The organism is Rhodococcus sp. NS-SX18, assembly GCF_057367935.1.
The window spans coordinates 1,645,980-1,703,053 of record NZ_CM170633.1; the positions used below are offsets into that span (position 1 = coordinate 1,645,980).

General features: G+C 71.0%; 51 protein-coding genes (2 of these 51 cut by a window edge). 28 read left to right on the forward strand and 23 right to left on the reverse strand.

What is annotated here, in order from left to right:
• Window positions 1–716: the 5' portion of a magnesium transporter MgtE N-terminal domain-containing protein gene (locus tag AC2IPW_RS07755; protein WP_040781955.1), read on the reverse strand. The gene continues 559 nt to the left of window position 1, outside the view; only the first 716 of its 1,275 coding nucleotides appear in the window; the start codon lies at window positions 714–716; the stop codon falls past the left edge of the window.
• 58 nt (window positions 717–774) lie between these two features.
• On the opposite strand from AC2IPW_RS07755, the gene AC2IPW_RS07760 reads away from it, so the two are divergent.
• From AC2IPW_RS07760 to AC2IPW_RS07790, 7 genes are all read left to right on the forward strand, one after another.
• Entirely contained in the window at window positions 775–1,731 is a 957-nt protein-coding gene (locus AC2IPW_RS07760; RefSeq protein ID WP_003936098.1) for an HpcH/HpaI aldolase/citrate lyase family protein, read from the forward strand.
• A 123-nt stretch (window positions 1,732–1,854) separates the two neighbouring features.
• Window positions 1,855–2,343 (forward strand): YflT domain-containing protein, encoded by a 489-nt coding sequence (locus AC2IPW_RS07765; protein WP_003936099.1) that lies wholly within the window; start codon window positions 1,855–1,857, stop codon window positions 2,341–2,343.
• Window positions 2,344–2,479: 136 nt separating this feature from the next.
• Window positions 2,480–3,814, forward strand: coding sequence for an ABC transporter substrate-binding protein (locus AC2IPW_RS07770; RefSeq protein WP_328517616.1), 1,335 nt, complete (start codon window positions 2,480–2,482; stop codon window positions 3,812–3,814).
• Entirely contained in the window at window positions 3,811–4,776 is a 966-nt protein-coding gene (locus AC2IPW_RS07775; RefSeq protein WP_416063095.1) for a carbohydrate ABC transporter permease, read from the forward strand. The genes AC2IPW_RS07770 and AC2IPW_RS07775 overlap by 4 nt, the downstream gene beginning before the upstream one ends.
• The gene (locus AC2IPW_RS07780; RefSeq protein ID WP_003936102.1) at window positions 4,776–5,612 is read left to right on the forward strand and encodes a carbohydrate ABC transporter permease; all 837 of its coding nucleotides are present in this window, start codon (window positions 4,776–4,778) and stop codon (window positions 5,610–5,612) included. Before AC2IPW_RS07775 ends, AC2IPW_RS07780 begins: the two co-directional genes overlap by 1 nt.
• Window positions 5,613–5,617: 5 nt before the next feature.
• A complete protein-coding gene (locus AC2IPW_RS07785; protein WP_486376610.1) occupies window positions 5,618–6,787 on the forward strand; it encodes an ABC transporter ATP-binding protein in 1,170 nt (389 codons plus the stop codon).
• 22 nt (window positions 6,788–6,809) lie between these two features.
• A complete protein-coding gene (locus AC2IPW_RS07790) occupies window positions 6,810–7,631 on the forward strand; it encodes a hypothetical protein (RefSeq protein ID WP_450119829.1) in 822 nt (273 codons plus the stop codon).
• Between the two features lie 63 nt (window positions 7,632–7,694).
• Here AC2IPW_RS07790 and AC2IPW_RS07795 read toward each other — a convergent pair whose 3' ends face one another.
• On the reverse strand, window positions 7,695–9,203 hold the full coding sequence (locus tag AC2IPW_RS07795) for an MFS transporter (protein ID WP_486376611.1): 1,509 nt from the start codon (window positions 9,201–9,203) through the stop codon (window positions 7,695–7,697).
• A 123-nt stretch (window positions 9,204–9,326) separates the two neighbouring features.
• Here AC2IPW_RS07795 and AC2IPW_RS07800 point away from each other — a divergent pair, with 123 nt between their 5' ends.
• Both AC2IPW_RS07800 and AC2IPW_RS07805 read left to right on the forward strand, forming a co-directional pair.
• Window positions 9,327–10,433, forward strand: coding sequence for a winged helix DNA-binding domain-containing protein (locus AC2IPW_RS07800; protein ID WP_486376612.1), 1,107 nt, complete (start codon window positions 9,327–9,329; stop codon window positions 10,431–10,433).
• 84 nt (window positions 10,434–10,517) lie between these two features.
• Window positions 10,518–11,054, forward strand: a complete 537-nt coding sequence (locus tag AC2IPW_RS07805) for a DUF1360 domain-containing protein (protein WP_416063100.1) — start codon at window positions 10,518–10,520, stop codon at window positions 11,052–11,054.
• 118 nt (window positions 11,055–11,172) lie between these two features.
• Here the strand turns inward: AC2IPW_RS07805 and AC2IPW_RS07810 are convergent, their stop codons facing one another.
• Together AC2IPW_RS07810 and AC2IPW_RS07815 are read right to left on the reverse strand one after the other, a co-directional pair.
• Window positions 11,173–12,870, reverse strand: coding sequence for a RecQ family ATP-dependent DNA helicase (locus AC2IPW_RS07810; RefSeq protein WP_486376613.1), 1,698 nt, complete (start codon window positions 12,868–12,870; stop codon window positions 11,173–11,175).
• A 183-nt stretch (window positions 12,871–13,053) separates the two neighbouring features.
• The gene (locus AC2IPW_RS07815) at window positions 13,054–13,899 is read right to left on the reverse strand and encodes a ParB N-terminal domain-containing protein (RefSeq protein ID WP_003936109.1); all 846 of its coding nucleotides are present in this window, start codon (window positions 13,897–13,899) and stop codon (window positions 13,054–13,056) included.
• Between the two features lie 94 nt (window positions 13,900–13,993).
• Between AC2IPW_RS07815 and AC2IPW_RS07820 the strand changes: the two genes are divergently transcribed.
• On the forward strand, window positions 13,994–14,581 hold the full coding sequence (locus AC2IPW_RS07820) for a suppressor of fused domain protein (protein ID WP_289379954.1): 588 nt from the start codon (window positions 13,994–13,996) through the stop codon (window positions 14,579–14,581).
• Between the two features lie 9 nt (window positions 14,582–14,590).
• Here AC2IPW_RS07820 and AC2IPW_RS07825 read toward each other — a convergent pair whose 3' ends face one another.
• A complete protein-coding gene (locus AC2IPW_RS07825) occupies window positions 14,591–16,402 on the reverse strand; it encodes a hypothetical protein (RefSeq protein WP_486376614.1) in 1,812 nt (603 codons plus the stop codon).
• Window positions 16,393–17,460 (reverse strand): magnesium and cobalt transport protein CorA, encoded by a 1,068-nt coding sequence (locus tag AC2IPW_RS07830; RefSeq protein ID WP_486376615.1) that lies wholly within the window; start codon window positions 17,458–17,460, stop codon window positions 16,393–16,395. The genes AC2IPW_RS07825 and AC2IPW_RS07830 overlap by 10 nt, the downstream gene beginning before the upstream one ends.
• Window positions 17,461–17,572: 112 nt before the next feature.
• On the opposite strand from AC2IPW_RS07830, the gene AC2IPW_RS07835 reads away from it, so the two are divergent.
• From AC2IPW_RS07835 to AC2IPW_RS07850, 4 genes are all read left to right on the forward strand, one after another.
• The gene (locus tag AC2IPW_RS07835; protein ID WP_486376616.1) at window positions 17,573–18,427 is read left to right on the forward strand and encodes a PHP domain-containing protein; all 855 of its coding nucleotides are present in this window, start codon (window positions 17,573–17,575) and stop codon (window positions 18,425–18,427) included.
• The gene (locus AC2IPW_RS07840; RefSeq protein ID WP_486376617.1) at window positions 18,424–18,846 is read left to right on the forward strand and encodes a hypothetical protein; all 423 of its coding nucleotides are present in this window, start codon (window positions 18,424–18,426) and stop codon (window positions 18,844–18,846) included. Before AC2IPW_RS07835 ends, AC2IPW_RS07840 begins: the two co-directional genes overlap by 4 nt.
• A gap of 444 nt (window positions 18,847–19,290) precedes the next feature.
• Window positions 19,291–20,484 carry an NAD(P)-dependent malic enzyme gene (locus tag AC2IPW_RS07845; RefSeq protein WP_289379965.1) on the forward strand — a complete coding sequence of 398 codons (1,194 nt, stop codon included), beginning with the start codon at window positions 19,291–19,293 and terminating at the stop codon, window positions 20,482–20,484.
• A 79-nt stretch (window positions 20,485–20,563) separates the two neighbouring features.
• On the forward strand, window positions 20,564–21,523 hold the full coding sequence (locus tag AC2IPW_RS07850) for a glycine betaine ABC transporter substrate-binding protein (protein ID WP_371384276.1): 960 nt from the start codon (window positions 20,564–20,566) through the stop codon (window positions 21,521–21,523).
• Here the strand turns inward: AC2IPW_RS07850 and AC2IPW_RS07855 are convergent.
• From AC2IPW_RS07855 to AC2IPW_RS07865, 3 genes are read right to left on the reverse strand one after another with little or no spacing between them, the layout of a single operon-like run.
• Window positions 21,482–22,399 carry an alpha/beta hydrolase gene (locus tag AC2IPW_RS07855; protein ID WP_486376618.1) on the reverse strand — a complete coding sequence of 306 codons (918 nt, stop codon included), beginning with the start codon at window positions 22,397–22,399 and terminating at the stop codon, window positions 21,482–21,484. The genes AC2IPW_RS07850 and AC2IPW_RS07855 overlap by 42 nt on opposite strands.
• 10 nt (window positions 22,400–22,409) lie before the next feature.
• A complete protein-coding gene (locus AC2IPW_RS07860; protein ID WP_289379971.1) occupies window positions 22,410–23,237 on the reverse strand; it encodes an SDR family NAD(P)-dependent oxidoreductase in 828 nt (275 codons plus the stop codon).
• On the reverse strand, window positions 23,234–24,817 hold the full coding sequence (locus AC2IPW_RS07865) for a flavin-containing monooxygenase (RefSeq protein ID WP_416063105.1): 1,584 nt from the start codon (window positions 24,815–24,817) through the stop codon (window positions 23,234–23,236). Before AC2IPW_RS07865 ends, AC2IPW_RS07860 begins: the two co-directional genes overlap by 4 nt.
• A 70-nt stretch (window positions 24,818–24,887) precedes the next feature.
• Here AC2IPW_RS07865 and AC2IPW_RS07870 point away from each other — a divergent pair, with 70 nt between their 5' ends.
• On the forward strand, window positions 24,888–25,556 hold the full coding sequence (locus AC2IPW_RS07870; protein ID WP_486376619.1) for a TetR/AcrR family transcriptional regulator: 669 nt from the start codon (window positions 24,888–24,890) through the stop codon (window positions 25,554–25,556).
• Between the two features lie 81 nt (window positions 25,557–25,637).
• Here the strand turns inward: AC2IPW_RS07870 and AC2IPW_RS07875 are convergent, their stop codons facing one another.
• The 6 genes from AC2IPW_RS07875 to AC2IPW_RS07900 form a co-directional block, all read right to left on the reverse strand.
• Window positions 25,638–29,435 (reverse strand): multifunctional oxoglutarate decarboxylase/oxoglutarate dehydrogenase thiamine pyrophosphate-binding subunit/dihydrolipoyllysine-residue succinyltransferase subunit, encoded by a 3,798-nt coding sequence (locus AC2IPW_RS07875; protein ID WP_081005161.1) that lies wholly within the window; start codon window positions 29,433–29,435, stop codon window positions 25,638–25,640.
• Window positions 29,436–29,542: 107 nt separating this feature from the next.
• Complete coding sequence (locus AC2IPW_RS07880; RefSeq protein WP_416063106.1) at window positions 29,543–33,355, reverse strand: ABC transporter ATP-binding protein; 3,813 nt, start codon at window positions 33,353–33,355, stop codon at window positions 29,543–29,545.
• A gap of 154 nt (window positions 33,356–33,509) precedes the next feature.
• A complete protein-coding gene (locus tag AC2IPW_RS07885; protein WP_486376620.1) occupies window positions 33,510–34,295 on the reverse strand; it encodes an ABC transporter permease in 786 nt (261 codons plus the stop codon).
• Window positions 34,292–35,359 (reverse strand): ABC transporter ATP-binding protein, encoded by a 1,068-nt coding sequence (locus tag AC2IPW_RS07890; protein ID WP_416063108.1) that lies wholly within the window; start codon window positions 35,357–35,359, stop codon window positions 34,292–34,294. Before AC2IPW_RS07890 ends, AC2IPW_RS07885 begins: the two co-directional genes overlap by 4 nt.
• A gap of 40 nt (window positions 35,360–35,399) precedes the next feature.
• A complete protein-coding gene (locus tag AC2IPW_RS07895) occupies window positions 35,400–36,239 on the reverse strand; it encodes an alpha/beta fold hydrolase (protein WP_003936125.1) in 840 nt (279 codons plus the stop codon).
• Between the two features lies 1 nt (window position 36,240).
• Window positions 36,241–36,990 carry a hypothetical protein gene (locus tag AC2IPW_RS07900; RefSeq protein ID WP_054372257.1) on the reverse strand — a complete coding sequence of 250 codons (750 nt, stop codon included), beginning with the start codon at window positions 36,988–36,990 and terminating at the stop codon, window positions 36,241–36,243.
• A gap of 113 nt (window positions 36,991–37,103) precedes the next feature.
• On the opposite strand from AC2IPW_RS07900, the gene AC2IPW_RS07905 reads away from it, so the two are divergent.
• Together AC2IPW_RS07905 and AC2IPW_RS07910 are read left to right on the forward strand one after the other, a co-directional pair.
• Entirely contained in the window at window positions 37,104–37,961 is an 858-nt protein-coding gene (locus tag AC2IPW_RS07905) for an AraC family transcriptional regulator (protein WP_486376621.1), read from the forward strand.
• Window positions 37,958–38,359 (forward strand): VOC family protein, encoded by a 402-nt coding sequence (locus tag AC2IPW_RS07910; RefSeq protein ID WP_054372255.1) that lies wholly within the window; start codon window positions 37,958–37,960, stop codon window positions 38,357–38,359. Before AC2IPW_RS07905 ends, AC2IPW_RS07910 begins: the two co-directional genes overlap by 4 nt.
• 1 nt (window position 38,360) lies before the next feature.
• On the opposite strand, the gene AC2IPW_RS07915 is transcribed toward AC2IPW_RS07910, so the two are convergent.
• Window positions 38,361–39,383: a glutathione S-transferase family protein gene (locus tag AC2IPW_RS07915; protein ID WP_003936129.1), complete on the reverse strand. Its 1,023-nt coding sequence runs from the start codon at window positions 39,381–39,383 to the stop codon at window positions 38,361–38,363.
• Window positions 39,384–39,400: 17 nt separating this feature from the next.
• The gene (locus AC2IPW_RS07920; protein ID WP_003936130.1) at window positions 39,401–40,102 is read right to left on the reverse strand and encodes a GNAT family N-acetyltransferase; all 702 of its coding nucleotides are present in this window, start codon (window positions 40,100–40,102) and stop codon (window positions 39,401–39,403) included.
• Between the two features lie 95 nt (window positions 40,103–40,197).
• Between AC2IPW_RS07920 and AC2IPW_RS07925 the strand changes: the two genes are divergently transcribed.
• The 5 genes from AC2IPW_RS07925 to AC2IPW_RS07945 all read left to right on the forward strand — a co-directional run bounded on the left by AC2IPW_RS07925 (window position 40,198) and on the right by AC2IPW_RS07945 (window position 45,361).
• Window positions 40,198–41,619, forward strand: a complete 1,422-nt coding sequence (locus tag AC2IPW_RS07925) for a DHA2 family efflux MFS transporter permease subunit (protein WP_486376981.1) — start codon at window positions 40,198–40,200, stop codon at window positions 41,617–41,619.
• Window positions 41,620–41,629: 10 nt separating this feature from the next.
• Entirely contained in the window at window positions 41,630–42,427 is a 798-nt protein-coding gene (locus AC2IPW_RS07930) for an enoyl-CoA hydratase/isomerase family protein (protein ID WP_248957491.1), read from the forward strand.
• Window positions 42,428–42,493: 66 nt separating this feature from the next.
• Window positions 42,494–43,549: a class I adenylate-forming enzyme family protein gene (locus AC2IPW_RS07935; protein WP_486376982.1), complete on the forward strand. Its 1,056-nt coding sequence runs from the start codon at window positions 42,494–42,496 to the stop codon at window positions 43,547–43,549.
• Window positions 43,550–43,646: 97 nt separating this feature from the next.
• Window positions 43,647–44,408: a crotonase/enoyl-CoA hydratase family protein gene (locus tag AC2IPW_RS07940; RefSeq protein ID WP_486376622.1), complete on the forward strand. Its 762-nt coding sequence runs from the start codon at window positions 43,647–43,649 to the stop codon at window positions 44,406–44,408.
• A gap of 29 nt (window positions 44,409–44,437) precedes the next feature.
• Window positions 44,438–45,361, forward strand: a complete 924-nt coding sequence (locus tag AC2IPW_RS07945) for an adenosine deaminase (RefSeq protein ID WP_486376623.1) — start codon at window positions 44,438–44,440, stop codon at window positions 45,359–45,361.
• Window positions 45,362–45,382: 21 nt separating this feature from the next.
• On the opposite strand, the gene AC2IPW_RS07950 is transcribed toward AC2IPW_RS07945, so the two are convergent.
• Window positions 45,383–46,708 carry a D-arabinono-1,4-lactone oxidase gene (locus AC2IPW_RS07950; protein WP_486376624.1) on the reverse strand — a complete coding sequence of 442 codons (1,326 nt, stop codon included), beginning with the start codon at window positions 46,706–46,708 and terminating at the stop codon, window positions 45,383–45,385.
• Window positions 46,709–46,785: 77 nt separating this feature from the next.
• Between AC2IPW_RS07950 and AC2IPW_RS07955 the strand changes: the two genes are divergently transcribed.
• The gene (locus AC2IPW_RS07955) at window positions 46,786–47,430 is read left to right on the forward strand and encodes a TetR/AcrR family transcriptional regulator (protein ID WP_003936137.1); all 645 of its coding nucleotides are present in this window, start codon (window positions 46,786–46,788) and stop codon (window positions 47,428–47,430) included.
• Between the two features lie 70 nt (window positions 47,431–47,500).
• Window positions 47,501–48,676 carry an amino acid deaminase/aldolase gene (locus AC2IPW_RS07960; RefSeq protein ID WP_054374403.1) on the forward strand — a complete coding sequence of 392 codons (1,176 nt, stop codon included), beginning with the start codon at window positions 47,501–47,503 and terminating at the stop codon, window positions 48,674–48,676.
• Between the two features lies 1 nt (window position 48,677).
• Here the strand turns inward: AC2IPW_RS07960 and AC2IPW_RS07965 are convergent, their stop codons facing one another.
• Window positions 48,678–50,027: a DUF2252 domain-containing protein gene (locus AC2IPW_RS07965; RefSeq protein WP_486376625.1), complete on the reverse strand. Its 1,350-nt coding sequence runs from the start codon at window positions 50,025–50,027 to the stop codon at window positions 48,678–48,680.
• A gap of 32 nt (window positions 50,028–50,059) precedes the next feature.
• Between AC2IPW_RS07965 and AC2IPW_RS07970 the strand changes: the two genes are divergently transcribed.
• Window positions 50,060–50,704 (forward strand): alpha/beta hydrolase, encoded by a 645-nt coding sequence (locus AC2IPW_RS07970; protein WP_486376626.1) that lies wholly within the window; start codon window positions 50,060–50,062, stop codon window positions 50,702–50,704.
• 57 nt (window positions 50,705–50,761) lie between these two features.
• On the opposite strand, the gene AC2IPW_RS07975 is transcribed toward AC2IPW_RS07970, so the two are convergent.
• From AC2IPW_RS07975 to AC2IPW_RS07990, 4 genes are all read right to left on the reverse strand, one after another.
• Window positions 50,762–52,564: an AMP-dependent synthetase/ligase gene (locus AC2IPW_RS07975; protein WP_289380606.1), complete on the reverse strand. Its 1,803-nt coding sequence runs from the start codon at window positions 52,562–52,564 to the stop codon at window positions 50,762–50,764.
• A gap of 158 nt (window positions 52,565–52,722) precedes the next feature.
• Complete coding sequence (locus tag AC2IPW_RS07980; RefSeq protein ID WP_003936142.1) at window positions 52,723–53,352, reverse strand: phosphoribosyltransferase; 630 nt, start codon at window positions 53,350–53,352, stop codon at window positions 52,723–52,725.
• Between the two features lie 62 nt (window positions 53,353–53,414).
• Window positions 53,415–53,846 carry a hypothetical protein gene (locus AC2IPW_RS07985; RefSeq protein WP_040781965.1) on the reverse strand — a complete coding sequence of 144 codons (432 nt, stop codon included), beginning with the start codon at window positions 53,844–53,846 and terminating at the stop codon, window positions 53,415–53,417.
• Between the two features lie 126 nt (window positions 53,847–53,972).
• Window positions 53,973–55,247, reverse strand: a complete 1,275-nt coding sequence (locus tag AC2IPW_RS07990; protein WP_003936144.1) for a TrpB-like pyridoxal phosphate-dependent enzyme — start codon at window positions 55,245–55,247, stop codon at window positions 53,973–53,975.
• A gap of 121 nt (window positions 55,248–55,368) precedes the next feature.
• Here AC2IPW_RS07990 and AC2IPW_RS07995 point away from each other — a divergent pair, with 121 nt between their 5' ends.
• The 3 genes from AC2IPW_RS07995 to AC2IPW_RS08005 form a co-directional block, all read left to right on the forward strand.
• Window positions 55,369–55,941: a TetR/AcrR family transcriptional regulator gene (locus AC2IPW_RS07995; protein ID WP_486376627.1), complete on the forward strand. Its 573-nt coding sequence runs from the start codon at window positions 55,369–55,371 to the stop codon at window positions 55,939–55,941.
• Window positions 55,938–56,978 (forward strand): SDR family oxidoreductase, encoded by a 1,041-nt coding sequence (locus AC2IPW_RS08000; RefSeq protein ID WP_486376628.1) that lies wholly within the window; start codon window positions 55,938–55,940, stop codon window positions 56,976–56,978. Before AC2IPW_RS07995 ends, AC2IPW_RS08000 begins: the two co-directional genes overlap by 4 nt.
• 70 nt (window positions 56,979–57,048) lie before the next feature.
• Window positions 57,049–57,074: the 5' end (the start) of a DEAD/DEAH box helicase gene (locus AC2IPW_RS08005; RefSeq protein ID WP_289380609.1), read on the forward strand. It continues 1,888 nt past the right edge of the window; only the first 26 of its 1,914 coding nucleotides appear in the window; it begins with the start codon at window positions 57,049–57,051; its stop codon lies beyond the right edge, outside the window.

Genomic DNA, 57,074 nt, shown 5'->3' on the forward strand with positions numbered 1-57,074 from the left:
GCGGCGCGTTCCACCTCGAGGTGCATCAGCAGATCGGTCTGGTCGTCGGTCGGCAGCTCCTGCACGACGTCGGCGAGCCGCTCGTCGTCCAGGGCGACCGCCACCTCGTGCCGGCGCTTCTCCGGCAGTTCGCGCAGCGCGTTCGCGACGTCGGCGGCGCGCATGTCCTCGAACTGCAGCAGCAGCTGCGAGACACCCTGGCCGGGCATGCCGAGGTTGGTGTAGGTCAGCCCGTGCACGTGTTGCCAGTCCACGACATGGATCGCGGACCGCCGGCCCAACCGGCCGCGCTGGGCCCGCACGGCCACGCGCGAGACCACCCAATCCCGGGTGCGGGTCAGTTCGATGCCGAGGTCGACGACGACCACGTCCACGCCGGCGAGTTCACCCAGCTCGGGATCGTCGACGCGGACCTTCGAATCGAGCACCTGCGCAAGTGCCAGCACCTCGGTCGGCCGCTGCGTGAACCGGCGCAGGCTGACGTTGCCGGTGTTCAGGGTGACGGCCCCCGGCTCGATCGCCGTCACCCGCAGCATCGGCACGAATATTCGCTTGCGCGTCGGCAGTTCGACGACCAGACCGAGCACCCGGGGCTGCTGCCGCCCGATCCGGATGGTGAGCACGACGTCGCGCACCCGGCCGATCGACTCGCCGTCGGGTCCCAGGACCACCAGACCTGCGAGCCTCGCCGCGAATACCTTGCTCACTGCTGCCATGATGGTCAGGCTAGAACGTGCGGTCGTCGATTTCGGAACACGGAGGTCTGCCCAGCCCATGTCGTTCGACTTCAGGCCCCGGAGGTCCGTGCTCGCCGTTCCCGGCAGCAGCCGCAAGATGATCGACAAGGCCAAGGGCCTGCCCGCCGACGAGGTGTTCCTCGATCTCGAGGACGCCGTCTCCCCGCTGGCCAAGGAGCAGGCCCGCACGACGATCGTCGAGGCCCTGAACGAGGGCGGATGGGGCGAGCAGCTGAAGGTGGTGCGGGTCAACGACTGGACGACCGACGCCACCTACCTCGACGTCGCCACCGTGGTGGGCGGCGCCGGCGCGCACCTCGATGCGATCCTGCTGCCGAAGGTTCCCGACGCGAGCCATGTGCAGGCGCTCGACCTGCTGCTGACCCAGGTGGAGAAGGCCCACGGGCTCGAGGTCGGACGCATCGGTATCGAACCGCAGATCGAGGACGCGCTCGGGCTGACCAACATCGACGCGATCGCCACCGCCAGCCCGCGGGTGCAGACGCTGGTGTTCGGCCCGGCCGACTTCATGGCGAGCATCAACATGCGCACTCTCGTCGTGGGGGAGCAGCCCGACGGCTACGACCGCGGCGACGCCTACCACCACATCCTCATGACCATCCTCATGGCGGCCCGGGCCCACGGGTTGCAGGCGATCGACGGTCCGTACCTGCAGATCCGCGACGTCGAGGCGTTCCGGCGCTCCGCGCAGCGCACCGCGGCCCTCGGTTTCGACGGAAAATGGGTCCTGCACCCGAGCCAGATCGACGCCGCGAACGAGGTCTTCAGTCCGCGCCAGGAGGACTACGACAAGGCCGAGATGATCCTCGACGCCTACGAGTGGCACACCTCCGCGGCCGGCGGCGCGCGCGGTGCCGCGATGCTCGGGGACGAGATGATCGACGAGGCCAGCCGCAAGATGGCGCTGGTGATCTCGGCGAAGGGCCGGGCGGCCGGAATGACCCGCACCACGAGCTTCGAGCCGCCCCGCTAGGCGGCTGCGCCGCCGGTGTGTCCTTTGGGTCGTGGGAGCAGCCCAAAGGACACACCGGAGAAGGCGGGCAGAATAGACAGGGTGCGCCGGATCGGGGCGCGCAGTCACGAGAAGGAGCCGAAGATGACCAACCCCCTCGGACAGCCGGGACGCGCCACGCCGGGCCTGCCGACTCCGCCGAGCGGCTGGCCGGTCGGTTCGTACACGACCTACGCGGAGGCGCAGCGCGCTGTCGACCATCTCTCGGACCAGTCCTTCCCGGTCGAGGACGTCACCATCGTGGGTGTCGACCTCATGCAGGTCGAGCGGGTCACCGGCCGGTTGACGTGGGCGAAGGTGATCGGCGGTGGCATCGCCTCCGGCGCCTGGCTCGGTCTGTTCTTCGGTCTGCTGCTCGGGATCTTCTCGACCGATTTCCTCGGCCCCCTGCTCGTCGGCATGGTCGGCGGCATCGTCTTCGGTCTGATCTCCACGACGATCCCGTACGCCGCGACGCGCGGCCAGCGGGACTTCTCGTCGACGATGCAGCTGGTGGCCGGTCGCTACGACGTGCTGTGCGCGCCGCGCAACGCGGAACGGGCACGGGACCTGCTCGCCAAGCTCGCGTTGTAGACCGTTCGATCACAGTTCTGTTCCGGGCGGCAGTTGAGTCGCGCGGCGGCGTCCGGTGCGTTACGTTCGCACCAAGTGTGACGGAAGTCACCGTCACGCAGGGCGACGGTCGGAGGCTGCGGTGCGGAGACGGTCGGTGCGGGTCGGACTGGTGGGCGCCGCAGCGGTGCTCGCCCTGTCGTCGGTCGCGGCGTGCGGCAGCGAGTCCGGCGGGACGGTACTGAGCTTCTACACCGCCGCCGACGGCGCGGAGCAGTATGCGGCCGCGGCGGCGAACTGCACCGCCGCCGCCGGCGGCCGGTACACCATCGAGCAGCGCACCCTGCCCAAGGGTGCCGACGACCAGCGGCTGCAACTCGCGCGGCGGCTCACCGGTGGTGACGACACCCTCGACCTGATGACCCTCGACGTCGTGTGGACGGCCGAGTTCGCCGAGGCGGGCTGGGCGCTGCCGCTGCCCCCGGATGTCGCGGCGGCAGTGTCCGAGGGCACCCTCGCCGGACCGCTGGAATCCGCCACGTGGCAGGGCACCCTCTACGCGGCACCGCTGAACACCAACACCCAGTTGCTGTGGTACCGCAAGGACCTGATGCCCGGCGGTCGGCCACCGCAGACGTGGGACGAGATGATCGACATCGCGAGCGGGCTCGCGGCCGAGGGCCGTCCCAGCTGGATCGGGGTGCAGGCCCGCCAGTACGAGGGCCTGATGGTGTGGTTCAACACCCTGCTCGCCAGCGCCGGCGGATCGGTCGTGGCCGAGGACGGCACCACCGTCACCGTGGCCGACGGTGACGCCGCGGTGACGGCTCTCGACATCATGAAGCGGGTGGCGACCGCGCCCGGTGCGGACCCGTCGCTGAACCAGTCCGACGAGGCCGCTGCGCGTCTCGGTATGGAGAGCGGCAAAGCCGCGTTCCAGGTCAACTGGCCGTTCGTCTACCCCGGCATCATCGAGAACGCCGAGAAGGGCTTCCTGCCCTTCGTCGACGAGAACGGCAACGTGACCGCCGAGAACACCGGCAACACGGTCCTGACGGTGAACGGCGAACAGAATTTTCTGCCCGCCCCGTATCCGTCGGTGATCCCCGGCCGACCGGCCGAGGTCACGATCGGCGGGTTCAACATCGGGGTCGCCCGCACCACCAGGTATCCCGACCTCGCGTTCGAAGCCGTGCAGTGCCTGCGCAACGAGGAGAATCAGCGCAACAACGCCGTCGACGGCGGTGTCCCGCCGACGCTGGCATCGCTGTACGACGACCCGGAGTTCCAGCAGGCGTACCCGATGTGGCGGGAGGTGCGCGAGAGTCTGGAGAATGCGGCGGTGCGCCCGGTTTCACCTGCGTATCAGAGCATTTCGACGCTCATCACCGCGACTCTCAATCCGGTCGACCGGATCGACCCGCCGCGCACGGTCGACGAACTCGCCGAGCAGGTCCGCAAGGCGGTCAATTCGGAAGGGCTGATCCCGTGACCACCACGCCCGCAACCCGACCCGTCCCACCGGCCGAGGGCGACCGGCCCGCACCGTCCGAGCGTGGGAAAGCCGTTCTGTCCGAAGGTAAGAAGGCCGAACGCCGACTCGGCCTGTGGCTCGTCGCGCCCGCGGCGCTGATGATGCTCGCCGTCACCGCCTATCCGGTGGGGTACGCGGTGTGGCTGAGCCTGCAGCGGTACGACCTGCGCTTCCCCGACGAGCGTGAGTTCGTCGGATTCGCCAACTACGTCTCGGTCCTCACCGACACGTTCTGGTGGCAGGCCTTCTTCGTGACCGCCGGCATCACCGTCGTGTCGGTGGCGATCGAATTCGTCCTGGGTCTGGCGCTCGCGCTGATCATGCACCGCACCATCGTCGGCAAGGGCACCGTCCGCACCGTGGTGCTGATCCCGTACGGGATCGTCACCGTCGCCGCCGCCTACAGCTGGTACTACGCCTGGACACCGGGGACCGGCTACCTCGCGAATCTGCTACCCGAGGGCAGCGCCCCGCTGACCGAACAACTTCCGTCACTGGCGATCATCGTGCTCGCCGAGGTGTGGAAGACCACTCCGTTCATGGCCCTGCTGCTCCTCGCCGGCCTGGCGCTCGTCCCGGACGACCTGTTGCGCGCGTCCCAGGTCGACGGCGCCGGAGCGTGGACGCGGCTGACCAAGATCATCGTGCCGCTGATGAAACCGGCGATCCTGGTGGCGCTGCTGTTCCGCACGCTCGACGCCTTCCGCATCTTCGACAACATCTACGTCCTCACGCGCGGGTCGAACGGCACGGGCTCGGTGTCGATCCTCGGATACGACAACCTGTTCAAGGCGTTCAACCTGGGCATCGGCTCGGCGATCAGCGTCCTGATCTTCCTGTGCGTGGCGATCATTGCGTTCGTGTTCATCAAATTGTTCGGGGCCTCGGCGCCCGGCTCCGATGCGGAAGGGAAGCGGTGATGACGACGACCGAAACCCCGCGGCGCAAACTGAGCTGGTCGGCGGTGAACCTGCTGGTGCTGCTGTACGCGCTCGTGCCGGTGCTGTGGATCGCCAGCCTGTCGTTCAAGCCGGCCGGCACGATCAAGGACGGGCGCTTCATACCCCAGGAATGGACTCTGGACAACTACCGTGGCATCTTCCGCACCGACGCCTTCACCAGCGCACTGATCAACTCGATCGGCATCGGACTGATCGCCACGGTGATCGCGGTGGTCATCGGCACCATGTCGGCCTACGCGATCGCCCGCCTCGACTTCCCGGGCAAGAAGATCCTCGTCGGTGTCGCACTGCTGATCGCGATGTTCCCGCAGATCTCGCTCGTGAGCCCGCTGTTCGACATCATCCGCAGGCTCGGACTGTTCGACACCTGGGCGGGTCTGATCATCCCGTACATCACCTTCTCCCTGCCCCTGGCGATCTACACGCTCTCGGCGTTCTTCAAGGAGATCCCGTGGGAGCTGGAGAAGGCCGCCAAGATGGACGGCGCCACGCCCGGGCAGGCCTTCCGGAAGGTGGTGGCGCCGCTGGCGGCGCCGGGCATCGTCACCGCCGCGATCCTGGTGTTCATCTTCTGCTGGAACGACCTGTTGTTCGCGATCTCGCTGACGTCCACCGAGCGGTCCATCACCGCGCCCGCGGCCATCGCGAACTTCACCGGCGCCTCCCAGTTCGAGGAGCCCACCGGCTCGATCGCGGCGGCCGCGGTGGTCATCACCATTCCGATCATCGTGTTCGTGCTGATCTTCCAACGTCGCATCGTGGCCGGCCTGACGTCCGGCGCAGTGAAGGGATGACCCAGATGGCAGAAATCGTGCTGGACAAGGTGACCAAGCTCTACCCCGACGGGGCGCGGGCGGTCAGCGACGTGGACATGACGATCGCCGACGGCGAGTTCATCATCCTGGTCGGCCCCTCGGGCTGCGGAAAGTCGACGACGCTGAACATGATCGCCGGCCTCGAGGACATCTCCTCCGGCGAGCTGCGGATCGGTGGCGAGCGGGTCAACGAGAAGGCCCCGAAGGACCGCGACATCGCGATGGTGTTCCAGTCGTATGCGCTGTACCCGCACATGACCGTCCGGGAGAACATCGCCTTCCCGCTCACTCTGGCCAAGATGCCCAAGGACGAGATCGCACGAAAGGTGGAGGAGGCCGCGAAGATTCTCGACCTGACCAGTCACCTCGACCGCAAGCCGTCGAACCTGTCGGGCGGGCAGCGGCAGCGGGTGGCGATGGGACGGGCGATCGTGCGCAATCCCAAGGCGTTCCTCATGGACGAGCCGCTGTCCAACCTCGACGCCAAGCTGCGGGTGCAGATGCGCACGGAGATCGCCCGGCTGCAGAAGCGCCTGGGCACCACCACCGTGTACGTCACCCACGACCAGACCGAGGCCATGACGCTCGGCGACCGGGTGGTCGTCCTCCGCGGCGGGCTGGTGCAGCAGATCGGTGCCCCCCAGGAGCTCTACGACCGGCCGAAGAACCTGTTCGTGGCCGGGTTCATCGGCTCGCCGTCGATGAACTTCTTCGCCGGCCGGCTCGACGGCGACAGTGTGCGCACCGCGATCGGGGACTTCACGCTGCCTGCCGAGCGATGGGCGGCCGTGCAGAAGCACGATCCCGGGCGTGACGTCGTCGTCGGCGTCCGGCCCGAGCACTTCGAGGACGCCGCGCTCCTGGACCCGGCGCAGCGCGAGCTGGGCACCACCTTCACGGTCGACATCGACGTGCTCGAATCCATGGGATCGGACAAGTACGCGTACTTCACCGTCGAGTCCCCGGACCTGCATTCGAGCGACCTCGACGATCTGGCAGCCGATGTGGGCGTCGCCGATCTCGCCGGCGGGTCGATGGTCGCGCGGCTGCCCGCCGAGTCCGACGTCGCGAAGGGCCGGCCGGTGCAGCTGTGGTTCGATCCGGCGAAGGTTGCCCTGTTCGACCAGGCGACGGGGGAGAACGTCACCCTCTGAGCGAGGAGTGCATAGTAGGCCGGTGGACCTCGACGACATCGCCGACGAGCTGTACGGGCTCGATCCGGGTGAGTTCACCGCGGCCCGCAACGAGTACGTCGCCCGTGCCCGCGGCGCCGGCGACCGAGAGCTCGCGGCGGCGGTCGGCCGGCTGCGCAAACCGACCGTGTCGGCCTGGTTGGTGAACCTCCTCGTCCGCGAGAAGCCCGAGGAGATCACGGCCCTGCTCGGGCTCGGCGACGCCCTGCGCTCCGCGCAGCGTCAGCTCTCCGGGGCCGAGCTGCGGCGGCTGTCCACCCAGCGACGGCGGGTGATCGGCGCGCTCGAGAAGACGGCCTCCCGTCTCGCGGCCGAGCACGGCCGGCGCGCATCCGAGGCCGCCCTGCGCGAGGTGGGCCAGACCCTGCACGCCGCACTCGCCGAGGCCGAGCTCGCCGAGCAGGTGCGCGGCGGCCGGCTCGAGACACCCCTGGACTACAGCGGCTTCGGACCGGTGGGACTGTCGGTCGTTCCGTCCGCGCCGGAACGGAAGGCCGCCGGCGCGGACGACACCGGGGCGCAGGAGGCCGAGCGCACGCGGCGCGCCCTGGAAGCAGCCGTCGCCGAGGCGGAGGCGGCGCGGAACACCGCCGACGAGGCCCGGTCGGTTGCGGACCGTGCACGCGCCGCGGTCGAGGAACTCGACGAGCACGTCGCGCGGTTGCGCGAGGAGCTGGGCCGGGTCGAACACCAGCGCGAGTTCGCGCGACGCACCGCCCGGACGGCCGACGAGGACGCAGCGAAGGCCGAGGAGACGGCGCAGCAGGCGGAGGAGGCGGTGCGCGCACTGCAGGAACAGAGTTGAGCGGACGGTGACCGGGGCGGAGGACATCCGGTTTCCCGTCCCGTCCCGTTCCGGACCGGGAGCTCAGCCCCGGCGAACCGCGTCGGCCTGCTCGTTCGGGGTGTGCTCCGCGGCGAGACCGGACACCGTGCTCCATTCGGCGGCCAGAGCCGTGGCCTCGACCTCGTCCTCCTCGCGATCGCTCAGAGCGCGCGGGGCCGGCCGTCCGCCGACGAGAACGAGCAGTGCGGCCGCGGCCGCGGCCCCGACGCCCAGCCCGAATGCCGCGACGAATGCGCTCTCGCGGACGACGCCCGTGCCGGGAACGGTCAGCGTGGCCAGCAGCGTCGTCACCACCGCACTGCTCAGTGAACTGCCCACCGTGCGAGCGATGGAGTTGATGCTGTTCGCGACGCCGGTCTGATCGGGACGGACCTCGGCGACGAGCAGCGCCGGCAACGCGGCATAGGCGAGGCTGACGAAGGTGGTCACGAGGATTCCGGAGACGATCAGCTGCCAGCTCCGGTCGTGCACGACCGCCACCAGGGCGAAGCCGGCGATCCCGAGAATGCACGCCCCGATCAGCACCCATCGGGCGTCGAACCGGTGGATGAGCCGGCCCGCGAGTGCCGCGGCAACCACCCCGACGAGCGCGCCGGGCAGCATGTACACCGCCGTCGCCTCGAGCACGGTGGCGCCGAACCCGTATCCGGCGACGGCGGGCGGCGTCTGCACGAAATACGCCGTCGCGAGGAAGCTGACGAACATGGCCATGCCGACGAGGAACGCGGCGCCGTGCACCACGAACACCGGCCGATCGGTGAGCATCCGCGGCGGCACGAGCGGCTCGTCGACGTGCCGTTCGAAGAGCAGCCACGCCGCGAGCACGGCCAGTCCGAGTGCGGCGCTCCCGAGGGTGGGCGCCGACGCCCATCCCCACGTCCCGCCCTCGGACAGGGCCAGCAGCACCAGCGCCAGCCCGACGGCCAGCAGGGCCGCACCGAGCCAGTCGATCCGTCCGTCCGCGGACCGCGGACGTCGCGGCACGACCAGGAACGCGCTCAGCAACGCGACGGCGTTGAACGCCGCCACCAGCCAGAACACGCGACGATAGTCGCCGCCCGAGACCATCAGGCCGGTGAGCACCATGCCGATCGCTCCACCGACCCCGAGCGTCCCGGAGAACAGGCCCATCGCCCCGATCAACCGCTTCGGCGGCAGTTCGGCCCGCAGCACGGCGATGCCGACGGGGAACAGCGCGAACGACACGCCCTGCAGGACCCGGCCGATCAGCAGGAGCGCGAACGAGTCCGCGGCGGCGCACAACAGCGAACCGACGAACACCACGACGAGGACCGTGAGCAGAACCGGGCGTTTGCCGCGCAGATCGGCCAGCCGGCCCAGCAGGGGAGTGGTGACGGCGGCCGCGAGCAGGTTCGCCGTCAGGACCCAGCCCGCGGCGGTCGTGCTCACCCCCAGCTGTTCGCGAATGGTGCCGACGATCGGTACGACGGACGTCTGCATCACGGCGATGGTGGTGACGATGAAGCACAGCACCGGAACCAGCAGCCGCGCACCTCTCGGATCGGACATCGGCTCTCCTCGACGCTGCAACATGAAACTAAATTCAACTAAACATCTACCGGACGCGCGGTTGCCCCGTCCAGGCGCAGGCGCCGACGAGGCCGTGTCGGTCCGCCGTGGCAGGGTGTCCACGTGACGCCGCGCACCCTCACCGCCCGCGCTCTCGGCCGCGCCACCCTCGCCCGTCAGCATCTGATGCATCGTGCCGACCTCCCGGTGCTCGACGCGGTCGAGCACCTGCTGGGCCTGCAGGCGCAGGCCCCGACACCGCCCTACTTCGCGCTGTGGGCGCGGTTGCGGCGGTTCCGGCCCGCGGCTCTCGCCGACCTCATAGAAGGAAGGCACGTGGTGCGCACCGTACTCATGCGCGGCACGGTCTTCGCAGTCTCGGCCGCCGACGCTGCGGCGCTGCGGGACTGGGTCCAGCCGCTGCTGGACCGGGACCTGACCACCAACACCCAGTACGCAGCCGATCTGGCCGGGGTGGACCTGCGTGAACTCGCCGCGGCGGGTCGCGACCTGCTCGGCGACGGCCCCCGCAGCCTGCAGGAGCTGCGCCCGTTGCTCGCGGAGCGATTCCCCGGCCGCGATCCGGCCGCGCTCGCCTACGGGCTGCGGAACCTGCTCCCGCTGGTGCAGGTGCCGCCGCGGGGATTGTGGGGGCGTTCCGGGCAGCCGCGACTCACACCGCTCGGGGAGTGGACCGGTCACGGACCGGCCCGGCCGGACCCGGCCGTCGTCCTCCGGCGATACCTCGGCGCGTTCGGGCCCGCGAGCGTGCGCGACGCCCAGGCCTGGTCGGGGTTGACGCGGCTCGGGGAGGTGTTCGAACGGCTGCGCCCGTCGCTTGAGGTGTTCCGGGACGAGAACGGCGTCGAGCTGTTCGACCTGCCCGACGCCCCGCGCCCGGATCCGGCGGCACCGGCGCCGGTGCGGATCCTCGCGCCGTACGACAACGTCCTGCTCTCACACGCCGACCGGACCCGGATCGTCTCCGACGAGCACCGTCGCCGGATCGTGACGCAGAACGGCATCGTGCGCTCGGCCGTCCTCGTCGACGGGACGGTCGCCGGAACCGCGAAGCTGGCCGTCGCGAAGGACTCGGCCGTACTCGAGGTGACCCCGTGGCGGCGTCTGACGGCCCCGCAGCGCTCGGCGGTCGAGGCGGAGGGACTGCGGCTGGCGCGGTTCGGCGCCGCGACCGCCCCCACACACGAGGTGCGATTCCCCGCGGGGTAGCGGAGAGGCGTGGCGGCAGCCGTGCGTGGGGGCGGCCGTGCATGGGTACTACTGCGCGGACCGAGCTACGTGCAGGAGAAGCAGATGAGCAATCAGACCGAGACGTCCGTCGACCTCGTCGACGCCGTCCGCGAACAGAGCCGCGAGTACACCGGCGGGGAGGACATCCCCCTCCGGGGCTACACGAAGGTCCTCGCCGGCTACAGCACGCTGGTCACCGTCGCGGTGATCGCCGCGGTGGTCACCGGGCGCCGACTGCCGGAGCGGCTGAGCGGGCAGGACCTCGTCGTGCTCGCCCTCGGCACGCACAAGCTGTCGCGCACGGTGACGAAGGACGCGGTGACCAGCCCGATTCGCGCACCCTTCACGCGATACAAGGGGCAGGGCGGCCCGGCCGAGGTGACGGAGGAGGTTCGCGGGCCGAACAACAGTCTCCGGCACAGCCTGGGCGAGTTGCTGAGCTGCCCCTTCTGCTTCGACATGTGGGTCGCGACGTTCTTCACCATCGGAATGGTCTTCGCGCCGCGTCCGACCCGGCTCGTCGCCGGGCTGTTCGCCGCCCTGGCCGGCGCAGACTTCCTCCAGTTCGCCTACGCGAAGGCGCAGCAGAGCGTTCAGTGAGGCCGCCGTCCGAGGGCGGGCAGGATCGACGCGCCGGTTCGGAATCCGCCCATGTCACGGCGGGGCGGATTCCGAAGTCGCGGGCGAATCGACCGGGCGCATCCTCACCCGGGATCCGTCAGGCGATGTCCGGCTCCGGTTCGGGCTCCGAGTTTTCGGGGCGCAGCAGATCGTGCTCCTCCACCGCCTCGAGCGACAGCGTGCGGTAGCCGTACTCGTCGAACAGCACGGTGATCCGGTCCGGCTCGGCGCTCATCACCTCGCCGGGGCCCCACTGCGCATGCACCACGCGGGTGTGCAGCGGAATCGGCTCGTGAAGACTGTGTTTCGGCGGCTCCGCCCGGTGCTCGGGGATTCCTTCGCGGCAGCAGTCACAGTGGCCGCACGGATCGGGCAGCGACTCACCGAAGTACCCGAGCAGGAACTGCCTGCGGCAGCCACGGGTTTCGGCGTACCCACGCATCATCTCCACGCGCGAGCGGTCCATCCGTTCACCGACTGCGGCCACCTCGGCCGCGCGGCGGACGGCGATCTCCACCTCGACGGTGCGTGCGGTGAGTCCTTTGCGTCCCGAGGAGACCACACCCGCGCGTTCGAGCAGGTTGATCGCATTGGTGAGCGTTCGGCCCTTGGTATCCAGTTCGGCGCGAAGGTCTTTCAGTCGCTTCGGTGACTTCGCGCGCGCCAGTGCGGTGAACGCCCGGCCGAGCAGTTCCTCGTCGGGGCGGTGGGTGGTGAAGAACTTCGCGAGCGACAGGTCCTCGGGCCGGTAGAACAGCAACGCCTTGGCCGCGAGCCCGTCGCGGCCGGCGCGGCCGATCTGCTGATAGTAGCTGTCCACGGAATCCGGCGCGGAGGCGTGTGCGACGAACCGCACGTCGGGCTTGTCGATGCCCATGCCGAACGCGGATGTCGCCACCACCACGTCGAGCTCGTCGTCGAGGAATCCGTGGTGCACCCGCTCGCGCGTGGCCGCCGGCAGGCCGGCGTGGTACGCGGCCGCCCGCAGCCCCCGTTCGGTCAGTTCGGCCGCATAGAACTCGGCGTCCTTGCGGGTCGCGGTGTACACCAGTCCGGGTGTCGCGAGTCCGGCGACGGTCTCGATCACCGCCCGGCGCTTGTCGGCGTCGGTGGTGTACCGCTCGACGGCCAGGTCGATGTTGGGCCGGTCGAAGCCGCTGGCGATGACCACCGGGTCCCGCAGGCGCAGCTCCTCGACGATCTCCTGTCGCACCGGCGGCGACGCGGTGGCCGTGAGCGCCACCACGGGGGGCCGGCCGAGGCGGTCGAGCGCATCGGCCAGGCGCAGGTAGTCGGGCCGGAAGTCGTGACCCCACGCGGACACGCAGTGCGCCTCGTCGACCACCACGAGGGAGACACGCGCGGCGGCGAGGCGGGCGACCACCTCGTCGTTGGCGAGCTGTTCCGGTGCCAGGAAGATGTACTCCACGGTGCGCTCACGGATCGTCTCCCAGGCGGCTGCGGTCTTCGAAGCCCGCTGCCGGGAATTGATCGCGACCGCGTCCGGCGCCGAGGTGGCGTCGAGCCCCGCGATCTGATCGTTCTGCAGCGCGATGAGCGGGGAGATCACCAAGGTGGTGCCCTCGATCAGCAGCGCCGGAACCTGGTAGATCGCCGACTTGCCCGATCCGGTGGCCATCACGGCGAGCACGTCCCGGCCCTGCACCAGCGGTTCCATCGCGTCGAGCTGGCCGGGACGCAGCTCCTCCCAGCCGAACACGCGGCGCGCGGCCGCACTCAGCTCGGTCCGGACGTCCCGGGTGGTGTCCGCTGCGTCCTGCACGGTCGCCGTCAAGCGCACTCTCCTGTCGTGGGCCCGGTCCTGCCGACCAGGGTACGGAGCGCGGGGGTTCCCCCGCGCGGACCGGCGCCGGCACGTTGCTCGACCGGCCCGGGCGCCCGCGTGTGCGGCGGACGTCCTCGGTGGCTGCCGGGGGCATACCTCCGGCGCCGCGGGGTCAAACCGGCCGGCTTGCGCTCACCGGGGGGCGCGCCGCTTCAGCCGCTCGACGATCTCCTCGTTCCACACGTGCCGCCGCACGAGCCGGTAACGTTCGCCGGCCAGCCACAGGTACGCCTCGGCGTCGGTCCGGGTGCGCAGCATCCCCGCCGCCCGCACCATGTCGACCACGGGCACGAACTCCTCGTCGAACCAGCGCTGCGCCACCACGTCGCGGGTGAGGAACTCGCCCTGCTCCTGCATGAGCCGGAAACCCCACGCCTCGATGCACTCGGCCAGCTCGGCGTAGTCCCACGGGTCCCGGACGGTCACCGCGTCACGCCGGTCGCCCGTGAGCGGCACCCGGCTCAGGAACATCCGGTAGTGGTCCTTCCGCATCAGGTCCGAGTGCTGGGTCACCCCCTCGGGCGAGATCCGGGTGACGATCTCGGTCACGTAGGCGTCGATGGTCGCGTCCCCGCGGGCGTAGGCGATGGAGACGCGGTGGTGTCCGTCCACCACGAAGTGCATCGACCCGACCCGGTACACCGTGATCGGCGGCACCGCCTCGCCCCGCCGACGAGCCGTGGCCAGCTTCTCCCACCGTTGACGCAGCCGGGCCGACGTGGGCCGGAACCGCCGGTCGAAATCCTCGGTGCGGTCCACGCTGCCGACGATCGAGGCCACGTCGATGCTCTGCAGCCCCAGACGCCGTTCCCCGACCCGGCCCAGCGCCCGCACCACGGCGTCGAACGGCAGCACGGTGTTGACGTCCCCGGGTTCGCGGCGCAACCAGGCGATCAGCCGCGCGTACTCGGCGCGCCGGCGCTGCCGGGAGAAGTCGTCGCCGGCATCGGCGCCGGGGAAGCCGGTGTCTCGCACCATGACACGACGGTACCGGCGGACGGGCTCCCGGTTGCCCGGATCGGTGCGGGACGCACCGGCGGCATCGGCCCCGCACCGGGTCTACATTGCAGGGGTGATCGACGCCGTGCTGCCCGCCGTCCGTGCCCATCTCAGCGCCCGCTTCGGGGGCGCCGAGCCGGAGACGGCGTCCGTGACGTTCCTCGGACTCGAACCCATCGAGGTGCTGCGGTTCCGCGTGGAGCAGCCGGACCTGGTGCGGTTCGCGACCCTGGGATGTTCGCGGCATCCGATGGGCGACCCCACCGCGACGGTCGCCGACCCGAACCGGGGGCCGCGCGCCGAACTGATCCTGAGCGTGCGCGGCCTCACCGGCGCTCTGCCGGGGCTGGTCCGCACGCTCGCGACGCTCGCGGCCCTGCCCGCGGTGGAGGGTGTCGTCCTCACCGACGACGCCCTGCTCGACCTGGGCGAGCCGTTGTGGGAGGGGGCACCGTTCACCGCGGTGATGCTCGAGCCGAGCGACGTCCCCGAACTGGTCCTGCCCGAGCCCGCCGACCCGGTGCGGTTCTTCGAGGTGATCCCGTTGACGGGCACCGAGGCCGCGTGGAAGCGGCTGCGCGGCGGCGACGCGCTGCGCGAGGCGTGGTCGGAGGCCGGCATCGACGTGCGGGACCCGAACCGCGCCCCAGCCCGCATGTGACGGGCCCGGTCAGCGCGGGACGACGACCCCGATCGGGCCGCCGGCCAGGCAGACATCGAGGTCCGGCGACGCCGAGCGGGCCTGCAGCCCGGTGCCTGCGCCCGGCACCCGTGCGTAGGCCGTGCCCAGTCCCTCGGTGACCGGCACCCGCACCCGCGGGCCGGCGGGAAACCCCACCTCGATCTCGCCGTCGGCGGAGGCGCGGTAGTTCAGCTGCACCGTCCACTCCCCGCCCACGAGCGCCGTGTCGGCGGGCAGCACGGTCGTCGTCGAGTCGGTGAGCAGATGCCCGCAGTCGGGCACCGGGCCGGGCAGCACGTGCCGCACCGGGACGAGTTCCGCCGGCACCAGCCGGCCCCGGTCGTCGAGCACCTGCAGTTCGGTGGTGACGGCGCCGATCTCGGCGCGTCCCGGCAGCGACGAGAACACCCGGCTCAGGAGATTGTGGGGGTGGGTGACCGGCAGGAGCACCCACACCGACACGGGATGGTCGAGGATCGGCACGTCGGGGCGTGTGGTGAGTGCGGACTTCGCGGCGGCCAGATAGGCGCCGGTGGGGTTGTCGGACCAGGTGCGGGCGAAGGTCGCCGTGGACCACAGGCAGCTCGCCGTGAAGGCCACCGCGCACCCGGCGGCGACGATCCGTCGCGTGGGTGAGGGCCGGGGGTCGTCGCGTGGGCGGGTGCGCAGGACCAGGGCCGCTCCGATCGCGACGACCACGGCGGTGTCGGTGTGGTAGCGCAGGGTCTGGGCCAGTTCGTACGTCGTGTCCGGGCCGAAGCGGGTGCTGATCATCGCGGCCGTCGAGGCCGCCACGTAGGCGGCCGTTGCCGCCCACACCCAGCCCGTGCGCCGGCTGCGCCGCAGCGACCACACCAGGACGGCGAGCACCGCGGCCCAGGCCACCACGACCAGCCCGGTCGGCGGATCCGCCCACGGCGGGCCCGGATTCCAGCGGTCCCATCGCCAGGGTCCGCCCAGCAGCGCCGGCAGCACCCCGAACGAGACACCGTGGTGCGTCAGCCCCCGGACCATGTCGGCCGTCGGCGCCCCGAACCGGGACTCGACGAGGGACAGGTACGCCGCCGCCCACGCTGCGAGGACCAGTGACGAGCCGAGCCACAGCGGCGCCGCGCGTCTCGCCGCGGTGCGCACCGCCCGGGGGTGGCCGTCGAGCCCGTACATCAGCGCGACGGTCGCGAAGGCCACCGCCGGAACCAGCACCGACTTCTCGAAGAACAGCAGAGCGACGCCGGTGACCGCCGTCCCGCTCAGCGCGTAGCGGAGCCGGCCGGTGCGCGCCGCACGGATCGCGTCGCCGGCCACCCACGCCATACCCGCCTGCAACGGCAGCGAGTTCAGGCCCGCCGCCCACCACGCGAACGCCGGCAGCGTCAGGGGGGTGAACAGGTAGAACAGCAGCGGGCCGAGCAGTGCCGGCCGCGGCCCGAGCAGCAACCACAGCACGCGCAGCACGGCCAGCGACGCCAACGCCTGGCCGGCCACCAGCGTCGCGGCCGCCGGCCACCACTGCAGCGGCGCGAAACTCGTGACCACGTCGGCCACCAGGAACGCACCCGGCATGAGATGACCGTCGTGGTCGTAGCCGAGCAACTCGAACGACAGCAGCGGGTGCAGGCCCGCCCGTCCGGCCAGAATCAGGTCGTCCCAGTAGAACTGCCCACCGAACGCGAGCACTGAGCGCACCGTCAGCTGCAGGACGATCAGGACGAGGGCCGCCGCGAGCACCCACGTCCCGCGAGGGTGCCCTGCGGAAGCGGCCGGCGCCAGGCGCTCCCGCGCCGCGGTGATCAGAGCCATTTGTTGCGGCGGAAGGTGACGAACAGGCCGACGGTGATCACCACGATCGCCCCGACGACCACGAAGTAGCCGTGCTCCCAGTGCAGTTCGGGCATGTTGTCGAAGTTCATCCCGTAGATCCCGGCGATCATGGTGGGCACGGCCGCGATCGCCACCCACGCCGAGATCCGGCGCATGTCGGTGTTCTGCTGCACCGTCACCTTGGCGATCGCGGCATCGACGAGAGTGCTCAACGTCTCGTCGTAGTCCGCGATGCGCTCGGCCACCTTGGTGTGATGATCGGCGACGTCGCGGAAGTAGCGCCGCACCTCCTTGGGTACCGGGTTGCCGGGGCCGCGGGTCAGCTGGCGCAGCGGCGATGCGAGCGGGAGTACCGCCCTCCGCAGCTCGACGATCTCCCGCTTGAGCAGATAGATCTGCTCCACCGCGATGCGGGTGTCGGGCGTGAACACCAGTTCTTCGAGGTCGTCGATGTCCGGCTGCACGGCGTCGACCACGGCGAGGTACGAGTCCACGACATGGTCGGCAACGGCGTGCAGCACCGACGACGGACCGAGCGCGAGGCGTTCCGGGCCGTCCTCGAGCCGATGCCGCACGTCCGCCAGCCCCGAGTGCTCGCCGTGGCGGACGCTGACGACGAAGTCCCGGCCACAGAAGAGCATGATCTCGCCGGTCTCGACGATCTCCTTGGTCGTGGTCACCGATTCGTGTTCGACGTAGTTCACGGTGCGCAGCACGAGGAACGTCACGTCGTCGTAGCGTTCGAGCTTGGGTCGCTGATGCGCGTGCACGGCGTCCTCGACCGTCAGTTCGTGCAGCCCGAACGTGCGGCCCACGCTCGTCATCTGCTGTTCGTCGGGCTCGTGCAGGCCGAGCCACACGAAGCCGGCGCCTCGTCGGCGCACCTCCTCGAGCGCCGCGTCGTGGGCGTAGCGGCCGGGCAGCCGGACCCCGTCGACGTAGACGGCGCAGTCCACCACGGCCCGCTCCGCGGGGACGCGCAGGGTGGACGCCGGGGCACCGGTCCGGCGCGACGGGTGCGAGGGCAGGTTCGACATCGGTTCCCTTCCGCGCAGCACGCTCCGGCCCGTCCGGGCGGTCGCAGCGTCATGCTAACCCGCCCCGGGCCGCCCGCCGGGGCCGCACGACGGGACCTGACACACTGGTGGGGTGCGTATCGACCTGCATGCCCACTCGCTGGCTTCCGACGGGACCGACTCCCCGGCGGGACTCGTCCGTGCCGCGGCCGAGGCCGGGCTCGACGCGGTCGCCCTGACCGACCACGACACGACCGCCGGCTGGGACGCGGCGGCCGACGCGCTGCCTGCGGGGCTGCGGCTGATCCGCGGCATGGAGATGTCGTGCACCGGGCGCGGTGAGGACGGACGGCCCGTCGCGGTGCATCTGCTCGCCTACCTGTTCGACCCGCGGAACGAGGCGTTCGCGGTCGAGCGGGAGCGCCTGCGCGGGGAGCGGGTGGCCCGTATCCGGACGATGGCGGAGCGGATGGCCGACGACGGTCTGCCCGTCGATCCCGAACAGATCGTCACCGCCGCCGGCCCGGTGGCGGGGCGGCCGCACCTGGCGCGCGCCCTGGTGGAGGCGGGGGTCGTGCCGAGCATCGAGGCCGCGTTCGCGGACCTGCTGTCGTCGCGGGGCCGCTACTACGTCACCAAGGCGGACACTCCGCTCTCGGAAGCCGTGCGCATGGTCGCCGACGCCGGCGGTGTCACCGTCGTCGCGCATGCCCGTGCTCGATCCCGCGGCCGGTTGCTCGCACTCGACCACATCGAGGAACTCGCGGAACTGGGTCTCGGTGGCCTCGAGGCGGACCATCCGGACCACGATCCTGCCGACGCGCAGCTCATGCGGGACCTGGCGGCGAAGCTCGATCTGTTCGTCACGGGGTCGTCCGACTACCACGGCGGCAACAAGGCCGTCCCGCTCGGCCGGTACACGACGGACCCCGAGGCGTTCGAGGCGCTGACGGCGCGGGCCACCGGGATCGAGGTGCTCGAGGGATGAGCACCTGGGGCCGCCCGGCGCGCCGCGACGACCGCGCCGCCGGACACGACGACTACTACGACGATCCCGCCTACCGCTCCGGCCGCGACCCCTACGAGACACCCCCGGCGACAACGTCCCGCGGTGGGACGCCGAGACGGGACGGGTTCGTCGTGCGGGGATTGCGGGCGCTGTCGGGGGTGGTGTGCGGCGCGGTGATCGTCCTGACGGTGGTGGTCTGGGTGGCGCAGTACCTCGGGGACAAGCGGGACTTCCCGGGACCGGGCTCGGCGTCGCTGTCCGCGCACGTCGTCGCGGCGATCGTCGTGACGGCCGCGCAGCTGTTCGCGGACCGTCGGCACGGTCTCGCCGCCGCCGCGGCCGCGGGTGTGGTCTATCTCACGGGTGCGGTCCTGATGTTCACCCAGTGGTGGGGCTGACGTTCGGACCCCGTCCGTTACCGGTTGGTAACCGGTCGAGATCTCGGGCTTTTGCCTCGGAACGACCCCGATCCTCGGGTCGACATTGCGGCTCGGCTGTCCAAACTCACAGGTGAGCGGCGAAAATCGTGAGACATTCGCAAGAAATACCGATTTGATTGTTGGCTTGTGAAGGTGGCAAACTTTTCCCCAATCCGGCGTCGGTGCCACCGCCCCGAAGCCGGACGAAGATGGCAGACCCTGTAGAGGGCTCGTCGCCAGGGCTCACCCGCCTCGGCGCCATCACGCTCCGGAAGTCGTACAGCGTTGTACAGCGGTAACCGTGATCGCGCCCGGAAGCTTCACCGAAATGTCCTTGGCGAAGCACTGCGCCTGAAGTCTGTCGCGCAGCTACTTCGCAGTAACCGGAACCCGAGTGGTTCCGGCTCGAGCAGGAGTGTCATCGTGTCAATCGTGTCTGATGCACCTACCCCCCAGAAGGTCGAGTTGACCGACGAGGAGATCTTCGGCAGCCACGTCGACGGCAAGCTGTCCGTCGAGCTCACGGCACCGCTGGAGACGCAGCGGGACCTGTCGATCGCCTATACCCCCGGCGTCGCGCAGGTCTCCCGCGCGATCGCGGCCGACGAGACGCTCGCCGACCGCTACACCTGGACCAACCGCCTGGTCGTGGTCGTCTCCGACGGCTCGGCCGTCCTCGGCCTCGGTGACATCGGCCCGCGCGCGTCGCTGCCGGTGATGGAGGGCAAGTCCGCGCTGTTCAAGAAGTTCGCCGGCCTGAACTCGATCCCGCTGGTCCTCGACACCAAGGACCCCGACGAGATCGTCGAGACGCTGATCCGGCTGCGGCCGAGCTTCGGTGCGGTCAACCTCGAGGACATCTCCGCCCCGCGCTGCTTCGAGATCGAGAAGCGCGTGATCGAGGCGCTGGACTGCCCGGTCATGCACGACGACCAGCACGGCACCGCGATCGTCGCGCTCGCCGCGCTCAAGGGCGCGGCCAAGGTGCAGGGCCGGGAGCTGAGCGGCCTGCGCATCGTCATCTCCGGTGCCGGTGCCGCCGGCGTCGCGGTGGCCAACATCCTGCTCGCCGCCGGTGCGGCGGATGTGACCGTGCTGGACTCGAAGGGCATCGTCTCGGCCGATCGCACCGACCTGAACGAGGTCAAGATCGATCTGGCCGCGCGGACCAACCCCGCCGGCCGGCACGGTGGGCTGATCGAGGCCCTGAGCGGCGCGGACGTGTTCATCGGCGTCTCGGCCGGCACGGTGCCCGAGGAGATCGTGGCGGAGATGGCCGAGGGCGCGATCGTGTTCGCGCTGTCGAACCCGGACCCGGAGATCCACCCGACGATCGCCGCCAAGCACGCCGCGATCGTGGCGACCGGGCGCAGCGACTTCCCGAACCAGATCAACAACGTGCTGGCCTTCCCCGGTGTGTTCAAGGGCGCGCTCGATGCCGGTGCCCGGCGCATCACCGAGGGCATGAAGCTCGCCGCCGCCGAGGCCATCCTCTCGGTCGTCGGTGACGAGTTGGCCGTGGACAAGATCGTCCCGAGCCCTCTCGATCCGCGGGTGGCGCCCGCCGTCGCCGAGGCCGTCGCGGCCGCGGCACGGGCCGAGGGCGTCACCGACTGACGCGATCGACCGCACGCCCCGTCCGGAGCCCGCACCCAGGTTCCGGCCGGGGCGTTCGGCGTTCCGGGGATGCGCGAGGATGGGCAACGTGTGGAACGTGAGGAGCCGGGGACGGCGCGGCGGGGGATTCGGACGGACGGTGGCCGGGCTGACGGTCGCCGTCGCGGTGCTGACCGGGTGCGGCCCGTCGGTTCTCGACGAGTCGGCGGACACCGCCACGGTGGTCGTCGGAGCCGGGGACGGCGTGGCGAGCGAGCTGCTGGCCCGCATCTACGCCGGTGCCCTGGCCGGGAGCGGAACCCGTACCGAACTGCGGACCGGGCTCGGTGATCGTGCCGGGTACCTGGCGGCGCTGGACGCGGCCGAGGTGACCCTCGTGCCGGACTACACCGGCCGGTTGCTGAGGTACTTCGCTCCGGCTGCCCCGGACACGGACGCCGAGGACGTGTTCGAGGCCCTGGCCCGTTCCCTGCCCGAGGACCTGGCGATCACGGATTATGCTGCCGCCCAGGATCGTTCGATGCTGGTCGTGTCCGACGCCACGGCGGAACGGCTCGGCACCACCGAGCTGACCGGAATCCTCGGCCGGTGCGGCGAGCTGACCGTGACGGTGACCGCCGGGTTCGAGACGAACGACGGCCTGGGGGACATGGCCGAAAGAGGTTGCGTCCCAGGTCGCGTCGAAGAAGGCGACGGCGATGTGGCGCTGCGCGCGGTCACGCAGGAGGGGAGCGCGGCCGCGCTGACCACCACCTCGGTCGTCGCGCGCGACGCACCAGGAGTCGCGCTCGAGGACGCACCGGACCGCGCGCCCGGAACCGGGCCGGAGGACGGAACCGTCACGGAGCCACCGGTGTTCACTGCCCAGAACGTCGTCCCCGTATTCCGCAAACACGCGCTGGGGGAACGTCAGCTCGAAGCCCTGAGCCTCGTCGCGGGGGAGCTCACCACCGCCGACCTGGCCGAGATGCTCGGCCGGATCGACGGCGGCGAGGACTCAGCGGCCGTCGCGCAGGCGTGGCTCACCGAGCACGTGTGAACGCAGGTAGCCGCCGAGCTGCGCCACTGCGTCGGCGGCCTCGCCCACCAGCGCGGCCTGCAGATGGGCCACGTGCCACAGGTCGCGCTGCTCGGTGACCGTCACCTCCACCCCCGCGTCGCGGAGCTCGCGGGCGAACTCGCTGACCTGCGGGTACAGCATCTCGCCGGTGCCGACGTGGATCAGCGTCGGCGGCAGCCCGTTCAGGTCCCCCCGCAGGGGCGCGTAGCCGGGGTCGGCGGCGTCGTGGCCGCCGAGATACGCGCGGGCCGAGGCCGAGATCCAGGCGGCGTTGAGGACCGTGTCCCGGTCGAACGGGAAGTCGCGCGAGCCGGGGTCGGCCCAGGGGGCGACGAGGCCCAGGGCGGCGGGCCGGACCCCGTGCCGGTCGATCAGCCGTCGCGCCGTCGCGACCGCCAGCCCGCCCCCGGCCGAATCCCCGGCGATCGGGGCGGTTCCCGGGGTCACGCCGTGCTCGGTCACCAGCTCGAGGTACGCACCGACCGCGTCGTCCAGGGCGGCGGGGTAGGGGTGCTCGGGAGCCAGCCGGTAGTCGAGCACGTAGACCGCCGAACCCGAGGCCGCGGCCAGGTGCGCGGCCAGGGACCGGTGCGTGGCGGGTGAACCCACCGTGTACGCGCCGCCGTGCAGGTACAGCACCGCGGTGGGACGTTCGGTGGCGCCGACGGTGACGCGCTCGGCCGGCCTCCCCGCGAGTGTGACCTGCCGGACCACCGTGCCCTCGGGCAGGGTCTGGATCGGCGCGACCAGCTCGAGCAGCCGTCGCTGGACGGAGTACGGCAGCCGGGCGTTGAGAGCGAGCCGGTACGCCGGACGCAACGCGGCCCGCACGACGGGCAGGGGGAGCTGTGGCATGACCGCGACCCTAGCCCCTGGGCACGAAGCGGCCACTGACGAATGCGACGACACGCTGGTAGGACGGACCCACCGCGCGCACCCAGGCGTCCAGGAACTTCGCGTCGGCGCCCACGAGTATCCGGGGCCGGCCCTTGCGCACCCCCTCGACGATGGTGCGGGCCGCGTCCTCCGGGCTGGTGCGTGCCAGCTTGCGGTCGAAGAACTGGGCGAAGGACTCCTGGTCGTCGCCGTCCGGGACGGCTGCATTGCGGGCGATCGCGGTCTTGATGCCGCCGGGGTGGACGCAGCTGACCTTGACGGGGTGCCCGGCGATCAGCATCTCCTGGCGCAGGGACTCGGTGAAGCCGCGGACGGCGAACTTCGCGGAGTTGTAGGCGCTCTGACCGGGGATGGACAGCAACCCGAACAGGCTCGAGACGTTGACGACGTGGCCGTCGCCGGACGCGACGACGTGGGGCAGGAACGCCTTGGTGCCGTTGACCACGCCCCAGAAGTCGACGTCCATGATTCGCTCGATGTCCTTGAACTCCGAGCGCTCGAACTCCCCGTGGTAGGCGATGCCGGCGTTGTTGTAGATCTGGTTGACCTGGCCGAAGTGGGCGGCGACGGCCTCGGCGTAGTCGAGCACCGCCTCGCGCTGCGTGACGTCGAGGTGGTCGGCCTTGACCTCGGCGCCGAGGTCACGGGCCCGGCGCGCGGTTTCCTCCAGCCCGACGGTGTCGACGTCGGACAGGGCCAGCCGGGCGCCGCGCCGGGCGAGCTCGAGCGCCAGAGCGCGGCCGATGCCCGATCCGGCACCGGTGATGACGGCTACCTTTCCTGCGAACTCGCTCACTGTGCTGCCACCTTCCGGGCGTCGGTCTCTTCGGTGTCGCGAACGGCCGACGGCGTCGGCGCCGGGACCGGGGGGAGGTCTGCCGCAGCGACGCTGCGGTAGGCATCCAGATCGAAATGCTTGGTGATGCGGCGGAACTCGAATGTGAAGCTCGGCCACAGGGTGGTGTTGTTGCCGTGCTTGTCGAGGTACCAGCTCGCGCAGCCGCCGTTGTTCCACACGCTGCGCTTCAGGGCGGCCTGCAGGTTGCGGTTGTAGTCGTCCTGCACCTCGGGACGCACCTCGACGGTGCCGATCCGATGGCGGTCGATGGTCTCGATCGCGTCCACGACGTAGTTGAGCTGGGATTCGATCATGTACACCATCGAGGTGTGGCCCAGGCCGGTGTTCGGTCCCACGAGGAAGAACAGGTTGGGGAAGCCGGCGACGGCGGCACCCTTGTATCCCTGCATCCCGGTGGCGTCGAAGACGTCGGCGAGGCTGCGGCCGTCCTTGCCGAAGACGCCGGCGAAGGTGGGCGAGTCGGTGACGTGGAAGCCGGTCGCGACGACGATGGCGTCGACCTGCCGGGTGGTGCCGTCGCGGGTGACGATGCCGTCCGCCGTGACCTCCGCGATGCCGTCGGTGACCAGGTCGACGTTCGGCCGGGCCAGCGCGGGGTAGTAGTTGTTCGAGATGAGCATGCGCTTGCAGCCGATCTGGAAGTCCGGGGTGACCTTGCGGCGCAGTTCCGGATCGGCGATCTGGCGGCGGATGTGCGTGCGGGCGGCGAGCTCGAGCGGCTTCATGAACGCCGGTGCCTTGGCGAGACCGACGACCTGTGTCTCGCGGGTGAGGTACTGCAGGGCGCGGGACAGGCGCTGGAATCCGGGCACGTGGCGGAACGCGAGCCGCTCGACGGGCGTGTACTCGCGGTCGGCGCGCGGCAGCACCCACGGTGCGGTGCGCTGGTAGACGTCGAGGTGGGCGACCTTGCCGGCAATCGCGGGCACGATCTGGATCGAGGACGCGCCGGTGCCGATCACGGCGACGCGCTTGCCGCTCAGGTCCGCGTCGTGGTTCCACCGGGCGGAGTGGAAGATCTCGCCCCGGAACCGGTCGATGCCCTCGATGTCGGGCAGCGCCGGTTCGCACAGCGCGCCGACGGCGGAGACGACGATCCGGGCATCGAACGCGCCCTTGGTGGTCCGCACGTCCCAGCGGTGGGTGGTGTCGTTCCAGCGGACGGTCTGCACGTCGCAGCCGAAGACGGTGCGGCGGCGCACGTCGTACTTGTCGGCGATCGAAGCGATGTAGGCCTGGATCTCGGGCTGGGGGGAGAAGGACCGCGTCCAGCCCGGGTTCAGGGCGAACGAGTAGGAGTACAGATTGGACGGAACGTCGCACGCCGCGCCCGGGTACGTGTTGTCGCGCCAGGTGCCGCCGACCTCCGATCCGCGTTCGAGGACCACGAAATCCTTGCCGGCCTGCGTCAGCCGGACGGCGGCGCCGAGTCCGGCGAACCCGCTGCCGATGATCAGCGTGTCGACCTGACGCGGGTGCGCATCGGTGGCGATGGTGTCTGTAACCGGAAGACTCATGTAAATGAGCGTAGGGCCATATTGAGTGGCGGTCAATAGCTGTTGACTGCGATTCAACAAGAATGTTTGCATGGCACCTGTGAAGGGCAACATCGTCAAGCGCACCAGGCTCAGTCCTGCCGAGCGCCGGGCCCAGCTCGTCGACCTCGGCGTGCAACTGCTCGCCGAACGGCCGCTCGAGCAGATCTCTGTGGAGGAGATCGCCGATCAGGCCGGGGTGTCGCGCGGGCTGCTGTTCCACTACTTCGCGTCCAAGCACGACTTCCACGTCGAACTCGTCCGGCACACCAGCCGCGACATGCTCGAGCGCACCGCACCCGACGACAGCCTCGAACCGATGGACATGCTGCGGGGCACGATCGTCGCGTACGTCGACTACGTCACCGACCACCGCGACACCTACCTGTCGATGCTGCGCGGCACCGCGAGCGGGGATCCGGACATGCGGCAGGTGTTCGAGGACACCCGCACCGCAATGGTCGAACGCACCGTCGCGCACCTGCCCCGCATCGGCATCGACGCAGGCCCCGCCGTCGCCCTGGCCGTGCGCGGCTGGATCGCGTTCGTCGAGGACACCACGATCGCCTGGCTGCGGGATCCGCAGCTCAGCCGCGAGGAGTTCGTGGACCTCGCCGTCGCGGCCCTGCCGGCGCTCGCCCTGGCTGCCGGCGGGCCGGATGTCACATTCGGTCGATCGAATCGACCGGATGTCACATTCGGTCATGTCGCTGGGACGTAGGAAACGGCGCGAGCCGGGCCGGCCGCCCCGAAGGGCAAGCGCGACCCGGCTCGTGTGAGAACCGCGGGGTACCGCCGGTGACTACTGACCGAACGCCTTCTCCAGGATCTCCTGCTGCTCGACAGCGTGCACCTTGCTCGACCCGGACGACGGCGCCGACATCGCGCGGCGCGACACCCGCTTGATGCCCGACAGCTTCTCGGGCAGCATCTCCGGCAGCGCCAGGCCCAGGAACGGCCACGCGCCCTGGTTGGCCGGCTCCTCCTGCACCCAGAAGAACTCGTGCGCGTTCGGGTACCGGTCGAGTGCCTCGGCGATACGGCGGCGCGGCACCGGGTACAGCTGCTCGATCCGCAGGATCGCGACGTCGTCCCGCTTCTCCTTGTCCTTCTTGGCCTTCAGCTCCCAGTAGAGCTTGCCGGAGGTCAGCAGGACGCGGGTGACCTTCTCGCGGTCGCCGCCGTCGCTCTCGTACAGCGGCTCCTCGAACACCGAGCGGAACTTGCCGCTGGTGAAGTCCTCGAGGTTGCTGAGCGCGGCCTTGTTGCGCAGCATCGACTTCGGCGTGAACACCACCAGCGGACGGCGGATCCCGTCGAGGTGATGCCGGCGCAGCAGGTGGAAGTAGCTCGCCGGGGTGGACGGCATGGCCACCGTCATCGACCCCTCCGCGCACAGCTGCAGGAACCGCTCGATGCGGCCCGAGGTGTGGTCCGGGCCCTGGCCCTCGTGGCCGTGCGGCAGCAGCAGCACCACGTCGGAGAGCTGGCCCCACTTGGCTTCGCCGGAGGAGATGAACTCGTCGATGATGGACTGCGCGCCGTTGACGAAGTCACCGAACTGCGCCTCCCACAGCACCAGCGCCTCCGGGTTGCCCACGGAGTAGCCGTACTCGAAGCCCAGGCCCGCGAACTCGGTGAGCGCCGAGTCGTACACCATGAACTTGCCGCCCTTGCCGCCCTCGGCAGCGACCTGCTGCAGGGGGGTGTACTCGGCGCCGGTCTTGCGGTCGATGAGCACTGCGTGACGCTGGGTGAACGTGCCGCGGCGCGAGTCCTGGCCGGCCAGACGCACCAGCGCGCCCTGCTCGACCAGCGAACCGAACGCGAGCAGCTCGGCGTACGCCCAGTCGATGTGGCCCTCACGGGACATCTCGCGACGCTTCTCGACGACCGGCTTGACGCGCGGGTGCACGGAGAAGCCCTCGGGGACGTTCACGAACGCGTCGCCGATCCGCTCGAGCACCGACTTGTCGACGGCGGTGGTCAGCTTCGCCGGCGGCGTCTGGTCGAGCTCGACCGACTCGGACGGCTCCGGCTTGAACTTCTCGAGCTCGCGGACCTCGTTGAAGACCCGTTCGAGCTGGCCCTGGTAGTCGCGCAGCGCGTCCTCGGCCTCTTTGAGCGAGATGTCGCCACGACCGATGAGGGACTCGGTGTAGCTCTTGCGGACGCTGCGCTTGGTGTCGATCACGTCGTACATCGCCGGCTGCGTCATCGACGGGTCGTCGCCCTCGTTGTGCCCGCGACGGCGGTAGCAGATCATGTCGATGACGACGTCCTTGTTGAACTTCTCGCGGAAGTCCACGGCGAGGCGGGCCACCCACACGCACGCCTCCGGGTCGTCGCCGTTGACGTGGAAGATCGGCGCACCGATCATCTTCGCGACGTCGGTGCAGTACTCCGACGACCGCGAGTGCTCAGGGGCCGTGGTGAATCCGACCTGGTTGTTGACGACGATGTGCACGGTGCCGCCGGTGCGGTAGCCGCGCAGCAGCGCGAGGTTGAGGGTCTCGGCCACGACACCCTGACCGGCGAATGCCGCGTCACCGTGCAGCAGCAGCGGCATGACGGTGAAGCCGCCCTCACCCTTGTCCAGGATGTCCTGCTTGGCGCGCACGAGGCCTTCGAGGACCGGGTTGACGGCCTCGAGATGCGACGGGTTCGCCGTGAGCGAGACGTTGATGTCGTTGTCGCCGAACATCTGGATGTAGTTGCCCTCGGCGCCGAGGTGGTACTTCACGTCGCCGGATCCGTGCGCAGCGGCCGGGTTCAGGTTGCCCTCGAACTCGGTGAAGATCTTCGAGTACGGCTTGCCGACGATGTTGGCCAGCACGTTCAGGCGGCCGCGGTGCGGCATCGCGATGGCGACCTCGTCGAGCTCGTGCTCGGCGGCCTGGTCGATGATCGCGTCCATCATCGGGATGACCGACTCGGCGCCCTCGAGCGAGAACCGCTTCTGGCCGACGTACTTGGTCTGCAGGAACGTCTCGAACGCCTCGGCGGCGTTGAGGCGGCTGAGGATGTACTTCTGCTGCGCCACGGTCGGCTTGACGTGGTGCGCCTCGACGCGCTCCTGCAGCCACTGCTGCTGCTCGGGGTCGAGGATGTGGGTGTACTCCACGCCGACGTGGCGGCAGTAGGCGTCGCGCAGCACCGACAGCACGTCGCGCAGCTTCATGCGCTGCTGCCCGTGGAACCCACCGACGTTGAACTCGCGGTCGAGGTCCCACAGCGTCAGGTCGTGCGTGGTGACGTCGAGGTCCGGGTGGGACCGGAACTTGTCCTTGACGAACTGCAGCGGATCCGTGTCGGCCATCAGGTGGCCGCGGCTGCGGTAGGCGGCGATCAGCTCGAGGACTCGGGTGCTCTTGTCGACGGCGCCTTCCGGCACATCCTTGCGCCAGCGGACCGGCTCGTAGGGGATGTGCAGCGTGTGGAAGATCTCGTCGTAGAAATCGTCGCTGATGAGCAGGTTGTGGACGGTCCGCAGGAAGTCGCCGGACTCCGCGCCCTGGATGATGCGGTGATCGTAGGTGGAGGTCAGCGTCATGAGCTTGCCGACACCGAGCTCGGCGATGCGCTCGTCGGAGGCGCCCTGGAACTCGGCCGGGTACTCCATCGCGCCGGCGCCGATGATGGCGCCCTGGCCCGGCATCAGCCGCGGCACCGAGTGCACGGTGCCGATACCGCCCGGGTTGGTCAGCGAAATGGTGACCCCGGAGAAGTCCTCCGCGGTGAGCTTGCCGTCGCGCGCGCGACGGACGATGTCCTCGTACGCGGAGTAGAACTGCGCGAAGTTCATCGACTCGCAGTTCTTGATCGCGGCGACGACGAGCGACCGGTTGCCGTCCTTGCCGGCCAGGTCGATGGCCAGACCGAGATTGGTGTGCGCGGGGGTGACCGCGTTCGGCTTGCCGTCGATCTCGGCGAAGTGGCGGTTCATGTTCGGGAACGCCTTGACCGCCTGCACGATGGCGTAGCCGAGCAGGTGGGTGAACGAGACCTTGCCGCCGCGGGTACGGGCGAGGTGGTTGTTGATGACGATCCGGTTGTCGACCATCAGCTTCGCAGGGATGGCGCGCACGCTGGTGGCGGTCGGGATCGAAAGCGAGGCGTTCATGTTCTTCGCGACGGCAGCGGCAGCGCCACGGAGAACCTTGGACTCTTCCTGAGGGGCCGAAGCGGCGGGCTTCGCGGGAGCCGGCTTGGCGGCGGGCTTCGCGGGGGCCGCCTTGGCGGCTGCCGGCTTGGCGGCGGGCTCGGCCGGCTTCGGAGCGGGCTTGGCCGGGGCGGTGCCGGGCTTGGCCGGGGCGGTGTCGGCCTTCGGCGGGGTGGGGGTGGCCTTCGGCGGAGCCGCGGCCGGGGCGGCCTTCGAGGCGGGAGCGGATTCGGTGGAGGTCGGAGCGGAACTCTGCGCCGGACGCTGGGTCTGCGTGGCACCGTTCGCGCCACCTGCGACCGCCGCCTCCGGGGAGTAGTCCGTCAAGAATTCGTGCCAGCTGGCGTCCACGGACGACGGATCGTCCTGGAACCGCTGGTACATCTCGTCAACCAACCACTGGTTCTGTCCGAACTGGGAAGTAGAGCTGCTGCTCACGGCAGTTGTTCGCCTCGTTTCTTTCTTCGGTACCCGATCGGAGTGCCTATGTATATGAGGCTAGCCCGCGACTGTGACGAACGAAAAAGCTCTGCCACGGTCGAGACCTACCTCACAATCTCTGAGTCGACGGGGTCCCCATCGACGACGGTTCTCGCCAGCCGATTATTCCCTGCCCGCATTTGGGCCGCATCACAGAGGGTCGTGTACACGCCCCCGGCATGACGCAGCGCGTCGTGCGATCCGGTCTCCACGATGCGCCCACCGTCGACCACCACGATCAGGTCGGAGCGGGCCGCGGTCGCCAATCGGTGGGCCACCACCACGGCAGTGCGGCTGCGGGTCACCGACTCGCCCGCCGCGAGTACCGCGCGTTCGGTGCCCGGGTCGAGAGTCGCCGTGGCCTCGTCGAGCAGCAGCAGGTCCGGATCGACGAGTTCGGCCCGGGCCAGCGCGACGAGCTGACGCTGCCCGGCGGACAGGCCTTGCCCCCGCTCGCCGACGGGGTGCAGCATGCCGCCGGGCAGACCGGCGATCATGTCGAGCGCCCCCACTGCGCGGGCTGCCGCCTCGATGTCCGAGCGGTCCGCGCCCGGCCGCCCGTAGGCGATGTTGCTCGCGACGGTGCCGGTGAACAGATGCGCTTCCTGCGGGACGACGCCGAGCCGGGCCCGGTATTCGGGCAGTCGGTAGCCGCGCAGGTCGACGTCGTCCACGCGCACCGAACCGGACGTCGGATCGTAGAACCGGGCCAGCAGTTTGACGATCGTGGACTTGCCGGCCCCCGTGCGTCCGACCAGTGCCACCGTCGAACCGGCCGGGAAGTGCAGGTCCACGCCGGTGAGCGCGTCCGCGTCGGCACCCGCGTAGCGGAACCCGACCTGTTCGAGCCGTACGTCGCCGCGCAGATGTCCCGGGATCGGCACCGTGCCGGTGCCGCCCGTCTCGAGGGAACTCTCGGTCCGCAGCAGGTCACCGATCCGGCGCAGTCCCACCCGGGCCTGCTGATAGCCGTCGAACACCTGCGACAACTGCTGGATGGGGCCGAACAGCAGACCGAGGTAGAGCACGAATGCGACGAGCACGCCCGCGGTCGTCGCGCCCGACGCCACCTCCCGGGCCCCGACGAACACCACCGCCGCCAGCGCGAGGTCGGACAGCAGCGCGATGAACGGGAAGTACAGGGAGATGGCCCGCTGGGAGCGCATCCGGCTGCGCCGGTACGCGTCGGCGCGTTCCGCGAACCGGCGGGCTGCGAATTCCTCGCGACGGTATGCCTGGGCCGCCCGCAACCCGGTGATGTTCTCCTGGAAGTCCGCATTGACCAGCGAGATGCGTTCACGGGAGACCGAGTAGGCCGTGGACGAGACCCGCCGGAACCACAGTGTCGCGGCGAGCAGCGGCGGCACCACCGCCAGCGCCACCAGCCCCAGGGTGAGGTCGGTGGCGAGCAGGGCGACGGAGATCCCGGCCAGCGTCAGCACGCTCACCACCGCAGTGGACAACCCGGTCTGGATGAACGACGAGAGCGCATCGACGTCCGTGGTCATCCGGGTCATGATGCGGCCGGACAGTTCCCGCTCGTAGTAGTCCAGACCGAGTCGTTGCAGGTGCGCATAGCTGCGCACCCGCAATCCGAACAGCACCCGCTCACCGGCACGCGCGGTGAGGACGGTGAGCAGCGCGACCACCAGCCACGCCAGCAGCGCCAGCGCGGCACCCACCGCGGTGGCCGCCCACAATCGGCCGGGGTCGCCCGGCGTGACGCCCCGGTCGACGGCGTAGCGCACGATCGACGGGAACGCGATGGACGTCAGCGACTCGACCGCCAGGCACAGCACCACCGCCGCGAGAATCCACCGCACCGGCCGCAGCGTCCGGGACAGACGGAACTCGGGGTCGAATCGGCGCAGCTGTGCCGTGTCCAGTCCCGGTTGCTCGGTGGCCGGGGGCAACGCCTCGACCGCCCGGCGCAGCGCCGGCGTCGGGGCGATCGACCCGAGGGCACCGCTCATCGGGCCGCCACCGCGGCCGCCGCTCGTCCGGCCGCCCGCGGCCGGACCCGCCTGTGGCGCCGCCACCCGGGCCACGGCCGGATCGGAGTCCGGCGCTGTCTGCGGCCACAACGCCCCAGCGGCGTGCGTGGTGCGGTCCGGCTCGGGCGCCTCGTCCTCGTCGCCACTGAGCAGGGCCCGGAACAGCGCATTGCGCGTCTCGAGTTCGTGGACCGTTCCGGAGTCGGCCACGCGGCCGCCGTCGAGCACCGCGACCCGGTCGGCGAGGGAGAGCGTGGACCGCCGGTGCGCGAGGATCAGCGTGGTGCGCTTCGGGCGTGCCCGCAGCGCCGCGAAGATCGCGGCCTCCGTCTCCGCGTCCACGGCCGAGGTCGCGTCGTCGAGAATCAGGACCCGAGGGTCGAGCAGCAACGCACGGGCCAGCGCGACACGCTGCCGTTGCCCGCCGGAGAGCGTCAGCCCCCGCTCGCCGACCACGGTGTCGTATCCGTCGGGGAGCGCCTCGACGAACTCGTCCGCGCACGCCGCCCGCGCGGCGGCGCGGATCTCCTCGGCGCTCGCCTCGGGCCGGCCGAGCGCGATGTTCGCGGCGATCGTGTCCGAGAACAGGAACGGCTCGTCGAACACCAGGCTCACCGCCTCGCGCAACTGCTCGGCACGCAGGGCGGCGACGTCGATTCGTTCGCCGTCGGCGGCGGTGACGTACACCGTCCCGCACTCGGGGGCATAGAACCGGGGCAGCAACAGCGACAGCGCGGTCTTGCCGGAGCCGGCGGCGCCGACCACGGCGACGGTCTCGCCCGGCGCCAGTTCGAGATCGAGACCGTCGAGGACGGGCCGGTCGGGCTCGAAGCCGAAGGTCACCGAATCGAGGACCAGCCCGAGCGGTCCCTCCGGCAACGGCACCGGGTGCGGCGGGTCGGCGACGTCGGGTTCGGTGTCGATCACCTCGTACACCCGCTCGACCGCCGCCCGGGAGAGCTGCGCCATGATCACCACCGACGACAGCGTGCGGGTGGTCGCCGTCATCGTCGCCAGGTAGGCGGCGAACGCGAGGAACGTGCCGACGGTGACGGTGCCCTGCAGGGCCAGCCAGCCGCCGAGCGCGATCACGGCGACGAGCCCGAGCTGGGGGATGGCCCCCATCGGGGCGGCGAACGCGGCGTTGACCCGGGCGGCGCGCATGCGCTCGGCGTAGAGGGCGCGACCGTGTTGTTCGAGCTGGTCGACGGCGCGAGCCTCCTGCCCGAATCCCTTGACCACCCGCACCCCGGTGACGGTCTCCTCCACGTGCTGGGCCAGGTCTGCGGCGCGTTGCTGCGCCGACCACGTCGCCGCGAACAGCCTGGGCCGGACGAGGGCCACCACCCCGGCGATCACCGGCACGGTGACGAGAGCGACCAGGGTCAGCAGCGGTGACAGCACCGCCATGATCACAAGTGCCAGCACGAACTGGAGCAGCGCCCCCGCCGACATGGGGACCATCGCGAGCAGACCCTGGACGAGTTGCAGGTCGGTGATGGAGCGCGACACCACCTGCCCGGTGCGGATCTGGTCCTGGCCGCGTCCGTCGAGCCGCTGCAAGGAGGCGAGCAGACCGAGCCGCAGGTCGTGCTGCACGTCGAGGGAGAGCCGGCCGGCGAGCATCCGCCGGCCGTACTGGCACCCGAACCGCACCACCGCGCCCCCCGCGATCGCCGCCGCCGCCAGGCCGATCAGCTGGAGGTCGTGACCCTCCGGGTGGGTGGCGCTGTCGAGTGCCAGCTTGGTCAGCAGCGGGAAGGTGATGTCGATCAGTGCGGCGACGACGGTGACGGTCAGCGCGCCGAGCGCGACGCGGCGATGCCGCCAGGCCTCCGCGCCCAGCCGACGGATCCAACCGGGGGAACGCGCGTCGTGTGCCATCGTCCTCCGACATTAGCGCCGGCGGCCGACAGGACGCGGGCCGCGGTTACGGCGATCCGCTCCCGTCGAAGCGGATCCGCTCGGCCCTTCGGAATCCGCTCCGCGCGCGACCGGCGCGAATTCGCAACGAGCGGACGAATCCGCGCAGAGGGTCTCAGACGATGTCGCGGGTACGGGTACGCCACCAGCCGAGGCCGCACAGCAGCACCGTCCAGCCGAGCAACCCCAGCGGCGCCGCCGGCCACGTCACGGCCGGGTCCACCTCCTCGGGCAGGTCGATGACCGTGAAGACGGTGTACCAGGTGAGCTGTCCGGGCAGCAGCCGGGCGAGCGCGCCCGCCCCGAGACCGTCGAGGATCAGCGAAACGATCAGTTCCCCGAACGGGATCCAAGCGGTGATCGCCAGGACACTGCCGACCGTCGAACCGGTGAGCAGGCCGAGTCCCGCGCCCATGAGGGCCCACAGCATCGCGGCGAACAGGCCGGCGCCGAGGACCGCGACGACACTGCCCGCCCCCGAGCCGTCGCCGGACAGTCCGCCGCCGAACATCAGGATGGTCAGCATCGACACGGTTTCGGCCACCACGCAGTACAACAGGCCGAACGCGACCGCCGTCGTCAGCTTGGCGGCGATCACCCCGTCGCGGCCGCGGGTGGTCAGGAAGCTGGTGACGATGGTGCGGTGCTGGAACTCGCTGCCCGTGTTGACCACTCCGAACAGGGCCGCGAACAGGAACACCAGCGCGAGTGCGACCGCGACACCGATCGCGGCGGCGGCGGCTTCGGCGAAGTTCTCGCCGACGAAGCCCTCGAGCGTGGTGAGGATCGGCAGGGTCAGAGCCCCCGAGAACAGGCCCACCACCACGGGGGCGATGCCGAGGGTCCACCAGTAGCGCAGGCCCAGGACCTTTCGGAACTCGGCCGTCAGCAACGCAGTCAACGGGGTCCTTCCCAACCGGTCGGCGGATGAGGTTGCCCGGCAGGCGGGAACTGCCCCGGGTAGGGCGGGGGCTGCGGAGACGGCGGTCCCTGCATGCCCCATGCCGGGGCGGCGCCCACGTACTGACCCGCCGTCATCGCCAGGAACACCTGTTCCAGGTCGGCGTGCTCGACGCTCGTCCCGAAGACGGTCACGCCGTACGCGGCGGCGAGCTCGGTGACGCGCTCGGGTTCCACCCCGACGATCGCGAGCCGCCCGTCGGGCTGCACCTGCGCGTCCGTGTGGCCCGACGCGGCGAGAGCCGTCGCCAGGCGGGCGGGATCGGAGACGGCGACGAGGACCCGGGCGCGGTGCGCATGCCGCAGATCCGCCGTCGTGCCCTGGTGCACGAGCCTGCCGCGGCTGATGATCACCAGACGGTCGGCGGTCTGCTCGACCTCCCGCAGGATGTGACTCGAGATCAGCACGGTGCCACCGGAGCGGGCGTAGCCGAGCAGGAAGTCGCGCAACCAGGCCATACCTTCGGGATCGAGGCCGTTCGCCGGTTCGTCGAGCACGAGGTAACGCGGTTCACCGAGCAGCGCGGTGGCCAGCGCCAGCCGCTGCCGCATGCCGAGGGAGAACTCGCCGATCCGCCGGCGGGCGGCCGCGGCGAGCCCGGTCAGGTCGAGGACGCGCCGCACCTGCGCCGAGGGCACGCCGATCGCCGCGGCGTACACCTCGAGATGGGTGCCGGCGGTGTGCTTGGGATGGAAGCTCTGCGCGTCCAGCACCGCACCGAGCACCCGTGCCGGGTGTGGCAGCGACGTGAAGGGCACCCCGTCGACGAGCGCGACACCGGCAGTCGGGCGCACCAGACCGAGCAGCATCCGCAGGGTCGTGGTCTTCCCGGAGCCGTTCGGCCCGAGAAATCCGGTGATCGAGCCCGGCGGCACGGAGAACGACAGGTCCGACACCGCGGGCACGTCGCGGAAGTTCTTCCACAGGCCCTGCACGGCGATGCCCGGCGGCGCGGTCGCGTACCCGGAGCCGGCGGCCGGCTCCGTCGGGAACGGCGCTGTCATCGATTCCCTCTCTGGTGGGTCCTGCTCGGACCCCGCGAGCCTACGTGCCCGGCGCGGCAGGCCGGGAGAAGGACCGTTCGAGGAACGGCAGCACCAGTTCGAGAAATTCGCTGGGGGCGTCGAGCTGCGGGCAGTGCCCGGCGTCCGGAATGATCGCGACCCGCCGTCGGGCGCCGGTGTGCACCCGGCCCGCGGCGCGCGCCGGGGTGATGAGATCCCGCTCGCCCCACACCAGCAGTGCCGGCACGGACAGGGAGTTCACCATCTCGGGGATCGGCAGCCGGGCCAGTTCGGGGATCACGGCCCGGCCGACGGCCAGCAGGGTCTCGATGCTGCGCCGGGTCGCGTAGTTCGCCGCGAACGCGGTGCGGGTGTCGACGCCCAGCCGGTCCGGACGATGGAGCGCCGCGCGGGCGTAGAGGGTGGCGACGGCGAACTGAACCAGGGCGGGCGGCACGGGCCGGGACAGCGCGCGCGAGACCATGTCCAGCGGCAATCGCGCGCCGCTGGACCAGCTGCGCGGGATGCCGGCCATCCCCGGCATGTCGGCGAGCACGACGCCGTCCACCCGGCCCGGATACGTCGACGCGAATGCCAGCGAGGTCACCGCCCCCAGCGAATTGCCGATCAGCGCCACCGGATCCGCACAGTCGGCGATCACCTCGGCGACGGTGTCGACGTAGTGGTCCAGCACCGGCGCCCGCCAGTGCCCGGCGCTACGGCCGAATCCGGGCAGGTCGACGGTCAGGACCCGGTGGCGCTCGGCCAGAGCCGGGGCCACCTTGCACCAGGTGCCCCCGTGATCGGAGTATCCGTGCAGGAGGACCACGGTGCGGGATCCGGACCCACTCTCGCGCACGAACACCTTGCCGGCGGACATGTCACCAGCCGGTCAGGGGAGAGGACAGCGCCTGCCAGTTCGGATCCCCGTCCGGTCCGGAAGCCGCGTCGGTGAGCCGCCGACGCTGCGACGGCCACTGCGCCGGCGGCGGCCCGAACGCGTCCCGCGCGTTCGCGATGACCCGCTTGCCCAGCGCTCGGTTGCCCGCACCACCGATCGCGGCACCGATGCCGGCCGGCACGAGCTTGCCGAACACCAGGGCGCTGCGCTTGGCGAGGTACTTGCGGACGAAGGTCCGCACGAGCGACTTGTTCACGGACTTCAGCTGGGCCCCGGGGATCTTGCCGGTGAGCGCCGACGTCCACGTCTTCGCGGTCGTGCCGGTGGCCCGCTCGACGATCTCCATGCCGGCTTCGCCCAGTGCCACGGCGAGCACGAGGGCGCGGCGCTGCTCGTGCTGGTGCGGTTCGATCCCGTGCACCGACGCCACCGCCAGGGTCAGCAGCGCGGCGGCCTCGAGGAAGAATGCGGTCTCGGCGCCGACCGCGGCGATCGACGCGAGCGTGCCGAGACCGGGCACGGTCGCCGCGGCGCCGGCCGCCGTACCGCTCCCGGTGACTCCGTTGAGGAAGGTCTTCTCCAACCGCCTGATGATCTGCTCGGGGGTCTCGTCGGGATGGGCGCGCCGCGTCAGGTCGACGTAGCGTGCCACCGCAGGCGCCTGCAGCCTGCTGCCGTTGTCCAGGAGCGTGACGAGATACTTCTCCACGCGTCCCACCCTGTCGCTCATCGTCCTCGATCCTCCCGGCCCCCTCGGGCCTGTGCGCAGGGGCCGTGCGTCCCACGGCCGTCCACCTTGTGTACCCCGTGAGCTACGGGTCTATCCCTGTCTACTCTGGGACCGTGACCGGCATCTCGGACGGTGCCCGGCGGCGGCCCGCCCCGCCGCTGCGCCCCTACGTGCGCAGTTACGACGGGTACCGGCTGACGGGCTTCGCCCCCGGTACCCACCTCGGTCTGCCGTCCCCGGACCTGACCGTCGTGCTCACGATCGGCGCCCCTGTCGAACTCGCGCGGGCCGCGGCGCCGGGGCAGGGCCCGGGCCGGTTCGGTGCGCTCGCGAGCGGCCTGGCCACCACCGCCGTCACCATCGCCCACGACGGCAACCAGCACGGAATCCAGCTCGCGCTCACCCCGGCGGGAGCCCGGGTACTGCTGGGGGTGCCCGCCGGTGCGCTCGGCGCGTGGGTCGTCGATCTCGAGGACGTGCTCGGTGCCGCCGCCCGCGAACTCGCTGAGCGGATCGCCGCCACTGCGGAGTGGGAGAGCCGATTCCGGATCCTCGACGAGGTGCTCGCCCGGCGGCTCGCCGCCGAGCGCGGCGAGATCGATGCGCACCTGCGGCACGTGTGGAGCAGACTGCAGGACCCCCGCACGCCCGGCGTGCGGATCGCCGACCTCGCCGACGAGATCGGTTGGAGCCGTAGGCATCTGAACGCTCGATTCACCGCCGAGTTCGGGGTCGGGCCCAAGGAGGCGGCGCGGGTGGTCCGGTTCGACCGGTCCTGCCGGCTGCTGCGCCGTCCCGGGCCACACGTGCTCGCCGACGTGGCCGTCCGGTCCGGATTCTACGATCAGGCCCACCTCGCACGGGAATGGCGCGCGATCGCCGGAGTTCCGCCGTCGCGCTGGCTGCGCGACGAGCAGTTCCCAATCGTCCAAGACGGCGACCCGGACGCCGACGAACACTGGCAACTATGACCACGACAGCACTCACCACACCCGTATGGCCCTGCCTCTCCTACACCGATGCCCGGGCGGCGATCCGCTTCCTCGTCGACGCGTTCGGTTTCACCGAGAACGCCGTCTACGGCGACGGCGAGCGCGTCGACCACGCCGAGCTGCGCTGGCCGCACGGCGGCGGCGTCATGCTCGGCTCGGCCGGCCGGGGCGGCCCGATCGAGATACCCGCCGGCACCGGCTGCATCTACCTCGTCGTCCCCGACGCCGCCGCGGTCGACGCGCTGCACGCCCGCGCCGTGGCCGCCGGCGCCACGGTCGTCCTCGGTCTGCACGACACCGACTACGGATCGCACGACTTCACGTGCCGGGACCCGCAGGGGGTGTACTGGAGTTTCGGAACGTACGCGGGCGCGTGAGTCAGGCCCAGGCCGGCACCGCCTCCCGCGCCCGCGGCGGGGGCGGAGGCGTGCCGTCGCCGAACGGCGTGCCGCCCAGCTCTTCCCGGCCGTGCGGGGTCAGCCACCCGCTCGGGTCGGGGCCCTTCGGCACGATCTGCGTCGGATTGATGTCGGTGTGCACGATGTAGTAGTGCTGCTTGATCTGCCCGAAGTCGATGGTGTCGCCGAAACCGGGAGTCTGGAACAGGTCCCGGGCGTACCCCCACAGTGCCGGCATCGACGCCAGCAGATTCCGGTTGCACTTGAAGTGCCCGTGGTAGACGGCGTCGAAGCGGGCCAGGGTGGTGAACAGCCGCACGTCAGCCTCGGTGATCGTCTCGCCCACCAGGTACCGACGGGAGGTCAGCCGTTCCTCGAGCCAGTCCAGCCGCGCGAACAGCCGGTCGAAGGCGCGGTCGTACGCGCGCTGGGACCCCGCGAACCCACACCGGTACACGCCGTTGTTGACGTCCTGGTAGACGAGCTCGGCGACCTCGTCGATCTCGTCGCGCAGCGGTTCCGGATAGAGGTCGGGGGCGCCGTCGCGGTGCAGCGCCGTCCACTCCGTGGCGAAGTCCAGGGTGATCTGCGGGTAGTCGTTGGTGACCACGCGGCCGGTGGGCACGTCCACGACGGCGGGCACCGTGATCCCCCGGGAGTACTCCGGGTCACGGGCGAAGTACGCGTCCTGCAACCGCGGGATCTGCAGCACCGGATCCAGTCCGTCCGGGTCCAGATCGAAGGTCCAGCTGCGCTCGTCGTGCGTGGGCCCGCACAACCCCAGCGACAGCGCGTCCTCGAGCCCCAGCAGCCGGCGCACGATGAGCGCGCGGTTCGCCCAGGGGCAGGCGCGGGCGGCGACCAGCCGGTACCGGCCGGCCTCCACCGGGTACCCGTCGCGCCCGTCGGCCGTGATGCGCGTGGTGATGTAGTGCGTGTCGCGGTTGTACTCGGCGCCGGGCGTGACGTACCCGTCCCCGTCGCCTCCGGAGTGCTCGTTCACCGGTCTCCCTTCGTTCGTCACGTTCCTGCGGCGGCCGGTAGTGCCACCGAGACGTGGGTTCCCAGTTCGGTGTACCCCAACACCGCGGCCAGGCCACGTCCGGCGGTGTTGTCGCGCCGGGCCCGCCACTGCGGGACGAGCCCGGCGTCGAGCGCGTCGTGCGTCGCCAGAGTCGCGACGGTCGCCGCCAGGCCGATCCGCCGGTGCTCCGGCACGGTCAGCGCCGTCACGTCCGCCAGGATCGACTGCACCTCCGTGTACACCGCACCCGACAGCGGCCGGTGGTCGTCGTCGAGCAGCACGAACGACGACGCCTCCCCGGTCACGTTTTCGAGGCCCGCCTCGGTCGCATCGTCGGGTGGGCAGCGCCGCAGCAGCTCCGCCAGGTCGTCGAGCTCGTGGGAGATCAGCGGATCGCGGACCCGCGTCGCGTCGACCCAGTCGGCGCAGTAGCTCAGCGCGTGGCTGCGCACCGCGTGCCCGCGCGTCAGGTCGAGCAGCACCGACGCGTCCAGCTCCGCATCGGGCACCGCCGCGACCGCGTCCACCACCCAGCCCGGGCCCACCACCGCGCTGACCTCACCGAGCCGCAACACCCGGACCAGGGCGGATGCGTCGTCCACCCGCGTCACCCGGCCCGGGGCGGCGAGCGCTGCGTCGTCGAGCCCGAGTTCGCGGCACCAGGCCAGCCGCACGATGTCCAGGAGATGTCCGTCCACGGCGCTACCGTAGACGCCTACGAGCGGAGGACGTGCGGGTGGAGACCGAGACTAGTCCGTGGCCGGCGCTGTGGGCGCTGTGCCTCGGGTTCTTCATGATTCTGGTGGACAGCACCATCGTGGCGGTCGCCAACCCGGCGATCATGCGGGCGCTGGACACCGACATCAACAACGTCGTGTGGGTCACCAGTGCCTACCTGCTGGCCTACGCGGTGCCGCTCCTGGTCACCGGCCGCCTGGGGGACCGGTTCGGCCCGAAACGCGTCTACCTGGCGGGGCTGGTGGTGTTCACCGCGGCGTCGTTGTGGTGCGGGTTGTCCGGCACCGTCGCCGTTCTCGTCGTCGCCCGGGTCTTCCAGGGCCTCGGTGCGGCGCTGATGACTCCCCAGACCATGGCGATCATCACCCGCACCTTCCCGCCGGACCGGCGGGGCACCGCCATGGGCCTGTGGGGCGCGGTGGCCGGCGTGGCCACCCTCGTGGGTCCGCTGGCCGGCGGTGTCCTCGTCGACCACCTCGGCTGGGAGTGGATCTTCTTCGTCAACGTGCCGGTCGGGATCGTCGGGTTCGTCCTGGCGGCGCGCCTGGTCCCGGTGCTGCCCACCCATCCGCACCGGTTCGACCTCCTCGGCGTGCTGCTCAGCGGCGCGGGCATGTTCTGCCTCGTGTTCGGTATCCAGGAGGGCAACTCCTACGACTGGTCCACGCCCGTGTGGGTGCTCGTCGCCGCCGGGGTGGCGCTGCTCGTGGTGTTCGTGTGGTACCAGTCCCGTGGGCGCGGAGAGCCGCTCGTCCCGCTCGGCTTGTTCCGTGACCGCAACTTCTCCCTGGCCAACCTCGGCATCGCCGCGATGGGTTTCTCGGTCACCGCGATGGTCCTGCCGCTGATGTTCTACGCCCAGGGCGTGCGCGGCTGGACACCCACGGAGTCGGCGCTGCTGATGGCCCCGATGGCGGTCCTGACCGGCGTGCTCGCCCCGATGGTCGGCCGGCTCGTGGACCGGACCCATCCGCGCTACATCGCCGGCACCGGATTCGCGCTGCTCGCCGTGTCGCTGACGTGGCTGGCCGCGGTGATGACGCCCGACTCGCCGGTGTGGCAGCTGCTGCTGCCGATCGCCCTCATGGGCGCCGCGATGGCCGGCATCTGGTCGCCGCTGGCGGCCACCGCGACGCACGGCCTGCCGCCGCATCAGGCGGGGGCCGGGTCGGGGGTCTACAACACCACCCGGCAGGTCGGTGCGGTCCTGGGCAGCGCCGCCGTGGGTGCGCTCATCACCTCGCGCCTCGCCGTGCACGGGTTGACCGGGGGCGGGTCCGCCGAGTCGGCCGGGGGCGGGGCGACGGTCCTGCCGGAGCCGGTGCGCGAGCCGTTCGCCGCCGCCATGGCCGAGTCGACGCTGCTGCCTGCCGCAGTCCTGCTCGTCGGCTTCGCCGCCGCGCTGTTCTTCGCGCGGCCCGACCGGGTCGAGCCGGCGCCGCGCCCGTCCCTCGAGGAACGCAGCACACTCGCCTAGTGTGGCGCGCATGACGCAGATCACCCATCCCACCCGCCTCGAGCGCCACACCACCGCGGCCGGCGCCGAGGTCGCCGTGCTGACCGTCGCGCACGGCAAGCTGAACCTGTTCGACCGGGCCCTGTTCGACGCCGTGATCGCCGACGTCGCCGCGCTCGCGGCGGCGCCGCCACGCGCGGTGTTGATTCGCGCGGAGGGCAAGGTCGTCTCCGGCGGTGTGGACGTCCACCTGTTCGAGGGACTCGACGCCGGCCAGGGTGCGCAGCTGTGGCAGGACCTGTTCGCGCTGATCATCCATCCGCTCGAGGCCCTGCCGTGCCCCGTGGTGTTCGCCGCGCACGGGCTCACCCTCACCGCGGCGTTCGAGATCTCGCTCGCCTGCGACATCGTCCTCGCGGCACCGGGCGCGAAGTTCGGGCTGGTGGAGACCGTCGTCGGCCTGACGCCGTCGATGGGCGGGCCGCAGCGGCTGGCGGAGCGGGCCGGCTCCGGCCGTGCGCGTGAGCTGGTGATGACCGGCGACCTCTACGACGCCGAGACGCTGCGGTCGTGGGGGGTGGTCAACGCGGTCCACGACGACGTCGACGCCGCGGCACGCGCCCTGACGGACCGGCTCGCCGACGGTCCCACCCGCGCCCACGACGCCACCAAGCGCATCATCGGCGCGTGGCGGTCCGGCGGCGTCGCCCACGCCGATTCGGAGACCCCGGAGGTCTCCGGTGCGCTGTTCGGCACCGACGACCTGCAAGGCGCGGTGCGCAGCTTCCTCGTCGACGGGCCGGGGAAGGCGTCGTACACCGGAAGGTGAGCCGATCCAGCCCCCAACTGTGACCCGCGCCATATAGTGCAGGCACACGACGAGGCGGAGGTGACGATGTCGGTGGCGCTGGTCCGGGTTTCGTGTGCAGCCGGGTGGTTCCGTGACGAACGCGTCAGCCGCCGCTTGGACGGTGTCCTGCGGTACGAGGACCTCGAGCCGTGCCTGGCCGAGCTGCTCGACCGCAGCGCGCTGCGGCATTCCGCCCGCGTCGCCGCCGTGGACCGGGCCGGAAACGCCCTCACCTACGGGCAGATGTGGTCGGCGGCGGCCCGGGTGGCCGGCGGCCTGCTCGATCAGGGCGTGGGCCCGGCCGACCGCGTCGTCGTCCACTGTCCGAACGGATTCCGCTGGCTGTACGCGTTCCTCGGGGTGGTCCTCGCCGGTGGCGTGCCGGTGCTGCCGGATCCGACCTGCAGCGACCCGGAGCTCGAGTGGATCGCCGAGGACAGCGGCGCCGTCCTCACCCTCGACGGACAGCTGCCCGACGGGGTGGCGTTCCTCGACGAGGGCGCCGCGCCGGACGAGCTCGCGGTGTTGTACTACGTGCGCAAACGCGGCGGGGGACTGCACGGGGTGGAGCTCACCAACGAGAACATCCTCTCCACGATCGAGGCCGTGGTGCACGCGATGGACCTGATCGCGGAGGGGGCGCGCACGGTGCTCACCGCACCGCTGTCCACGGCGGCGGGCAGCGCCGTGCAACTGCTGCCGACCCTGGCGGCCGGCGGCACCGTCGTCGCCGCCGGGGCGCGGGGGGTGCGCGTGCCGTGGCGGCACCTGCGTGCGTCGTTCCCCGCGGCGAGATGCGTGCGCGGCTGGGGGGTGGCCGAGACCGGCGGCATCGGGTTGCTGCTGCCCACCGATCAGCGGGCCGCGCACCCGCGCAGCGTGGGGGTTCCGTTCGGCGGGATGGAGGTCGCCCTCCTCGGCCCGGCGGCCGATCGAGGCGAGGGCGAACTGCTGTGCCGCGGCCCCAGTGTCGCTCGCCGCTACTGGAACGACCCGGAGGCGACCGCCGAGACCTTCGACGACGGCTGGTTCCACACCGGCGACCAGGTGCACATCGACGCGGACGGTTTCGTCACGCCCGTCGCCGTCCGCGTGTCGTGACACAGCGGTCCGCTGTCGTCGGGTTCGGTTGCGGTATAAGCGAACGGACCGCGGAACGCGCGGTCGGCAACCGAACCCCGGTGAAAGGTGTGCGCGCATGTCCGACGAGGTCCTGCTCGAGCGTCGCGGTCGAATTCTGGTGATCACCATCAACCGTCCCGAGGCCCGCAACGCCGTGAATGCGGCCGTCAGTCACGGCCTCGCGGCCGCCGTCGACGAACTCGACGCCGACCCCGACCTGTCCGTGGGTGTGCTCACCGGTGCCGGCGGCACCTTCTGCGCCGGTATGGATCTCAAGGCCTTCGTCGCCGGGGAAAAGGTCGCGGTGCCGGGTAAGGGTCTCGGCTTCACCGAGGCGCCGCCGCGCAAACCGATCATCGCCGCCGTCGAGGGCTTCGCGCTGGCCGGCGGTACCGAACTCGTCCTCGCCACCGACCTCGTGGTCGCTGCCACGGATGCGACGTTCGGCATCCCGGAGGTCAAGCGCGGACTCGTCGCCGCGGGCGGTGGCCTGCTGCGCCTGCCCACCCGGATTCCTTACCAGAAGGCGATGGAACTGGCGCTCACCGGCGACGCGTTCACCGCCGAGGAGGCCCACGGCTACGGCTTCGTCAACGTTCTCACCGAGCCGGGCGGTGCGCTGGCGGGCGCCCTGGCTCTCGCCGAACGGATCACGGCCAACGGCCCGCTTGCCGTCGCGGCCACCAAGGAGGTCATCGCCAAGGCCGCCGACTGGCCGGCGGACGAGGCCTTCGACCGGCAGCGCGAGATCGTCGGCCCGGTGTTCGTGTCCGAGGACGCCCGCGAGGGTGCGACGGCGTTCGCGCAGAAGCGTTCCCCGGTCTGGAAGGGCCGCTGACGACCCGCGCCGACGAAGGAGGATCGCTCGTGCTCGCCGAACTGCACGTCCACATCGAGGGCACCCTCGAGCCGGAACTGATCTTCGCTCTCGCCGAGCGCAACCGCGTCTCGTTGCCGTATGCTGACCTCGACGAGCTGCGCAGCCGGTACGAGTTCACCGACCTGCAGTCGTTCCTCGACCTGTACTACGCGAACATGCAGGTGCTGAGGACCGCCGAAGACTTCACCGATCTCGCGAAGGCGTACCTGCGCCGGGCGGCGCAGGCCGGGGTGACGCGGGCCGAGTTCTTCTTCGACCCGCAAGCGCACACGAGCCGCGGCGTGCCGCTGGCCGAGGTGGTCGAGGGCCTCGCCGAGGCCGTCGCGGCGGGCCGGCGAGAGTTCGGCGTCGACGCGGCGATGATCGCCTCCGTCGTGCGGGACCGGCCCGTGCACGAGGCCGAGGAGGTGTTCGGGGAACTGCTGCGCCTGTCGGCTCCGATCATCGGGCTGGGCCTGGACTCCGCGGAGGTGGGTTATCCGCCGTCGCTGTTCGAGGACGTGTTCGCCCGCGCCCGTGCCGAGGGCCTGCACGCGGTCGCTCATGCGGGGGAGGAGGGTCCGCCCGAATACGTCTGGCAGGCACTGGATCTGCTCGGGGCCGAACGCATCGACCACGGAATCCGCTCCCTCGAGGACCCGCGCCTCGTCGCACGTCTCGTCGACGAGCAGATTCCGCTCACCGTCTGCCCGTTGTCGAACGTCCGCCTGCGCGTAGTGGATTCGCTCGAGCGGCATCCGCTGCCGCGCATGCTCGAGGCGGGCCTGCTGGTGACCGTGAACTCCGACGATCCGGCGTACTTCGGCGGGTACGTCGACGACACCTTCGCGGCGCTGCGAGACCGGCTCGGGCTCACCGACGAGCAGCGGGAGACGTTGGCGCGCAATTCGATCGCAGCATCGTTCGGTTAGGGCATGCGGTCGCGGCGCGTGTCACGGGCCGAGCACGCGGTCCAGATACGGATTGGCGAACGTGCGCTGCGGATCGACACGGTCGCGGACGGCGAGGAAGTCGTCGAATCGCGGATACGTCGTGCGCAGGTCGTCCGCGGTGCGGCCGTGCATCTTGCCCCAGTGCGGTCGGCCGTCCACGGCGCGAGCGATCGCCTCGACCGCATCGAAGTACGGCCGGTGTTCGCGACGGTGGTACTGGTGCACGGCGACATACGCGCTGTCGCGGCCGTGGGCCGTCGACAGCCACACGTCGTCGGCGGCGGCGAACCGTACCTCCACCGGAAACGCGACGTGGAAGTCGTTGCGGGAGAGCCACGCATCGATTTCGGTGAGCACCTCGGTCGCGGATTCGACGGGGACGGCGTACTCCATCTCCCGGAACCGGACCCGGCGCGGGGAGGCGAAGACGCGGTAGCTGCGATCGACGAACTCCCGGGGGGACAGGGTCCGGGCGGCGAACCCGTTGAGCCTGGGGACGAGGGCCGGCGCGCGGGTTGCCAGGCGCTGGACGACCTCGAACATGCCGTTGGCGAGTACCTCGTCGTCGAGGAAGCCGCGCAGCCGTCCCACCGGGGCGCCGGGCGCGTCGGCGGGCAGCCGGGTGTTGCGCTTGGTGAGCACCCGGTCGGTGTGCGGGAACCAGTAGAACTCGAAGTGGTCGACGCCGAGCCGGTCGCGCTCGAGCACGTCCAGGGTGTCGTCCAGGGTGCCGGGGGCTTCCGCCGCATGCAATGCGAACGCAGGGACACACTCGAGGGTGATCGTGGCGAGGATGCCGACGGCGCCGAGGCCGAGCCGGGCGGCCTCGAAGAGTTCCGGTTCGTCGTCGGGGGAGCAGCGCACGACGGAGCCGTCCGCGAGGACGAGGGTGGCCGCGCGGGCGACGGTGGCCAGGCCCCCGAACCGCGCGCCGGTGCCGTGGGTACCGGTGGACATCGCGCCGGCGAGCGACTGCACGTCGATGTCCCCGAGGTTCGGCACCGCCAGGCCGAGGTCCCACAGGAGGCGGTTGAGGTCCCGCAGCCGGGTGCCGGCCCGCACCGTGACGAGCGCACCCGCCGGGGTGGGACGGACCTCCTCGATGCCGGTGAACCGGTCGAGGGAGACGAGCACGCCGTCGGTGACGGCGACCCCGGTGAAGGAGTGACCCGCCCCGACCGCCTTGACGCGCAGCCCACGTCCGGATGCCCGTGCGACGACGGCGGCGAGCCTCTCCAGGGTTTCCGGGGTCTCGTACGCGTGTGGCGTCGCGGATTCGGTGCGGGCCCAGTTGCGCCAGGTGGCGACGGGACGGTCGGTGGACATGGGCCAATCATCGACTTGGACGACCGTCCAGGTCAATAGGCGCCGACGGATCCGGACCGGGTTCTACGATCGGAGGCATGCTGAACCGGTTGCCGGCGGACCAACGTCGAGCCCAACTCGTCGAATCCGCTCTCGCGCTGGCAGAGGGCGGGGGTCTCGGGGCCGTCACCGTGCGGGCCGTCGCCGAGCACGCCGGCGTCTCGCTCGGGGTCGTGCACTACTGCTTCGAGAGCAAGGAGGCCCTCGTCGCTGCGATGGGGGAGACGCTGGTGCTCCAGCTCAGCCAGGCGCTGCGCACCGCCTTCACCCTTCCGCAGGACGGACCCGACCCGCAGGGCCTGCGCGGTTTGCGGCAGCTGCTCTACGTGGGGATCAACGCGATGTGGCCGACGATCGAGAAGACGCCCGACCGGCAGCTGCTCACCTACGAGATCACGGCGTATTCGCTGCGTCACCGCGCCGCCGGCGAACCCCTCGGCGGCAACATCGCCACCGATCAGTACCGCATCATGGATGTCGAGGCGCGCACGTTCCTCGAGGAGTGCGCCGCCCGCACCGGCACCGAGTGGATCGAGCCCGTCTCGACCGTCACCCGGCTCGCGCTGGCCATGCTCGACGGCCTGGTCCTGCGCTGGCTGGTCGATCGGGACAGCGACTCCATCGTCACCGAGCTCGACGACATCGCTGCGATCGTCGCCGGGCGGGCCGTGGAAACGACCTGAACCTGGACACAGGTCCAACTCGGTGCTTGACTGGCCGCGACCCTCGACCTGCCGTGGATTGGACCCCGCCGTGACCCACCCCCTCGACCGGCTCCACGACGCGACGGCCGACCTGGACCCTCCGCTCGCGGCCGCCGATCTCCCCACGCTCCGGAGCAACGCCGCCGACCTCGTCCGTCGGGCCGGAGGGACCCCCGTGCGGGTGGCGAGCAAGTCCGTCCGGTGCCGCGCGGTCCTCGAAGAGGCGCTCGGCCCCGGCCTCACCGCCAGGGCCGGCTTCCGCGGCATCATGGCGTACTCGCTGCGCGAAGCGCTGTGGCTGGTCGAGCGCGGTGCCCGCGACGTGCTTCTCGGCTATCCGACCGTCGACCGAGCCGCGCTCGCCGAACTGGCCGACCGGCCGCAGGCGCTCGACGCCGTCACCCTCATGGTCGACTGCGCCGCTCAGCTCGGTATCGCCCGCGACGCCCTCGGCACCGCCCGCGTGCGCCCCCGGGTGTGCCTCGACGTCGACGCGTCACTGCGGCTCGGCCCGGTGCATCTCGGTGTGCGGCGCTCGCCGCTGCGCACCCCCGACGAGGTGGCGCAGCTTGCGCGCTGCGCGACGACCGCCGGGTTCACCGTCGTCGGTGTGATGTTCTACGAGGCGCAGATCGCCGGTTTGCCCGACACCTCGCCGGCGGTCCGCCTGCTCAAGCGCCGTTCGGCGGCCGAGCTGTCCACCCGTCGCGGCGCCGTCGCCGGGGCGGTCCGTGCCGTCGTCGGTGACCTCGAGATCGTCAACAGCGGGGGCACGGGCTCGCTCGAGATCAGCTCCGCCGACCCGGTCGTCACCGAGGTCACTGCCGGCTCCGGCCTGTACGTGCCCACGTTGTTCGATCGATACCGCGCCTTCACCCCGCGTCCTGCGCTGTATTTCGCGCTGCCCACGGTGCGCAGGCCCAGCCCCACCGTCGCCACCCTCTTCGGGGGCGGCTACATCGCCTCCGGGCCGGCGGGTCCCTCCCGGGTGCCGCGTCCGGTCCGCCCCGCCGGACTGCGGCTGCTGCGCGCCGAGGGAGCCGGTGAGGTGCAGACCCCCGTCACCGGCCGTGCCGCGGCGGACCTGCCCGTCGGCGGGCGCGTATGGCTGCGGCACGCCAAGGCAGGGGAGCTGTGCGAGCGGTTCGCGCAATTGCACCTCGTCGATGCCGACGGCACGCGCACCACCGTCCCCACCTACCGCGGCGAGGGCCACTGCTGGTGACCTACGGCGTGCTGTCGCACAGCGCCCGCCAGTCCTGCTCCGTGCGATCGGCGTAGACGACCGACCACCGCGCGATCGCCTCGTCGAACACTGTCCCGCGGCCGAGGTAGCCGGCGACGAACGCGCCGACCGGGCTCTGGCTGTGGGCACGGGCGAGCAGCGCTCCGCACAACCGGCCGTACTGCTCCGACTGTGCGGGACTCAGCCCTGCCCACTGCACCGACCCCTTCATGTCGCGAAACTGGCGGACGTAGAAGTCCCGTCGCACGCCGTCGGCACCGGGTACCCCGGTGATCCAGCCGAGGAGCGGATCCGAGTGGGCCTGCAGGATTCGCTGCGCACCCACGACCCGGGCGCCCTGGCCGTGCGCGATGAGTTCCGCCGCGACCGGGTGGGGGGTGTCCCGGATCCCGCCGTGCGTCTCCAGCACCGACTGTCCGGCCTCCTTCACCTGCAGGAACAGTGGCTCGTCGGCCGGTCCCAGCAGCAGGACGACGAAGCACCGGGTGCCCACACTGCCCACCCCCACGATCCGCATCGCGAAATCCACGACGCGGTACTGGGAGAGCAGCAGCTGGACATCCGCCCGCACCGTCGCCCGGTAGGACGCGACGATCCCCTCGATGACCTCGAGCGACCCGATGTCGAGGTGCCGGACGATCGGGGGTTGGTCGACGATGCGCGGAACGCCGTCGGCCGTGGTGACCGTCAGCTTCCTCAGGACCTGTTCGGAGGTGCGGCCCCGCGCCTTCTGCACGACGGCGCGTATCGCCTCCGGATTCCGCGACGCCTGCTCGATCTCGTCCGCGTCGACCTGGAAGTAGAACCGCTCGGTGGCCGTCAGGCCGGACAGGAACCGGATCGTCTCGCGGTACGAGCGCACCGTCGCGAGGGTCGCGTCCCGGCACTGCTGCTCGGTGCAACCGGTCTGACGGCCGGCCAACCACACCGACGCGGCCAGCCGTTTGACGTCCCATTCCCACGGCGCCGGATACGCCTCGTCGAAGTCGTTGAGATCGAACAGGACTCGGCGCTCCGGGGAGGCGTACAGGCCGAAATTCGCCAGGTGCGCGTCGCCCGAGCCCACCACGTGCGGTCCCGTCACCGGCTCGGTGGACAGGTCCTTCGCCATCGCGGCGGCGCTGCCGCGGTAGTAGGCGAACGGGGACTCCGTCATCCGCTCGTACCGGATCGGCACCAGTTCCGGCAGCCGGGTGCGGTTCTGCTGCTCGAAGATCGCGACCGGATCCCTGTCGGGACAACGGAATTCGCCGTGCGCACTGCGGGGCACACGGGTGCGGGCGGCACGCCCCTCGGCTCGACTGCGCTCGGCGACGGTAGTCGGTGTCACCCCGCGATTGTGCACCGGCGCACAATGGCCGCATGCCCTTTTTCGACGGCAGCACCGGCCGAATCCACTACCGGCACTGGTCCGTCGACGGCGCGACAGCCGCCGTCGTCTTCGCCCACGGGATGCGTCAGCACACCGGCCACTACCACCGCTTCGCCGCGGGTCTGGCGCCGCACGGCATCGCGGTGTGGGGCCTCGATCTCGCCGGGCACGGCCTGTCCGAGGGCAGCCCCGGTGAACCGGGTGCCGTCGACGACCTGGCCGCGGACCTGCTGCGCGTCGCCGAGGTGGCCGAGCGTGCCGAGCCGGGGATGCCGCTGGTGGTGATGGGGCATTCGCTGGGCGCGGCGACGGCACTCACGTTGTTACGCACCGACGCCGGCCGCTTCCGCGGCGCCGTGCTGTGCGGGACGCCCCGCTCGGCGGCCGTGCCCGCGACGGCCGAGATCCTCGAGCAGGCGCACATACCGCTGCTCGCGGTGCACGGCGCCGACGACCGGCTGGCCCCGATCGACCCCGTCCGGACCTGGGCCCGGGCGATCCCGGACCTGGAGCTGCGCGAGTACCCGGACGCGGGGCACGATCTGCTGCACGAGCCGGTGCACCGCACGGTGACCCGTGACGTCGCCGAGTTCGTTCTGGCCGTGTCGGACGTGCCGGCCCCCGGGCAGGGGTGAGCGAATGCATCCCTCCTGAGGAGATGAGGGATGCATTCGCTCACCCGCGGGGTGGCCCTACGAGTAGATGGCCTCGATCGCCGTGCCGTGCGCCTCGTGGATGACGTTGCGCTTGAGCTTGAGCGTCGGGGTCAGCTCGCCGGTCTCGATGGTGAAGTCCACCTCGAGGATCCGGTACTTCTTGATCTGCTCGGGGTTCGAGACCTTCTTGTTGCCCTCGGCCACCGCGGCGTCGATCTCCGCGATCAGGTCGGGGTGCTTCAGCAACTCGGACACCGGAGCGTCGGCCGCGATGCCGTGGCGATCCTTCCAGCCGGGCAGGGCTTCCGGATCGAGGGTGATCAGCGCGCCGATGAACGGCTTCGCATCGCCGACGACGATGACCTGACTGATCAGCGGGTGGGCCCGGAGCGCGTCCTCGAGCACGGCCGGGGCGACGTTCTTGCCGCCGGCGGTGACGATGAGTTCCTTCTTGCGGCCGGTGATGTGGACGAACCCGTCCTCGTCGATCGTGCCGATGTCACCGGTGTGGAACCAGCCGTCGACGATCGACTCGGCGGTGGCCTTCTCGTTCTTCCAGTAGCCGCCGAACACCGCGGGACCCTTGAGCAGCAGCTCGCCGTCCTCGGCGATCCGTGCGGCGTGCCCGTTGACGGGCCGGCCGACGCTGCCCACCCGCTGGTGCTCGGGGGTGTTGATGGTGACGCCGCCCGTGGTCTCGGTCAGGCCGTAGCCCTCGTAGATCGGGATGCCGACGCCGCGGAAGAAGTGGCCGAGGCGCGCGCCGAGGGCGGCGCCGCCGGAGACCGCCTGCTCGCACTCGCCGCCGAGGGCCGCGCGCAGCTTGCTGTACACCAGCTTGTCGAAGACGAAGTGCTTGATCTTCAGGCCCAGGCCGGGCCCGCCCTTGTCCAGCGCCTCGCTGTACGCGATGGCGGTGTCGGAGGCCTTCTCGAAGATCTTGCCCTTGCCGCCGTCGTACGCCTTCTGCTTGGCCGAGTTGTAGACCTTCTCGAACACGCGCGGGACCGACAGGATGAAGTTCGGCTTGAACTCGCCGAGCTGGTCGAGCAGCGTGGTGAGGTCGGAGGTGTGCGCGACGGTCACGCCGTGCTCGAAGGCGCCGAACGAGATCTCGCGGGCGAATACGTGGGCGAGGGGCAGGAACAGCAGGGTCCGCTTGCCGCTCACCATGGAGTTCGGGAGGGCGAGCTTGACGGCGGCGGCCTCGGCCCACAGGTTGCTGTGGGTCAGCTGCACGCCCTTGGGGCGGCCCGTGGTGCCCGAGGTGTAGATCAGGGTGGCGGGGGACTCGGCCCGCACCTGGTGACGCCGCTCCTCGAGCTGCGCGTCGGTGATCGCCGCGCCCCGGGCGATCAGCTCGTCGACGGCGCTCTTGGCTCCCGGTGCGCCCTCGATCTGCAGGACCTCGCGCAGTGCCGGCGCAGCCTCGGCCACTGTCGCAACCGTGCGCGCGTGCTCGTCGTTCTCGACGACCAGCAGTGACGTCCCCGAATCCTCGAGGATCCACTGGGCCTGGTCGGCCGACGAGGTCTCGTAGATGGCGACGGTGCAGCCACCGGCAGCCCAGATCGCGTAGTCGATCAGGACCCACTCGTAGCGCGTGCTCGACAGGATCGCGACCCGGTCGCCGAGCTCGATCCCGGAAGCCATCAGGCCCTTGGCGACCCCGCGGACCTGGGCGGCGAACTCGGCGGCGGTGACGCTGACCCACCGGCCGTCGATCCGGCGCTCGAACGGTACCCAGGTCGGCGATTCCTTCTCGTGCCGGAAGACGGCGTCCGCCATCGATGCGTCCTCGGGGATCGAGAACGACTGTGGCACGGCAAACTCTTTCACGGTGACCCCTCCATCAATTTTCCACTTGTGGATGTGCATTGCATCACACGAGGGCGGAAAATGCAGCAGCGGGGGTGCCCGATTTGTAGCCTTTCGCGCTGACCTGTGGGGATACCTGTGAATGGGGGAAACGGGCACCGGCCGGCGCGGCGGGGTGCTCAGGCGGATCCGAGCAGGCGAGCGGCCTCGTCGTCGGAGAGCTGATGGAAGTCGTCGTACGCGGCGCCGACGCTGCCCAGGTCGGCCGGCGTGAACGGGCACACCACCTCGTCGGCCACCGCTCGGACGCGTCGCGCGGCCTCCGGGGAAGCGACGGGAACCGCGAGCACCACCCGCTCGGCGCCGGACTCCCGGGCGGCCAGGCAGGCGACGGCGGCGGTCGCACCGGTGGCCATGCCGTCGTCGACGAGGACGACCGTGCGTCCCGACAGCGACGTGCGCTCCTTGCCGCCGCGCAGCAGCCGGGCGCGACGGTCGAGTTCGGTGCGTTCCCGGGCCTCGATCCGTTCGATCGAGTCCTCGGCCACCCGGCCGATGCGGATGACGTCCTCGTTGAGCACGCGGAAGCCGCCCTCGGCGATGGCGCCCATCGCCAGCTCCGGCTGCCACGGCACGCCGAGTTTGCGGACGACGAGGACGTCGAGCGGGGCGTCGAGCGCGTGTGCCACCTCCCGCGCGACGGGGATACCGCCACGCGGCAGCGCAAGCACCACGGGGTTCGCGTCGCGCAGGTGGGCAACCGAGCGGGCCAGCCGCCGCCCGGCCTCCGGACGGCCGGAATAACGCATACGTCGAGTATGCGCTCGGCCGTCGGGCGGCCGGGCGGGTTTGCGGCCGGATCCGGGCCGGGTCAGGCGACGCCGGACAGGGCCCGGGCCGGACGCAGGGCGTCGAGGAGGGGCTGCCAGACGGCCGGGTCGCCCCCGGCCCGCTGCCAGTCGTCGGCGAGGGTCGTGTCGTCCGTGCCGGCGAGGTCGTCGACGGTGTCGACCCCGTGGCGGTACAGGACATCGGCGGCCAGTTCGACGGTGTCGGCGGCGATGGGCGCGTCCTCGGGACTGTAGCGACGACGGTAGTGCCCGACCTTGCCGGCCCACTGGGCGCTGCCGCCGGTCTCCTCGAAGGTGCGCAGGAGGGCGCGGATCCCGTCGTGGCCGGCGTCCGCGCCCTGCGCCGCCCGGTAGGCCCGGTAGCGATCGGTGACGATCCCGGGGTCCACCCCTCGGGTGCGGTGCACTGCGTCGAGCAGGCGCAGGGCCAGGTTGTCGGCTGCGTCGGGCATCGGGGCCTCCCGGTGGTGACTCGGAGCGGTTCCACAGGTGTATCGCCGATCACCGGGCGTGTGTTGCATCACAGAATTCCTCGGCGTGTCTTCCTCCCCGCCACAGGAGGAAGACACGCCCGGGCGCTACCCGAGTTCGCCGTGCAGATAGGCGGCGTAGGCCGGCAGGTCGAGCTGCCCGTGCCCCGACAGCCCGATCACGATCACCTCGGGTTCGGTCACGGTCCGCGCGTACTCGGCGGCCGCCGCGATCGCGTGGGCCGACTCGGGGGCCGGCACGATGCCCTCGCTGCGGGCGAACTCGACGGCCGCCGCGAACGCGTCGGTCTGCGCCACCGCGGTGCCCTGCACGTATCCCAGCTCGACGGTGTGGCTCAGCAGCGGTGCCATGCCGTGATAACGCAGCCCGCCGGCGTGAATGGGATCGGGGATGAAGTCCTGGCCGAGGGTGTGCATCTTGAGCAGCGGGGTCAGGCCCACGATGTCGCCGTGGTCGTAGCGGTACTCGCCGCGCGTGATGGACGGGCACGCGGCCGGCTCGGCCGCCACCACGCGGGTGGTGGCACGGCCGTGCAGCACCTCGCGCAGGAACGGGAACGACAGGCCCGCGAGGTTGGAGCCGCCGCCGGCGCAGCCGAACACGACGTCGGCCTGTTCCTCGCCGGCAGCTCGCAGTTGCTCGACGGCCTCGAGGCCGATCACGGTCTGGTGCAGCACGACGTGGTTGAGCACGCTGCCGAGCGCGTACCGGGCGGCGGGGTCGCCGGCCGCGACCTCGACGGCCTCGGAGACGGCGATGCCCAGCGAGCCGGGGGTGTCCGGCTGCTCGTCGAGGACCTTGCGGCCGGACGCGGTGAGGTCCGACGGGCTCGAGTGCACGGTGCCGCCGTACACCTCGATGAGGTGCCTGCGGTACGGCTTGGATTCGAACGAGGCACGCACCTGCCACACCTCGAGGTCGATGCCGAACTTGGCGCATGCGAACGACAGGGCGCTGCCCCACTGGCCGGCGCCGGTCTCGGTGGTGAGCTTCTTCACGCCGTCGACCGAGTTGTAGTACGCCTGTGCGAGAGCCGAATTCGTCTTGTGGCTGCCCACCGGGCTCACACCTTCGTACTTGACGTAGATGCGGGCGGCGGTGCCGAGTGCCCGCTCGAAGGATCGGGCCCGCAGCAACGGCGTGGTGCGGTAGGTCGCGTACGCCTCCCGGACGGGTTCGGGGATCGCGATGTCGGTCTCGGTGGACAGCTCCTGCTCGATCAGCCCCGCGGCGAACAGCGGTTCGAGATCGGCGGCCGTGACCGGTTCCCTGGTGCCGGGATGCAGGTGCGGCGGCGGGGCGTCGGGCAGATCTCCCGCGATGTTGTACCAGTGGGTGGGAATGCTGACGGGCTCCGGCACCGGACGGTCCTTTCGTCTTACGGGAGTGGAACGAGTTCAGTGTGCCTTCCGTCGCATGCGGGCTGCCGCGCCAGGGCCGTCGGGGTCGACAGAAATATGTAGACCGGTCTATTATTTCGCCGTGACCATCAAGGGAGCGCGCACGAAGGCACGCATGATCGACACCACGCTGGAGCTGATCCAGTCCCGCGGCTACCACGGCACCGGATTGGCCCGCATCACCGACGCCTCCGGAGCGCCGCGCGGCTCGGTGTACTTCCACTTCCCCGGCGGCAAGGACGAGCTCGTCGCGGCGGCGCTGGACCGGGTGGGTGAGGAGTTCGCCGGCCTCCTCGAAGGTCTGCTGGCCGAGGGGCGGACCGCCGCCGAGATCGTCGCCGCGGTGTTCGACGACCTCGCGGCCCGGCTCGAAGAGGCCGGGTTCGCGGCCGGCTGCGCCGTGGTCGCCGTCGCCGTCGACGCCGCCGCCGACAATCCCGTGCTGCAGCAGAGCTGCGCCCGCGTCTACGAATCGTGGCGGGTGATCCTCGAGCGCGTGCTCGCCCGCGACGGGGTACCCGATGCCGCCCGGCTCGCCGGGGTGATCGTCAGCCTCGTCGAGGGCGCGACCACCGTCGCCCGGGCCCGGCGCGACGTGGCCCCCCTCGCGGACGCCCGCGCGGTCGCACTCGACCTCGTCGGAGCCGGCCGATGAGCGCCGCGGTGGTCTTCGGGGCGACGGGGTTCCTCGGCCGCGGGCTGCTGCGGGAACTGCTCACCGGCGACTACGGGGACGTCCTCGTCGTCGCCGCGGTGCGTTCGGCGGAGTCCGGGGCACGCCTGCGCGACCGGCTCGCCTCCGACGGGGTGCCGCTCGACCGGCTCTCGGTCCACGTGTTCGACCCGGACGCCGCCGAGCTCGCCCTCGATCCCGTGCCGGCGGACGTGCGTGACGTCTACAACCTGGCGGCCGCATTCGCCTTCGGGATGACTTCGCATACGGCGCGGGAAATGAATGTCGTTCTGGCGGAGAAGATCACCCGATTCGCGGCGGTGATGGGCGCGCGCCGGCTCGTGCACGTCAGCGGCTACCGGGTCGCGGCGTACCCGGCCGTACCGGCGCCGTGGCCCCAGCGGCACCGGCGCCGCACCTACCGCCGGTTCGGCGCGTACGAGGCGTCGAAGATCGAAGCCGACGCGGTGGTGCGTGCACTTGCCGACCGCCTCGGGGTTCCGCTCACGGTCGTCAACCCCGGGACGGTGATCGGCGACTCCCGAACCGGGGCGGCCGACCAGTACCTCGGTCTCGCGGAGCTGGTCGTGCGGCTCGCCCAGGGGCGGCTGCGCGCCGTGCCCGGTTCCCGGCGCACCGTGCTGCCCGTCGTCACCGTCGATCATGTCGCGCGTTTCCTGGCGTTGGTCCCGCGCGACCCGGAGACGGTGGGGCAGGCCTACTGGGTGCTCGACGAGGCCACCCCGCCGCTGCCCGAGCTCGTCGCCCTGGTCGCCGACGAACTCGGCGTTCCCGCACCGCGCCGGCGGGTTCCCGTGGCCGTTCTGCGGGCGCTGCCGTCCCGCCTGACCGGTGCGGAGAAGGAGACCCTGAGCTTCCTCAGTGCCGACACCTACCCGACGGCGTCCGCCACCGCCCTCGCCCGCCGGCACGGACTCGAGTACCCGCCGGTGCGGCCGGCGCTGCGGCTGTGGGCCCGCCATCTGGCGGCGACGGCGCCGGATCCGGCGGACGGCTAGGGTGGTCGGGGACCCTCGTCCGGGCGCTGTGGAAGGGCCATGGCCGTCCATCCGATAAACTGCAGGTCAAATGAGTGATACTGTGCAAGACCCCGA

Excerpts from the sequence above, each read along its gene's own strand:
- AC2IPW_RS07760 (WP_003936098.1), top strand. The coding sequence starts at position 775 with ATGTCGTTCGACTTCAGGCCCCGGAGGTCCGTGCTCGCCGTTCCCGGC.
- AC2IPW_RS07765 (WP_003936099.1), top strand. The coding sequence starts at position 1,855 with ATGACCAACCCCCTCGGACAGCCGGGACGCGCCACGCCGGGCCTGCCG.
- AC2IPW_RS07780 (WP_003936102.1), top strand. The coding sequence starts at position 4,776 with ATGACGACGACCGAAACCCCGCGGCGCAAACTGAGCTGGTCGGCGGTG.
- AC2IPW_RS07785 (WP_486376610.1), top strand. The coding sequence starts at position 5,618 with ATGGCAGAAATCGTGCTGGACAAGGTGACCAAGCTCTACCCCGACGGG.
- AC2IPW_RS07795 (WP_486376611.1), bottom strand. The coding sequence starts at position 9,203 with ATGTCCGATCCGAGAGGTGCGCGGCTGCTGGTTCCGGTGCTGTGCTTC.
- AC2IPW_RS07805 (WP_416063100.1), top strand. The coding sequence starts at position 10,518 with ATGAGCAATCAGACCGAGACGTCCGTCGACCTCGTCGACGCCGTCCGC.
- AC2IPW_RS07815 (WP_003936109.1), bottom strand. The coding sequence starts at position 13,899 with ATGGTGCGAGACACCGGCTTCCCCGGCGCCGATGCCGGCGACGACTTC.
- AC2IPW_RS07825 (WP_486376614.1), bottom strand. The coding sequence starts at position 16,402 with ATGGCTCTGATCACCGCGGCGCGGGAGCGCCTGGCGCCGGCCGCTTCC.
- AC2IPW_RS07830 (WP_486376615.1), bottom strand. The coding sequence starts at position 17,460 with ATGTCGAACCTGCCCTCGCACCCGTCGCGCCGGACCGGTGCCCCGGCG.
- AC2IPW_RS07840 (WP_486376617.1), top strand. The coding sequence starts at position 18,424 with ATGAGCACCTGGGGCCGCCCGGCGCGCCGCGACGACCGCGCCGCCGGA.
- AC2IPW_RS07850 (WP_371384276.1), top strand. The coding sequence starts at position 20,564 with ATGGGCAACGTGTGGAACGTGAGGAGCCGGGGACGGCGCGGCGGGGGA.
- AC2IPW_RS07855 (WP_486376618.1), bottom strand. The coding sequence starts at position 22,399 with ATGCCACAGCTCCCCCTGCCCGTCGTGCGGGCCGCGTTGCGTCCGGCG.
- AC2IPW_RS07865 (WP_416063105.1), bottom strand. The coding sequence starts at position 24,817 with ATGAGTCTTCCGGTTACAGACACCATCGCCACCGATGCGCACCCGCGT.
- AC2IPW_RS07870 (WP_486376619.1), top strand. The coding sequence starts at position 24,888 with ATGGCACCTGTGAAGGGCAACATCGTCAAGCGCACCAGGCTCAGTCCT.
- AC2IPW_RS07880 (WP_416063106.1), bottom strand. The coding sequence starts at position 33,355 with ATGGCACACGACGCGCGTTCCCCCGGTTGGATCCGTCGGCTGGGCGCG.
- AC2IPW_RS07890 (WP_416063108.1), bottom strand. The coding sequence starts at position 35,359 with ATGACAGCGCCGTTCCCGACGGAGCCGGCCGCCGGCTCCGGGTACGCG.
- AC2IPW_RS07895 (WP_003936125.1), bottom strand. The coding sequence starts at position 36,239 with ATGTCCGCCGGCAAGGTGTTCGTGCGCGAGAGTGGGTCCGGATCCCGC.
- AC2IPW_RS07900 (WP_054372257.1), bottom strand. The coding sequence starts at position 36,990 with ATGAGCGACAGGGTGGGACGCGTGGAGAAGTATCTCGTCACGCTCCTG.
- AC2IPW_RS07910 (WP_054372255.1), top strand. The coding sequence starts at position 37,958 with ATGACCACGACAGCACTCACCACACCCGTATGGCCCTGCCTCTCCTAC.
- AC2IPW_RS07925 (WP_486376981.1), top strand. The coding sequence starts at position 40,198 with ATGATTCTGGTGGACAGCACCATCGTGGCGGTCGCCAACCCGGCGATC.
- AC2IPW_RS07930 (WP_248957491.1), top strand. The coding sequence starts at position 41,630 with ATGACGCAGATCACCCATCCCACCCGCCTCGAGCGCCACACCACCGCG.
- AC2IPW_RS07935 (WP_486376982.1), top strand. The coding sequence starts at position 42,494 with ATGTCGGTGGCGCTGGTCCGGGTTTCGTGTGCAGCCGGGTGGTTCCGT.
- AC2IPW_RS07940 (WP_486376622.1), top strand. The coding sequence starts at position 43,647 with ATGTCCGACGAGGTCCTGCTCGAGCGTCGCGGTCGAATTCTGGTGATC.
- AC2IPW_RS07950 (WP_486376624.1), bottom strand. The coding sequence starts at position 46,708 with ATGTCCACCGACCGTCCCGTCGCCACCTGGCGCAACTGGGCCCGCACC.
- AC2IPW_RS07955 (WP_003936137.1), top strand. The coding sequence starts at position 46,786 with ATGCTGAACCGGTTGCCGGCGGACCAACGTCGAGCCCAACTCGTCGAA.
- AC2IPW_RS07970 (WP_486376626.1), top strand. The coding sequence starts at position 50,060 with ATGCCCTTTTTCGACGGCAGCACCGGCCGAATCCACTACCGGCACTGG.
- AC2IPW_RS07980 (WP_003936142.1), bottom strand. The coding sequence starts at position 53,352 with ATGCGTTATTCCGGCCGTCCGGAGGCCGGGCGGCGGCTGGCCCGCTCG.
- AC2IPW_RS07985 (WP_040781965.1), bottom strand. The coding sequence starts at position 53,846 with ATGCCCGACGCAGCCGACAACCTGGCCCTGCGCCTGCTCGACGCAGTG.
- AC2IPW_RS08000 (WP_486376628.1), top strand. The coding sequence starts at position 55,938 with ATGAGCGCCGCGGTGGTCTTCGGGGCGACGGGGTTCCTCGGCCGCGGG.